This window comes from Hyphomicrobium sp. CS1BSMeth3 (genome assembly GCF_900117415.1).
Classification (GTDB): Bacteria; Pseudomonadota; Alphaproteobacteria; order Rhizobiales; family Hyphomicrobiaceae.
Window position 1 is genome coordinate 398777 of sequence record NZ_FPEI01000006.1, and the last position, 56002, is coordinate 454778.

At 64.6% G+C, this 56002-nt stretch carries 50 protein-coding genes and 1 pseudogene (2 of these 51 cut by a window edge); 33 read left to right on the forward strand and 18 right to left on the reverse strand.

What is annotated here, in order from left to right:
• The 9 genes from glmL to CS1BSM3_RS16980 form a co-directional block, all read left to right on the forward strand.
• A protein-coding gene (gene glmL / locus CS1BSM3_RS16940; protein ID WP_072388864.1) for a methylaspartate mutase accessory protein GlmL crosses the window boundary here: on the forward strand, nt 1–578 show its 3' portion. Its footprint begins 847 nt before the window's first position; 578 of the gene's 1425 nt are visible here — the last part of the coding sequence; the start codon falls outside the window, past its left edge; its stop codon occupies nt 576–578.
• Nucleotides 553–2034, forward strand: coding sequence for a methylaspartate mutase subunit E (locus tag CS1BSM3_RS16945; RefSeq protein ID WP_072388866.1), 1482 nt, complete (start codon nt 553–555; stop codon nt 2032–2034). The genes glmL and CS1BSM3_RS16945 overlap by 26 nt, the downstream gene beginning before the upstream one ends.
• A gap of 296 nt (nt 2035–2330) precedes the next feature.
• On the forward strand, nt 2331–3545 hold the full coding sequence (locus tag CS1BSM3_RS16950) for an ABC transporter ATP-binding protein (RefSeq protein WP_072388868.1): 1215 nt from the start codon (nt 2331–2333) through the stop codon (nt 3543–3545).
• Nucleotides 3538–4464 (forward strand): carbohydrate ABC transporter permease, encoded by a 927-nt coding sequence (locus tag CS1BSM3_RS16955; RefSeq protein ID WP_083528667.1) that lies wholly within the window; start codon nt 3538–3540, stop codon nt 4462–4464. The genes CS1BSM3_RS16950 and CS1BSM3_RS16955 overlap by 8 nt, the downstream gene beginning before the upstream one ends.
• A complete protein-coding gene (locus CS1BSM3_RS16960) occupies nt 4461–5300 on the forward strand; it encodes a carbohydrate ABC transporter permease (RefSeq protein WP_072388872.1) in 840 nt (279 codons plus the stop codon). The genes CS1BSM3_RS16955 and CS1BSM3_RS16960 overlap by 4 nt, the downstream gene beginning before the upstream one ends.
• A gap of 35 nt (nt 5301–5335) precedes the next feature.
• Nucleotides 5336–6601 (forward strand): ABC transporter substrate-binding protein, encoded by a 1266-nt coding sequence (locus CS1BSM3_RS16965; protein ID WP_072388874.1) that lies wholly within the window; start codon nt 5336–5338, stop codon nt 6599–6601.
• A 71-nt stretch (nt 6602–6672) separates the two neighbouring features.
• Entirely contained in the window at nt 6673–7455 is a 783-nt protein-coding gene (locus CS1BSM3_RS16970) for a phosphodiesterase (RefSeq protein WP_072388876.1), read from the forward strand.
• 166 nt (nt 7456–7621) lie between these two features.
• Nucleotides 7622–8230, forward strand: coding sequence for a glutathione S-transferase family protein (locus tag CS1BSM3_RS16975; RefSeq protein ID WP_072388878.1), 609 nt, complete (start codon nt 7622–7624; stop codon nt 8228–8230).
• A 14-nt stretch (nt 8231–8244) separates the two neighbouring features.
• Entirely contained in the window at nt 8245–9426 is a 1182-nt protein-coding gene (locus tag CS1BSM3_RS16980) for an aminotransferase class V-fold PLP-dependent enzyme (protein WP_072388880.1), read from the forward strand.
• Between the two features lie 9 nt (nt 9427–9435).
• Here the strand turns inward: CS1BSM3_RS16980 and CS1BSM3_RS16985 are convergent, their stop codons facing one another.
• The gene (locus tag CS1BSM3_RS16985) at nt 9436–10395 is read right to left on the reverse strand and encodes a helix-turn-helix domain-containing protein (RefSeq protein ID WP_083528670.1); all 960 of its coding nucleotides are present in this window, start codon (nt 10393–10395) and stop codon (nt 9436–9438) included.
• A 195-nt stretch (nt 10396–10590) separates the two neighbouring features.
• On the opposite strand from CS1BSM3_RS16985, the gene CS1BSM3_RS16990 reads away from it, so the two are divergent.
• From CS1BSM3_RS16990 to CS1BSM3_RS17015, 7 genes and pseudogenes are all read left to right on the forward strand, one after another.
• Nucleotides 10591–11799: an amino acid ABC transporter substrate-binding protein gene (locus CS1BSM3_RS16990; RefSeq protein WP_072388884.1), complete on the forward strand. Its 1209-nt coding sequence runs from the start codon at nt 10591–10593 to the stop codon at nt 11797–11799.
• Nucleotides 11800–11879: 80 nt separating this feature from the next.
• Complete coding sequence (locus CS1BSM3_RS16995) at nt 11880–12755, forward strand: branched-chain amino acid ABC transporter permease (RefSeq protein WP_072388886.1); 876 nt, start codon at nt 11880–11882, stop codon at nt 12753–12755.
• Entirely contained in the window at nt 12752–14431 is a 1680-nt protein-coding gene (locus CS1BSM3_RS17000; protein ID WP_072388889.1) for a branched-chain amino acid ABC transporter ATP-binding protein/permease, read from the forward strand. The genes CS1BSM3_RS16995 and CS1BSM3_RS17000 overlap by 4 nt, the downstream gene beginning before the upstream one ends.
• Nucleotides 14424–14900 (forward strand): annotated as a pseudogene (locus tag CS1BSM3_RS28640) (ATP-binding cassette domain-containing protein); the annotation flags it as partial. The gene CS1BSM3_RS17000 and the pseudogene CS1BSM3_RS28640, both read left to right, overlap by 8 nt.
• Nucleotides 14901–15281: 381 nt before the next feature.
• Nucleotides 15282–16733 carry an aldehyde dehydrogenase gene (locus CS1BSM3_RS28645; protein WP_244540631.1) on the forward strand — a complete coding sequence of 484 codons (1452 nt, stop codon included), beginning with the start codon at nt 15282–15284 and terminating at the stop codon, nt 16731–16733.
• 103 nt (nt 16734–16836) lie between these two features.
• Nucleotides 16837–17328 (forward strand): hypothetical protein, encoded by a 492-nt coding sequence (locus tag CS1BSM3_RS17010; protein WP_072388892.1) that lies wholly within the window; start codon nt 16837–16839, stop codon nt 17326–17328.
• On the forward strand, nt 17315–17701 hold the full coding sequence (locus CS1BSM3_RS17015) for a hypothetical protein (protein ID WP_072388894.1): 387 nt from the start codon (nt 17315–17317) through the stop codon (nt 17699–17701). The genes CS1BSM3_RS17010 and CS1BSM3_RS17015 overlap by 14 nt, the downstream gene beginning before the upstream one ends.
• A gap of 14 nt (nt 17702–17715) precedes the next feature.
• On the opposite strand, the gene CS1BSM3_RS17020 is transcribed toward CS1BSM3_RS17015, so the two are convergent.
• Both CS1BSM3_RS17020 and CS1BSM3_RS28815 read right to left on the reverse strand, forming a co-directional pair.
• A complete protein-coding gene (locus CS1BSM3_RS17020; RefSeq protein ID WP_072388896.1) occupies nt 17716–18258 on the reverse strand; it encodes a hypothetical protein in 543 nt (180 codons plus the stop codon).
• Between the two features lie 187 nt (nt 18259–18445).
• Nucleotides 18446–19135: a helix-turn-helix transcriptional regulator gene (locus tag CS1BSM3_RS28815; RefSeq protein ID WP_072388898.1), complete on the reverse strand. Its 690-nt coding sequence runs from the start codon at nt 19133–19135 to the stop codon at nt 18446–18448.
• A gap of 358 nt (nt 19136–19493) precedes the next feature.
• Here CS1BSM3_RS28815 and CS1BSM3_RS17030 point away from each other — a divergent pair, with 358 nt between their 5' ends.
• From CS1BSM3_RS17030 to CS1BSM3_RS17085, 13 genes are all read left to right on the forward strand, one after another.
• Entirely contained in the window at nt 19494–20228 is a 735-nt protein-coding gene (locus tag CS1BSM3_RS17030; protein ID WP_072388900.1) for an outer membrane protein, read from the forward strand.
• Nucleotides 20229–20477: 249 nt separating this feature from the next.
• Complete coding sequence (locus tag CS1BSM3_RS17035) at nt 20478–21620, forward strand: hypothetical protein (protein WP_143149252.1); 1143 nt, start codon at nt 20478–20480, stop codon at nt 21618–21620.
• A gap of 126 nt (nt 21621–21746) precedes the next feature.
• On the forward strand, nt 21747–23105 hold the full coding sequence (locus CS1BSM3_RS17040) for a hypothetical protein (RefSeq protein WP_072388904.1): 1359 nt from the start codon (nt 21747–21749) through the stop codon (nt 23103–23105).
• A 14-nt stretch (nt 23106–23119) separates the two neighbouring features.
• A complete protein-coding gene (locus tag CS1BSM3_RS17045) occupies nt 23120–24982 on the forward strand; it encodes a type I secretion system permease/ATPase (RefSeq protein ID WP_083528673.1) in 1863 nt (620 codons plus the stop codon).
• Between the two features lie 19 nt (nt 24983–25001).
• A complete protein-coding gene (locus tag CS1BSM3_RS17050; RefSeq protein ID WP_072388906.1) occupies nt 25002–26351 on the forward strand; it encodes an HlyD family type I secretion periplasmic adaptor subunit in 1350 nt (449 codons plus the stop codon).
• Between the two features lie 94 nt (nt 26352–26445).
• Entirely contained in the window at nt 26446–27366 is a 921-nt protein-coding gene (gene gcvA, locus CS1BSM3_RS17055) for a transcriptional regulator GcvA (protein ID WP_174263712.1), read from the forward strand.
• A gap of 115 nt (nt 27367–27481) precedes the next feature.
• Nucleotides 27482–28702 carry a CaiB/BaiF CoA transferase family protein gene (locus CS1BSM3_RS17060; protein WP_072388910.1) on the forward strand — a complete coding sequence of 407 codons (1221 nt, stop codon included), beginning with the start codon at nt 27482–27484 and terminating at the stop codon, nt 28700–28702.
• A 32-nt stretch (nt 28703–28734) separates the two neighbouring features.
• Nucleotides 28735–29901: a CaiB/BaiF CoA transferase family protein gene (locus CS1BSM3_RS17065; protein ID WP_072388912.1), complete on the forward strand. Its 1167-nt coding sequence runs from the start codon at nt 28735–28737 to the stop codon at nt 29899–29901.
• A gap of 382 nt (nt 29902–30283) precedes the next feature.
• Nucleotides 30284–30523, forward strand: a complete 240-nt coding sequence (locus tag CS1BSM3_RS28310) for a hypothetical protein (RefSeq protein WP_174263713.1) — start codon at nt 30284–30286, stop codon at nt 30521–30523.
• Nucleotides 30524–30554: 31 nt separating this feature from the next.
• A complete protein-coding gene (locus tag CS1BSM3_RS17070; protein ID WP_072388914.1) occupies nt 30555–30848 on the forward strand; it encodes a YjiS-like domain-containing protein in 294 nt (97 codons plus the stop codon).
• A gap of 110 nt (nt 30849–30958) precedes the next feature.
• Complete coding sequence (locus CS1BSM3_RS17075; RefSeq protein WP_072388916.1) at nt 30959–31204, forward strand: hypothetical protein; 246 nt, start codon at nt 30959–30961, stop codon at nt 31202–31204.
• Nucleotides 31205–31833: 629 nt separating this feature from the next.
• Nucleotides 31834–33510: a winged helix-turn-helix domain-containing tetratricopeptide repeat protein gene (locus tag CS1BSM3_RS17080; protein WP_072388918.1), complete on the forward strand. Its 1677-nt coding sequence runs from the start codon at nt 31834–31836 to the stop codon at nt 33508–33510.
• A 111-nt stretch (nt 33511–33621) separates the two neighbouring features.
• Complete coding sequence (locus CS1BSM3_RS17085) at nt 33622–33975, forward strand: hypothetical protein (RefSeq protein WP_072388920.1); 354 nt, start codon at nt 33622–33624, stop codon at nt 33973–33975.
• 106 nt (nt 33976–34081) lie between these two features.
• On the opposite strand, the gene CS1BSM3_RS17090 is transcribed toward CS1BSM3_RS17085, so the two are convergent.
• From CS1BSM3_RS17090 to CS1BSM3_RS28655, 4 genes are all read right to left on the reverse strand, one after another.
• Nucleotides 34082–35824 carry a sulfatase-like hydrolase/transferase gene (locus CS1BSM3_RS17090; protein ID WP_072388922.1) on the reverse strand — a complete coding sequence of 581 codons (1743 nt, stop codon included), beginning with the start codon at nt 35822–35824 and terminating at the stop codon, nt 34082–34084.
• A 305-nt stretch (nt 35825–36129) separates the two neighbouring features.
• Nucleotides 36130–36675 carry an HdeD family acid-resistance protein gene (locus CS1BSM3_RS17095; RefSeq protein WP_072388924.1) on the reverse strand — a complete coding sequence of 182 codons (546 nt, stop codon included), beginning with the start codon at nt 36673–36675 and terminating at the stop codon, nt 36130–36132.
• 309 nt (nt 36676–36984) lie between these two features.
• On the reverse strand, nt 36985–39615 hold the full coding sequence (locus CS1BSM3_RS17100; protein WP_072388926.1) for a glycosyltransferase: 2631 nt from the start codon (nt 39613–39615) through the stop codon (nt 36985–36987).
• A gap of 93 nt (nt 39616–39708) precedes the next feature.
• Nucleotides 39709–40179: a hypothetical protein gene (locus tag CS1BSM3_RS28655; RefSeq protein ID WP_072388928.1), complete on the reverse strand. Its 471-nt coding sequence runs from the start codon at nt 40177–40179 to the stop codon at nt 39709–39711.
• Nucleotides 40180–40383: 204 nt separating this feature from the next.
• Between CS1BSM3_RS28655 and CS1BSM3_RS17110 the strand changes: the two genes are divergently transcribed.
• Entirely contained in the window at nt 40384–42003 is a 1620-nt protein-coding gene (locus CS1BSM3_RS17110; RefSeq protein ID WP_072388930.1) for a glycoside hydrolase family 17 protein, read from the forward strand.
• Here the strand turns inward: CS1BSM3_RS17110 and CS1BSM3_RS17115 are convergent.
• The 11 genes from CS1BSM3_RS17115 to CS1BSM3_RS17165 form a co-directional block, all read right to left on the reverse strand.
• Nucleotides 41969–42349, reverse strand: a complete 381-nt coding sequence (locus CS1BSM3_RS17115) for a hypothetical protein (RefSeq protein ID WP_072393902.1) — start codon at nt 42347–42349, stop codon at nt 41969–41971. The two genes, CS1BSM3_RS17110 and CS1BSM3_RS17115, sit on opposite strands and share 35 nt — an antisense overlap.
• A 341-nt stretch (nt 42350–42690) precedes the next feature.
• Nucleotides 42691–43686 (reverse strand): oligopeptide/dipeptide ABC transporter ATP-binding protein, encoded by a 996-nt coding sequence (locus CS1BSM3_RS17120; RefSeq protein WP_072388932.1) that lies wholly within the window; start codon nt 43684–43686, stop codon nt 42691–42693.
• Complete coding sequence (locus CS1BSM3_RS17125) at nt 43683–44714, reverse strand: ABC transporter ATP-binding protein (RefSeq protein ID WP_244540549.1); 1032 nt, start codon at nt 44712–44714, stop codon at nt 43683–43685. Before CS1BSM3_RS17125 ends, CS1BSM3_RS17120 begins: the two co-directional genes overlap by 4 nt.
• Nucleotides 44711–45598, reverse strand: a complete 888-nt coding sequence (locus CS1BSM3_RS17130) for an ABC transporter permease (RefSeq protein ID WP_083528677.1) — start codon at nt 45596–45598, stop codon at nt 44711–44713. Before CS1BSM3_RS17130 ends, CS1BSM3_RS17125 begins: the two co-directional genes overlap by 4 nt.
• Nucleotides 45598–46545 (reverse strand): ABC transporter permease, encoded by a 948-nt coding sequence (locus tag CS1BSM3_RS17135; protein ID WP_072388934.1) that lies wholly within the window; start codon nt 46543–46545, stop codon nt 45598–45600. Before CS1BSM3_RS17135 ends, CS1BSM3_RS17130 begins: the two co-directional genes overlap by 1 nt.
• Nucleotides 46545–48143: an ABC transporter substrate-binding protein gene (locus CS1BSM3_RS17140; protein ID WP_072388936.1), complete on the reverse strand. Its 1599-nt coding sequence runs from the start codon at nt 48141–48143 to the stop codon at nt 46545–46547. Before CS1BSM3_RS17140 ends, CS1BSM3_RS17135 begins: the two co-directional genes overlap by 1 nt.
• 379 nt (nt 48144–48522) lie before the next feature.
• Complete coding sequence (locus tag CS1BSM3_RS17145; RefSeq protein WP_072388938.1) at nt 48523–48753, reverse strand: DUF2171 domain-containing protein; 231 nt, start codon at nt 48751–48753, stop codon at nt 48523–48525.
• A gap of 162 nt (nt 48754–48915) precedes the next feature.
• Nucleotides 48916–50028, reverse strand: coding sequence for a cell envelope integrity protein TolA (tolA, locus tag CS1BSM3_RS17150; RefSeq protein WP_072388940.1), 1113 nt, complete (start codon nt 50026–50028; stop codon nt 48916–48918).
• Nucleotides 50029–50035: 7 nt separating this feature from the next.
• Nucleotides 50036–50563, reverse strand: a complete 528-nt coding sequence (gene hutX, locus CS1BSM3_RS17155; RefSeq protein WP_072388942.1) for a heme utilization cystosolic carrier protein HutX — start codon at nt 50561–50563, stop codon at nt 50036–50038.
• Between the two features lie 35 nt (nt 50564–50598).
• Nucleotides 50599–50949, reverse strand: a complete 351-nt coding sequence (locus tag CS1BSM3_RS17160; RefSeq protein ID WP_072388944.1) for an antibiotic biosynthesis monooxygenase family protein — start codon at nt 50947–50949, stop codon at nt 50599–50601.
• Between the two features lie 122 nt (nt 50950–51071).
• Nucleotides 51072–53096 (reverse strand): TonB-dependent hemoglobin/transferrin/lactoferrin family receptor, encoded by a 2025-nt coding sequence (locus tag CS1BSM3_RS17165; protein ID WP_072388946.1) that lies wholly within the window; start codon nt 53094–53096, stop codon nt 51072–51074.
• A 279-nt stretch (nt 53097–53375) separates the two neighbouring features.
• On the opposite strand from CS1BSM3_RS17165, the gene CS1BSM3_RS17170 reads away from it, so the two are divergent.
• The 3 genes in view from CS1BSM3_RS17170 to CS1BSM3_RS17180 are tightly spaced (each overlapping or abutting the next) and all read left to right on the forward strand, a layout consistent with a single transcriptional unit that may run on beyond the window.
• The gene (locus CS1BSM3_RS17170; RefSeq protein WP_174263714.1) at nt 53376–54380 is read left to right on the forward strand and encodes a heme/hemin ABC transporter substrate-binding protein; all 1005 of its coding nucleotides are present in this window, start codon (nt 53376–53378) and stop codon (nt 54378–54380) included.
• Nucleotides 54377–55483 (forward strand): FecCD family ABC transporter permease, encoded by a 1107-nt coding sequence (locus CS1BSM3_RS17175; RefSeq protein ID WP_072388948.1) that lies wholly within the window; start codon nt 54377–54379, stop codon nt 55481–55483. Before CS1BSM3_RS17170 ends, CS1BSM3_RS17175 begins: the two co-directional genes overlap by 4 nt.
• On the forward strand, nt 55483–56002 hold the 5' portion of the coding sequence (locus CS1BSM3_RS17180; protein ID WP_072388950.1) for a heme ABC transporter ATP-binding protein. It continues 323 nt past the right edge of the window; only the first 520 of its 843 coding nucleotides appear in the window; its start codon is at nt 55483–55485; its stop codon lies beyond the right edge, outside the window. The genes CS1BSM3_RS17175 and CS1BSM3_RS17180 overlap by 1 nt, the downstream gene beginning before the upstream one ends.

Here is a 56002-nt window from a genome sequence, read left to right on the forward strand (position 1 = left end):
CCGAGCCATTCGTGAAGCGGACCGTCGAGGGCGATCTCGGCATGCGCCACAATGCGCGCGCCATTGTCGAAGCCGCCGGCCCTTCGGTGTTCGCCACGCGCGCGGGCCTTACGGAAACCGAGCTGAACGCGATGCTCGACGCCATCGAGGCCGATGTCGAGCGCCTGCCGTCGACACAGGCCGAGATTGCACTCGACGAAGCGCTCGCATGGACGGCGGTGCGCATTGCCGTCGGTCGCCACGCCGGCACGTCCGAAATCGTCCAGACCGTGCAGGGACCAGTCACCATGCAGCGTGGCAAGGATCTCTCGGGCGTGACGACCGTCATTGGTACGGGCGGTCCGCTCGCACATGGTGCCACGCCGTCGTCCGTGCTCAAGGCCGCGCTCGCCGATCCCGCAGATCCATACTCGCTGCGGCCGCTGCGTCCGACGCTCTGCATTGACGCCGACTACCTGCTCTATGCGGGCGGTCTGCTCGCCGCAATCGATCCCGATGCTGCCTTCGAGATCGCGCGCACGTCGCTCCGCCCATTGGAAGAAAGGGAAGCGCATGAACCTCGCAGTCAGATCGCGTGACACGCGCGCGCCGTTCTCGCAGCGCGAGATTCCGGCGGACGACTTCGCCGTCATGCGCAGAGAGAACCTCGCGCGCTGGCCGACCGGTGCGCTCGTCGATGTCGATGCCGCGGTGGCGCGCCACAAGGCACTTCCGAAGCACAAGCAGCTCGCGCATGTGTTTCGCGAGGCAGAGGCCAGCGGCCGCTGTCTGACGCAGCCGCGCGGCGGCTTCGGCACGCTGGAGCTGCAGATCGAGCTGATGACCGAGCTCGACAAGGTCGGCCTCGCCGACATCGTGCCGACGACGACGGACAGCTACACGCGCAACGAGCAGTGGGACAAGGCGCAGTTGGGTGTCGAGGAGAGCCGCAAGGCGGGCCGCTCCATGCTCAACGGCTTTCCGATGGTGAACTATGGCCCCATCGAGACGGCCAAGCTCATCGATGCCATCGACAAGCCGGGTATTGTCCTCTCGGGCACATCCTTTCCGCGACTGACGGCGGAAGTGGGCTATGCCTCCGGCTTCACGGGCTATCTCGGCTCCGGCCTCGCCTACACGGTCTCCTACACGAAAGAGACGTCGCTCGAGGAAGGCATCCGCAACTACCAGTACCTCGATCGTCTCGCGGCGCTCTACATGACGCACGGCGTCGAGCTTCATCGCCGCCAGCCGGGCTTTCTCACCGGTACTAACATCCCGCCGTCGATCGCGATCATCACCTGCATCGTCGACGCTCTGCTGGCGGCGCATCAGGGTGTCAGGCACTACGGCCTCGAGCTCGGACAGACATTGCATCTCGTGCAGGATGCGGCCGCCATTCGCATGTGCCGCGTGCTCGTGCAGGAATATCTCCAGCGCTTTGGCTTCCACGACGTCTATACGCCCGTCACCTCGCTCCACTGGATGGGGGCATGGCCGCATGACGAGGCGCAGGCTGCCGCACTCATCGTCTATGGCGGCACGTTGGCAGCCGTCGGCGGTGCCAACTCGATCACGACCAAGTCGACGCACGAGCCGTTCGGGATTCCGACACCCAAGGCCAATGCCGAGGGGCTGCGCATGACGCGCATGGCCATCTATCTGGCGCGCAATCAGAAGCTCGACGCCATGCCCGAGTTCCAGACCGAGTGCGATCTTATTCGCCGCGAGGTCGTGTCGGTCATGGACAAGATCCTGGAGATGGGTGACGGCGATGTCGCCCTCGCGACGATCCGCAGTGCCGAGGCGGGCGTGCTCGACATTCCGTGGTCGCCGAACAGGCACGTGAAGAGCCGCATCATGCCGGCACGCGATGCCGACGGCTATCTGCGCATCGTCGATCCGGGCGAGATGCCCTTTGCGCGCGATGCCATGGAGATTCACGAGGCGGGCCTGCGCCGGCGCGCGGAACGCGAAGGTGTGCCGTTCGGACATGAACTCGCGGTCTCGAGCGTCTACGAGATCAGCGAGATGCTCGAGAAGCTCATGCCCTGACCTGATCGCGCGACATGCGAGTGCGCTGTTCGCTCGATGTCGAATGTGCCGATGATGGTGCGCATACCGCGCGCTTGTAGCAATACTGTCGCGAGCTTCGAATACACCGACGGCCGCAATGCAGCATGAGCCAATCCTCCGTCGGCGTATCGCGAATTGTGCATCGCAAAGGCAGGGCGCGCGCCACAGAAGGCTTGCCGAGCTTTCTTGGTTCAGCCTAGATTTTGCGCTGCGCGGGCCCGCGCGACCGGATCGATAAGCATTCGGCACTAAGAATAAAGAGGGAGCACCGAGGCATGAGCGGAGCCGCGACAGGCCCTCTCACCGGAAGTGGTGCGCGGCTCCGCAGGGGGGCCGTCTCGCTGCAAAGCATCTCCAAAAGCTTCGGCGCGCAGAACGTTCTCAAACAGATCTCGCTCGACATCGCTTCTGGTGAGTTCCTGACTATTCTCGGTCCATCGGGGTGCGGGAAGTCCACGCTCCTGCGCATCATCGCAGGCCTCGAGACACAGGATTGGGGCACGGTTTCCATCGATGGGCAGGTCGTCGATCATCTGCGGCCTGCAGCGCGCATCATCGCGATGGTCTTCCAGTCCTACGCGCTCTATCCGCACTTGTCGGTGCTGGATAACATTTCCATGCCTCTGCGTTTGAGCCGGCTCAATATGCTCCAGCGCTTGCCCGGCGCGCGCTACCTGCACCCCGGCACGCGTCGTGCCGAAGGCGAGATCAAGGAGGCAGCGCGCGCTGTCGCCGGCATTCTGCGCATCGAGGAGCTGCTGGCGCGGAAGCCTCGGCAGCTCTCGGGCGGCCAGAAGCAGCGCGTTGCTCTTGGCCGCGCCATGGTGCGCGAGCCGCGCGTGTTCTTGATGGACGAGCCTCTGTCCAATCTCGATGCCGAGCTTCGCGTGCACATGCGCGCCGAAATCGCTCAGCTTCACCGCCGGCTCGCCACCACATTCATCTACGTCACGCACGACCAGGCCGAAGCCATGACGATGTCCGACCGCATCGTCGTCATGATGGAGGGCACGGCGCTACAGGTTGCCCCGCCCAAGGAGATCTACGAGAATCCCAATGACCTGAGCGTCGCCCGCTTCGTAGGAAGTCCGGCCATCAACGTGCTGCCCGGCACGATCGAGAGCGATGGCAGCATCGATGTTCTGGGCGCTCGCTTGCGGTTGCGCACCACGCTCCCGGCCGGCGCGCGCGTCGATATCGCAGCGCGACCACACGTACTTTCGGCGACAGCGCATACGGACGCTCCGACGGTCACCGGCCGTGTGGTGCACGTGGAGAATCTCGGGGCGGACATCTTTGTCCACGTCGGCGTCGAAGGCGCGCCGGCGCCCGTGGTCATGAGGCACGACCCGGCTCTTGCCCTCACGCCAAGCCTGGGTGACCAGCTCACCATGGTCCTGCCGCCCGCGCGCGTGCTCGTGTTCGACGATCGTGGCCGGCGTGTTTCTGCGTCATCCGATGCGAGTGTGGAGCAGCACGCCCATGTCTAGAGACGCCAGCCAGCCTGTCACGGGCGTCGCGGGCGTGCCATCCCGCCGCCATGGGCATCGAGCAGTTGCGGCCGTTCTGGCCGGACCGGCGCTTGTCCTGATCGTGCTGTTCCTGATCGGACCGCTGGCGTGCGTCGCCCTGCTCTCGCTCACCGACTATCAGCTCGGCGCCGCGACGCTGAACTACGTCGGCGGCAAGAACTATGCGGAGATGTTTTCGGACCGCGTATTCCAGAAATCGCTGACGAACACGCTGCTCTATGTCGCGATCACGGTGCCGGGCTCGGTGCTGCTCGGTCTCGGCGCGGCACTGTTGATCGAGGCCGATCGGGGCCTCAGGACCTTCTACCGCGCCATCTACTTCCTGCCCGTGATGGCGACGCTGATCGCCATGTCGATCGTGTGGGAGTTCATGCTCCATCCCCAGTTCGGCATCGTCAATCAGCTCGTGAAGGCTCTCGGCCTCAGTCGCATCGACTGGCTGCAGAACCAGTCGGTCGTGCTGTTCACGCTGTGCGGGATCGGCATCTGGCAAAGCCTCGGCTTCAACATGGTGCTCTTCATGGCGGGCCTCACCTCGATTCCCAAGGATCTCTATGAGGCTGCCGCCGTGGACGGCGCCAATTCCGCCATCGACCGCTTCCGGCTCGTCACATGGCCGATGCTGGGGCCAGTGACGTTGTTCGTCGTCGTCATCACGGCGATCCGCTCATTCCAGGTTTTCGATACCGTACAGGTGCTCACGAAGGGCGGCCCTAACAAAGCTTCCGAGGTCCTGCTCTACACAATGTACTCGGAAGGCTTCGAGTTCTTCCGCAGTGGATATGCCTCCGCCGTCACCGTCGTCTTTCTGGTGTTCGTGCTGGCCCTGTCGGCCCTCAAAGTCTTCGTCCTCGACAAGCGGGTGCACTACGCATGACCGGAAACCGCCTCGGGCCTTTCGCGCGCATCCTGCGTCACGTCGTGCTGATGACGCTGGCAGTGGTGATCGTCGCGCCGTTCGTGTGGATGGTGCTCTGCTCGTTCAAGACGCAGAGTGAAATCCTGTCGGCGGAGATCAGGATCATTCCGCACACGTGGGCCGCCGTCGAGAACTACACGGCGGCGCTGACGCGCGTGCCCATGCTGCGCTTCCTGCTCAATGGCGTGATCGTCACGCTTGTCATCTTCCTGTTGCAGGTGCTGGTCAATTTGCCGGCGGCCTATGCACTGGCGAAGCTGCGATTTCGCGGGCGCTCGGCCTTCCTCGGCCTTGTACTTCTCTGCTTGCTGATCCCTGTGCACGCGACAGCCATTCCTACCTACATCATGTTCTACAAGGCCGGACTGCTCAACACGTACGCCTCGCTCATTCTGCCTTTCACGATCTCCGTGTTCGGCATCTTCCTCATGCGCCAGTTCTTCATGACGGTGCCGGACGACCTGATCGACGCCGCGCGCGTCGACGGAATGAGCGAGATCGGCATCGTGTGGCGCGTGATGCTTCCGACGGCGGTGCCGGCCCTCGTGGCCTTCGGCATCTTCTCCGTCGTGGCGCATTGGAACGACTATTTCTGGCCTCTCATCGTTGTCGCAGACCAGGCGCTCTACACGCCGCCGCTTGGTGTCGCGTTCTTCAGACTCAACGATCAGGGCACCAGCTACGGACCGCTCATGGCGGCGGCAACGATCTCGATCGCGCCGCTCGTCATCGCGTTCCTGCTGGCGCAGCGCCGGTTCATCGAAGGCATTACCCTCACCGGAATGAAGGCGTGAGACTCACAGGCACGTGGAACGTTCAGGAGAAGACCATGTCCAGGTTTCTGCGATTCGTCCTTTCAGCGACGCTGATCTTGCTGCCGAGCCTCGCGCTCGCGCAAACCAAGATCAATCTCGAGGTGCAGTATCCGCTCGGCTTCATCTTCGACAAGGTCTTTGCCGAGCTGAAGACCGAGTTCGAGAAGGCCAATCCCGACATCACTGTCACCTATCGTCCCGCCTACAAGGAGTATGAGGACGCGGCGCAGACCGCACTCCGTCAGGCGATCACCAAGCAGCTTCCCGATGTGGCGCTGCAGGCCATCAACATGCAGCGGCTCTTCGTCGACCGCGGCATCGCCGTGGACATCAGCCCCTTCATCGCCAAGGAGAAGGATTGGAAGGGCGACGGCTTCTCTGACTCCATGATGGCGCTCGGCACCTTCAACGGTAAGCCGTACGGCCTCGCCTTCGCAGTCTCCACGCCGATCATCTACTTCAACGAGGATCTGGTGGTGAAGGCGGGTGGCAACCCCAACAACTTCCCCAAGACCTGGGACGGTATCATCGAGCTCGCCAACAAGATCAAGGCGCTCGGCAACGACACCGTCGGTCTGTACCACTCCTGGCAGATCACCGGTAACTGGCTGTGGCAGGCGCTCGTCTTCTCCCACGGCGGCGCGATGATGAGTGCGGACGAGAAGGCGGTCGCCTTCAATGGCGATGCCGGTCAGCGCTCCATCGAGCTGCTTGGCCGTCTCGTGCGCGAAGGCAACATGCCCGATCTCGCGCACGAAGCTGCGCGCTCGACGTTCTTCGCCGGCAAGATGGGCATCTGGACCGAGTCGACGTCGCTGCTGCGCGTCGCTGACGACAGCGTCGGCGGCCGCTTCAAGTGGCGGACGGCGACCTTCCCGGTGCCGGGCCCCAATGCCAAGCTGCCGACGGGTGGTGCCGCTGCGCTGATGTTCGCCTCGACGCCGGAGAAGCAGGCCGCGGCGTGGCGCTTCATGAAGTTCATTACCGGGGCCGAAGGCGCCACGATGATGGTGAAGGGCACGGGCTACATGCCGCCGAACTCGGTGCCCGCCAACGATCCCAAGATGCTCAAGTCGTTCTATGAGACGCGGCCCAATCATTTGACTTCTCTGGCGCAGCAGCCCTTCATGACGGCTTGGTACGCTTTCCCTGGCGAGAACAACCTGAAGATCATCTCGACGATCAAGGATCGCCTGCAGACCGTCGTCGACAAGTCGGCGGAGCCGAAAGCAGCGCTCTCCGCCATGAGCGACGATGTCGGCAAGCTGCTTCCGAAGTGATGTTTCGATTGCCAGGCTGGCTTCCGTGCCAGCCTGGCGACTTTCACCGGTAGCCGTAAGCGACATCGATCATGAAGTTCCTGCAGATCTCCGATGTGCACCTTGTTCCCGACGGTGGTGACCTCTACGGGCTCAATCCCTACGAGCGGCTGACTGCGTGCATTGCCGACGTCAACGCGCATCACGCGGATGCGGACTTCGTCGTCTTCACGGGCGATCTCGCACACACCGGTCATCCCGGAGCGTACGAGCGCCTGATCGCACTGCTCGACACTCTGCAGCTTCCCTATCATCTGATGATCGGGAACCACGACAATCGCGAGAACTTCAAGGCCGCATTTCCCTCCCGGCCGCAGGACCCGAACGGCTTCATCCAGTTCGGCTTCGACACACCCGCCGGGCGCTTCATCTGCCTCGACAGCAACGAGCCGGGTGTGCCCTATGGCTCATTCTGCGAGAAGCGCGCGGCGTGGCTCTCGCAAGATCTCGATCGCGCCGGGAGCAGCCCGGTCTATCTTTTCGTCCACCACCATCCATTCCCGGTGGGCCTCAAGCGCATGGACGTGAACCGGCTCCGCGACGGAGAGCGGCTCGGCGACGTCCTCAAAGGCCGGACCAACATCAGGCACCTGTTCATGGGGCACCTGCACCGTCCGATCAGCGGCACGTGGATGGGTATTCCCTATTCCGTTCTGCCGGCGACGAACCATCAGGTTGCTCTCGACTTCGTCATCGAAGGCGTCGTGCCGGGCAGTCACGAGCCGCCGGCCTATGCCGTGATCTTCCTCGAGGCGGACCGCTCGGTCGTCCATCTGCACAACTTCCTCGATCGGACGAACACCTTCCGGCTTTAGCGTCGGTGCTCGGCTGGTGCATGGAATGCTTCACGAGCCTGCGCGAAGCTGACGCGCGGATTTAAGTATTGTCGCGCCCCATCTCGGGTCAGTAAGATCCCCCTGCTTCTTCCTGACAATGTCTGAATGCCAGTAGGGACGGATGCCTCCGCCAGTGGGGAAAGCCATGAGGCTCTACGTCACCAATACGTCTCCATTCGCGCGGGTCGTGCGGATCGTCGTGCTCGAGAAAGGCCTCTCGTCGCGCATCGAGCTCGTTACGGCGCGCACGCGCGAAGAGAACAGCCCGTACTACGCGATCAATCCGTCCGGGCGCGTGCCATACCTTGTCCTCGCCGATGGTACGGGCATGGAGGACAGCGGCCTGATCGCGACCTATCTCGACGCGCTCGACGGGGCGCCGCGCCTTAGCGCACCACAATCGGCTGATCCCTGGGCTTATGGCCGCCTCGAGGCACGAGCGAGGAGCTTCACGGACGGCGTCTCGGTGTGGGTGCGCGAAATGCGGCGGCCACAGGACGAGCGCTCGCCGACCATCCTCAAGCATGAGGTGGCGCGTGCCGAGCGCCTCGGTGCTAGCTGGAACGAGGACGTCGCGCACCCCATCATGCAGGGGCCGCTGACCATGGCGCACTTGCTGCTCTTCGTCGGTCTCGACTTTGCCAGGGACAGCAAAATGGCTGACCTCGAAGCGAGCAATCCGCACCTGAGGCAATTCGCGGAGCGTCTGCGGGCGATGCCATCGATTGCCGCAACGCACCCCGCCTCAACATAGAAATCGAATCCGGCATGAGCATTGATCTTCAACGTGTGCGCGCCGAAACGATCGGCGTGAACCATTGCGTCCATCTGAACAACGCCGGCGCCGCGCTCATGCCGACGCCAGTGCTCGATGCCATGACCGGCTATCTCCGCCGCGAGGCCGAGATCGGCGGATACGAGGCCGCCGACGAGCAGGCCGAGTGCCTCCAGGGCGTGTACGGGAGTGTCGCGCGCCTTCTGAATGCCGCGCCCGATGAGATCGCGCTCATGGAGAATGCCACGGTCGCGTGGCAGATGGCCTTCTATGCCCTGCAATTCCAGCCGGGTGACCGCATCCTGACAGCCCAGGCGGAGTATGCGGCGAACTACGTCGCGTTCCTTCAGGTCGCCAAGCGCACGGGCGCGGTCGTTGAAGTCATCCCGAACGATGCGACCGGCGCCCTCAGCGTCGAGGCGCTCGAGCGCATGATCGACGATCGTGTTCGCCTCATTGCCATCACCTGGGTGCCGACCAACGGCGGGCTCGTGAACCCGGCTGCTGCCGTCGGCAAGATCGCGCGCAAGCACGGCGTTCCTTATCTGCTCGATGCCTGCCAAGCCGTCGGGCAGATGCCGGTCGACGCGGCCGAGCTCAACTGCGACATGCTCTCGGCAACGGGCCGCAAGTTCCTAAGAGGTCCGCGCGGCACGGGCTTTCTCTATGTGCGCCGCGAGCTCATGCTGCGTCTCGAACCGCCGATCATCGACCACTTCGCCGCGCCGTGGGTTGCCACAGACCGCTATGAGCTGCGCCCCGATGCGCGACGCTTCGAGAACTGGGAGAACAACTACGCGGCGCGCCTCGGGCTCGGCGTCGCGATCGAGTATGCGTTGTCGATCGGTATGGATCCGATCATGGCGCGCTGCAGGATGCTCGCGGACCTCATGCGCGACGAGCTGGCACGCATCCCCGGTGTCACCATCCACGATATCGGGGCCGAGCGTGCCGCCATCGTGACATTCACTGTGGCCGGCTTTGATGCTTCGGAAGTGCACGCGCGCATGAAAACGCAAGGTATCAACGTCACGACGTCGCAGCCGTCGAGCACGCTTCTCGATGCAACCGCGCGATCCCTGCCCCTGATCGTGCGCGCCTCGCCGCACTACTACAACAGCGAGGACGAGGTGTTACGCCTCGCGCGTGCCGTCGCGGCGCTCGGTGCGCGATAGCGCGGGCGCCTAAGGCCAATCGTAGAACGTGAAGGGAATGGGCGGCGCGTGTCCCGCGACATTGCGGTGGACGATCGCGCGGCGATAGCGAGCGGGCGGAATGCCCACCTGCTTGGCGAAAAAGCGGTTGAAGTAGGCCGCATCCCTGAAGCCGAGCAAGTAGCTGAGCTGCTTGATCGTGATCGCTGAGCGCTCCAGCCGCACGGCCGCCTCGTAGATGAGCCGCTGCTGGATGAGCGCGCGCGGCGTGCGGCCGAGCGTGCGCGTGGCGATCGCATGAAGCCGGCCCGGCGTGACGCCGAGCGCTTCGGCATAGCGCGCGACGGCCCACTGCTCGCGAAAGCGCTCCTCGACGAGCTGGCGGAAACGCATGAGCAGCGCCGCAGCCCCGACGGTCTCGCCGAGTGCGAGCGCGCGGGCGCCGACGTGGCGCCAGAGCTGCACGAACGAGATGAGGAGCGCCGAGGAGATCACCGTCTCCGATCCCGGGCGCGGCTCCTGCAGCTCGTTTGAGATGAGCGCGAGGAGACGCGTCAGGCGGACGGCGCTCTCGGCCTCGATGGCGAGCGCCAGAGGCTGCTCCGCGCCGAGCAGATTGATGAGCTCGCCGGCCTCGGGGATCTGGCGGAAGGTCTGCTCGATGAGATCGCGGCGGATGTGAATGATGTGACCGCTGCCGCCCGCCTCGATGACGAGCCGCTCGGCCGAATGGGCGGGGCTCCAGACGAAGGCCGGGCCGAGCACGTGCAGGTGCTCGCCTTCGAGGTGCAGCCAGGCCTCGCCGGTCTGCAGGATAAGGCAGTGGTCGAACCCGCTCGAGGTGCCGGCATCAAGCCGCCACTCCCGCGCGGCGAAGTGGCTTTCAACGACGACCGAGCGAAGGCGCGCCGCGATGATCTCCGCGGGGCGCTCGGCCTGCGCGGATGGGTCGGACGCACCATTGCCGCGAAGCGCCGACCGTTGCCGCATCGGAGGGCCTACAGACAATGTTTTGTGCATCTTTTTGGTAGTTTTGTCCATTTTCGTAGGCCACCACATGATGTTCACTCAGTCAAGCACGGGCCCGACAGATCGCTAGAAGAGCCCGGCTCCAAAGAGAGGAAGCGCGTCCCGCCTTGCCGACCCCAAGGTCCGGCCGGCCGACGCTTGAGGAGGATCTTCGGTATGCTGCGCAAGTCACTCAGCCGCCTGGCACTGGCTGCAGCCGTGTCGGCGCTCGCGGGCCACGCCGGTCTCGCGCACGCACAGGACAAGATCAGGATCGGCTACGCGATCTCGAAGACCGGCCCCTTTGCCGGCGGCGCCGGTGTGACGACCCTGCCGAACTACCAGCTCTGGGTGAAGGACGTGAACGCGGCGGGCGGCATTACGGTCGGCGGCAAGAAGCTGCAGATCGAGGTCGTCGAGTACGATGACCGCTCCAATTCCGAGGAGGCCGTGAAGGCCATCGAGCGCCTCGGCACGCAGGACAAGGTCGATATCATCCTGCCGCCCTGGGGCACGGGTCTGAACCTCGCCGTCGGCCCGACCTTCAACCGCCTCGGTTATCCGCATCTCGCCGTGACCGCAGCAACCGACCGCGCGCCCGAGATGGCCAAGCGCTGGCCGAACAGCTTCTGGTTCCTCGGGCCGTCGAAAGCAGGCGCAGTTGCGCTCTCCGAAGTCCTCGGCAAGCTCAAGGCCGAGAACAAGATCGGCGCCAAGGTTGCGATGATCTCCGTAGCTGACGCCTTCGGCATCGAGCTCGCGACGGCCGCCCGCGCCGCCTTCAAGTCAGCAGGTCTCGAGATCGCGCTCGATAAGACCTATCCAATCGGCACGCAAGATATGCAGGCGCTCCTGAAGGATGCCATGGCGTCCGGTGCCGATACGTTCGTCGCTTTCAGCTATCCGCCGGATACGATCGCGATCACCGACGCGGCGCGCGTGCTCAGCTACAACCCGAAGGTCTACTACACGGCCGTCGGTACGGCCTTCCCAGTCTTCAAGGGCAAGTTCGGCGCGGCCGCCGAGGGCGTGATGGGCGTCGGCGGCTGGAATGTCGACAGCCCTGCGCTCCAGGCCTACTTCAAGCGCCACACCGAAGTGATCGGCCGCGAGCCCGACCGCTGGGCGAGCCCCGTCACGTACGTCAGCCTCCAGATGTTGCAGCAGGCCATCGAGCGCGTCGGCAAGATCGACAATGCCGCCATCATCAAAGAGCTGCAGACGGGCACGTTCGACACGATCATGGGCAAGATCAAGCTTGCCGACAACATCATGCCGATCGTGTGGTGGGTCGGGCAGTGGCAGAACGGCGAGTTCGTCGGCCTCGCACCGACGAGCTATGAGGGCGCCAAGGCGCCGCTGTTCCCGAAGCCGGCCTGGAAGTAGTAACGGGATAGAGGGAGCTGGAGCCCTGACCGCTTTCGGGGGAGAGTGGTCGGGGCTCCAGCAATCAGACGGCCCAAATCATGCTGCTGCTCGACATCCTCATCTCGGGCCTCGTGCTCGGAGGCATGTACGCGCTCATCTCCATGGGGTTGACGCTGCAGTATGGCGTCGCGCGCATCATGAACCTCGCCTATGGCGAGTTCCTCGTGGGCGCAGCCTTCCTCGCTTTCTGGCTCTATAGCTCCATCGGCATCAGCCCGCTCGCCGGGCTCATCCTCGCGGTGCCGCTCGCCTTCCTCGCGAACTGGGCCATCTATCGCTGGCTGCTGACGCCGCTCGTCCGGCGCGCGAAGAGCCGCGGTCAGCTCGAAGTGGATAGTATCCTCGCCACGTTCGGTCTTCTGTTCATCGTGCAGGGCATCGCGCTCGTCCTGTTCGGCGGCCAGTACTACAGCTATGGCTATCTCTCCGTGCCGGTCTCCATTCTGGGCACGACGCTCGCCCTCAATCGCGTCATAGCGTTCATCTTTGCCGGGCTGATCGGCGTCGGTCTCTATCTGGCTTTGACGCGCACCCGCACAGGCACGGCAATCCGCGCCATCGCCGTCAATCCCACCGCTGCCAGCCTCGTCGCGATCGATGTGCGCACGGCATCGGCCTTTGCCTTTGCGCTGGGCGGCGCAATGGTCGCCGCCGGCGGCGTGCTCGTCAGCATGTTCCTGACCTTCAATGCGTCCATGGGCGTCGTCTTCACCATGAAGGCGCTGATCGTGGTCATCGTCGGCGGCGTCGGCAATGTCTTGGGCGCGCTCGTCGTGGGCCTCGCGCTCGGCGTGATCGAGACGGGCGTGACGCGCCTCGTTGATCCCGGCCTCACGCTCGCCGTCACATACGCGCTCTTCATGATCGTGCTGCTCGTGCGGCCGCAGGGTCTGTTCGGGAGTGCCGTGCGATGAGCCTCGCGCGGGCCCCGCTCATTGCGCTGGCGGTTCTGGCGGCTCTCCTGCTCGCCGGTTTGCCGCTCGTCGCGAGCGGCTATGTTCTGGCGCTCGCGATCGGCATGCTCAATTTCACGATCCTGGCCACGGCCTGGGCGCTGTTCTCGGGCCCGACGCACTACATTTCGCTCGCGAGCGCGGCCTTCTTCGGCATTGGTGCCTACACGGCGGCCATGATGGCCGAGAGCGTGCCCTGGCCGCTCGTGCTCGTCGCCGCGACGCTGGCAGGCTTCGCCGTCGCCCTCGTCGTCGGGCTCTCGACGCTGCGGCTCTCTGGTGTTTATTTCGTCATCTTCACCTTCGGCCTCACCGAGCTCATCCGCCAGCTCGTCACGTGGTACGAGGTGAATGTCGCCGGCACTGTCGGGCGCTATCTGTTTCTGGGCATGCCGCAGTCGACCATCTACTGGCAGCTCCTGGCGCTCGCCGTGGCCGTGCTTGTCATCGGATGGCTGATCGGACGCTCGCGCCTTGGCTTGGCCGCGCGCGTCATCGGTGCGGACGAGGTGGTCGCGCGCCACAGCGGCATCGACACGACGCGCACGAAGATCGTGCTGTTCGCCATCAGCTCGGCGATCATGGCCCTTGCGGGCGCGATCATGGCTCCGCGCTGGACGTACATCGATCCGGCCATCGCCTTCAATTCCATGATCTCCTTCCAGGTGGTGATCATGGCGCTGCTCGGCGGCGCGGGCGCGCTCTTCGGCCCACTGCTCGGTGCGGTGCCGCTCGTGCTGCTGTTCGAGGTCCTGCAGGCGAATTTCCCGAATGCCTATTCCATCCTGCTCGGCGCGGTCTTCATCCTGATCGTCTATGGCCTTCCGCGCGGCGTGATCGGCCTCATCGAGGATTGGCGGCCTGCGGCGAGCCGATCGGTTGCGATGTTGCCGTCTCGCGCGCCTCGCGATCCGAATGTGCTGACGATCTCCGATCTGAAGAAGTCGTTTGGCGGCCTGAGCGCCGTCGATAGCGTCAGCTTCGATGTGCGGCCCGGCGAGATCATCGGTCTTGTTGGACCCAACGGCTCGGGCAAGACGAGCGTTCTGAACCTGATCTCGGGCGCACTGAAGCCCGATGCCGGTCAGATCTTTTATCTGGGCCGTCCGATCAACGGTGCCAATCCCGAGACCATCGCGCGGCTCGGCGTGGCGCGCACGTTCCAGCTCGTGCGCGTGTTGCCCTCCATGAGCGTGGTCGAGAACGTCATCCCAGGCTTTGCCTTCCGCGCGCGTCACGTCACGGGTGCCGCCGCGCACGAGGAAGCCCTCGCGCTCCTCGCCCGCGTGGGTCTCGAGCATCGTGCCGCGGTGCCCGCATCCGAACTCACGTACATCGACCAGAAGCGCCTGGAGCTTGCACGCGCACTCGCTCTGGAGCCGAAGCTGTTGCTGCTCGACGAGTGGCTTGCCGGCCTCAATCCGACCGAGCTCGAGGAGGGCATTGCCCTCATCCAGTCGCTCCGCTTCGACGGCCTCAGTATCATCATGGTCGAGCACGTCATGGACGCGATCCATGCGCTTTGCGATCGCTGTGTCGTCATGAATGCCGGCCGCGTGATCGCGCACGGCACGCCACGCCTCGCGCTCGCCGAGCCGGAGGTCGTGCGCGCCTATCTGGGAGAGGACGATGCTTGAGATCGTCGATCTCTCTTTTTCCTATGGCAAGCACCTCGCCTTGTCCGAGGTCGCTCTGCGTCTCGACAAGGGCGAGGTCGCTGTCGTCCTCGGCGCCAACGGCGCCGGCAAGACGACGCTGCTCAAGGCTATTGCCGGTCTCGTCGCGCCGGCGAAGGGCTCGAAGCTCACGCTCGCCGGTCAGGATCTGACGAAGCTTCAGCCGCACGAGATCGTCGAAGCCGGCATTGCACTCGTCCCAGAGGGGCGCGGCATCTTTGCCGAGCTGACCGTGCGCGAGAACCTCCTGCTCGGCGCTTACGCGGCGCGCGCGCGGGCCGGCGAGCAGAAGATGCTCTCCGACGTGCTCGCCGTATTTCCGCGCCTCGCAGAGCGTCTCGGTCAGGCTGTCGGCACTATGTCGGGCGGCGAGCAGCAGATGGTGGCGATCGGTCGCGCGCTCATGTCGGCGCCGGAGCTGCTGCTGCTCGATGAGCCTTCGCTTGGCCTGTCGCCGCTGCTCACAAAGGAGCTTTTCCAGGCACTGCGCCGCGTGCGCGCGAGCGGTCTCGGCATCCTCCTCGTCGAGCAGAACGTGCGCGCGAGCCTCGCCATCGCCGATCGCGGCTACATCATCGAGAATGGCCGCATCGCGGGCGAGGGGCGCGCCGCCGCGCTTGCCGATGATGCCGCCGTGCAGCACGCGTTTCTCGGTGGCGCCGGTACTCATCGCACCCCGCCGCGGGCACTCAAGGCTGAGAGCCTCGCTTTACCCGGGCAGCAGCGCATCGCGCGCGCGTCCGCGACGCCGCTTGTTCCTATCGATGACCAATCTCAGTCACAGTCCACTGAGCAAGGGAAGGCAGCTCCCATGAACGCGATCAACCTTCTCATCGGCGGCAAGGACCGCCCGGCAGCGCAGAATGCCGTCTACCAGCGCAGCAATCCCATCTCCGGCGAGGTGGCGAGCACCGTCGCTGCTGCAAGCGTGGAGGATGCGCTTGCCGCCGCAGATGCTGCCGCAGCGGCTTTCCCCGCCTGGTCTGCGCTCGGACCCAGCGAGCGGCGCGCGCGCCTCAACAAGGCGGCCGACATCCTCGCCTCGAAGGCGCAGGAGTTCACCAAGCTCATGATGGCCGAGGTCGGCGCTACCGCGGGCTGGGCCGGCTTCAACGCGATGCTGGCAGCGGGCATGCTCCGCGAGGCCGCGGCCATGACGACGCAGATTGCCGGCGAAGTCATCCCAACGGACAAGCCGAACAACCTCGCCATGGCCTTGCGCGAACCTGTTGGCGTCGTGCTCGGCATCGCGCCGTGGAATGCGCCCGTGATCCTCGGCGTGCGTGCAGTCGCCATGCCGCTCGCGTGCGGCAATACGGTCGTGCTGAAGGCCTCCGAGGTGAGCCCCGGCGTTCACCGCCTGATTGGCCAGTGCCTCGCCGAGGCCGGCCTCGGTGACGGTGTCGTCAATGTCGTCACCAACGCGCCGGAAGATGCGCAATCGATTGTCGAAGCGCTCATCGGCCACACGGCAATCCGGCGCGTGAACTTCACCGGATCGACGCGCGTCGGCCGCGTGATCGCACAGATCGCTGCGAAGCACCTGAAGCGCGTTCTGCTTGAGCTTGGCGGCAAGGCGCCGCTCATCATCCTCGATGATGCGGATCTCGACGAGGCCGTGAAAGCAGCCGCCTTCGGCGCTTACATGAACCAGGGCCAGATCTGCATGTCGACGGAGCGCATTGTCGTCGACGAGAAAGTGGCCGACGCCTTCGTCGAAAAGTTCGCCGCCAAGGCCAGGACGCTCCCCTCGGGCGATCCGCGCAAGGGCGAAGTCGTGCTCGGCTCGCTTGTCGCCTCGCAGGCTGCCGACCGCGTGAACGCGCTCATCGCCGACGGGATCGCCAAGGGCGCAAAGCTCGTGTGTGGCGGCGTCATGCCCGGCACGATCCTGCCCGCCACCATCGTCGATCATGTCACGCCGAACATGCGCATCTATGGCGAGGAGAGCTTCGGCCCGGTCGTCACGGTCGTCCGCGTCGGCAGTACGGAGGAGGCCATCCGCGTCGCCAATGATACGGAATATGGTCTCGCCGCCGCGGTTTTCGGCAGAGACATCGCGCGGGCACTCGCCGTCGCGCGCCGTATCGAGAGCGGCATCTGCCACATCAATGCGCCGACCGTACACGATGAGCCGCAAATGCCGTTCGGCGGCATGAAGGCCTCGGGCTATGGGCGCTTTGGCGGCAAGGCGGCCATCGACGAGTTCACGGAGCTGCGCTGGATCACCATCCAGACCGGGCCGCGGCCCTATCCGTTCTGACGATCCCTCTTGATCATTCGCGAGCCAGTGTCTACGCCAGTACGTGGCACGGGGCCTGATATCTCACGCCCGGTTCCACGTTGGTGGAGAGGCTGAATTCTCGATGGATCAAGGACGCGTTCGCGACGATCAATTCCTGGCTGCGCTTGCCGAGTCGGCCGCCGCAGCACAGCGCGAGGAGTACATCTTCCGCGATAATATCGGCCGTGAGATCGAGAAGCGCGAACGCGCGCGCCAGTATGCCTACCGTCGCCTTTCGCTTGCCGAGCTGATGCTGAAAGCGGCGCGCAGCACCGGAGACGAAGAAAAGGCCGTCGCGGCGCAGACGACTGTGCTGCGGTCCGAATTCGGCTGGCATGGTGAGAGCGAGCAGACAAAGCGCATTGTCGCCGCGTGGCGGCCGGTTGCGCTCACCATCTGGGCTGCCGTAAAGCCGCCGCCCGCCGAAGCGGAAGCTGCTGTCGTTGCCGCGCCATCACCCGATATTGCTGCGGCACTTGCCGAGTTCGAGCGCTGGTACGAGGCGGAATTCGGCTCGAACTACCTCGCCATTCTCGACCAGGAAAAGCAGGAGTTTCCCGTTGTCGAATTCTAAGGGCGCGGAGTTCGAGCGCTGGATCGTCGAGCAGTACGCGGCGACGAACGGCTTCACCGCGCTCATTCTGCTGATCAACCTCGGCAGCGACAAGGTCGACCTGATCTCCTGCTCGTACGTCCATGTCATCGGCGACGAGGTGCGCTGGAAGGACATGAAGACCATGCTCGACGCCTCCCGGCGCAAATGGGATGCGTTCGCCGTCTTCCCGGAGTCGCCGCCCGGTGGCGGCCCACTGATCGATCTCGTTGCCAAAGCGCGCTTGCAGGAGCGCATTGACGAGGTGACGGTCAACCGCATGGTCCTCAATGATGCCGGCTTCTTCGACACGCACGGCCGGCACATACGGATTGATCCCGTCGAGCTGCACTAATTGGCGGGGCAAGCTCAGAGCAGCGGGCCATTGCGCAGATAAAGCGTGCGGACCGCACCGACCATCGCCGGCTTTTTGGCCGTGTCCTCGAAAAACGGCAGGCTGATCCATTCGCCGTTCGGGATCTTCCGTTCAGCGGTGCAATATTGGCCGCGCGCATCGAGGTCGATGCGCAGGCGGATCTCCCCACGCAACGCGGACTCGATCAGCTCCACGGCTTCGGCCGCAAGCACATGCTCGTCACGCCATTCGCCGAGGCGCACAACGTAACGCCCGCGCTCTGTTTGAATGGACATCGCGAAACCGTCGGGCACGGTGCACGGAATGGTGATCTTGTTCTCCGTCAGGATGAGCGGGAGCGTCGGGTAGTTCTGCGAGAGATGGGCAATCTCCTTCAGCACGCGCATGTGGAATGCCCGCCCGATCGTGGCTTCGAGCGCGCTTCGCGAGGCGCAGCCGGAGGCCTGTGCACCTCCGTCTCCGTCGGATGCGCCGGCGCGATCGCCGAGCCACTCTGCGTCGCCTCTGTGCTCATAGTCGCGGGAATGGTCGCACATGGTTGCCTCCGATCCGCAAAGTTTGATCGAGGTGGAGTTTAGGCGAATTGGAGGGACCGAATAACTGTCGCTCCTGCCAGCTGTCGCATTCGACAGGTGACGCGCCAGATGTGCTGATCGAGGAATGCGGCCTATCCCGTGGCCAGGCGCCGCGCGTCCTGGTCGAGCCCGATGCTCGCTCGGGACACTAGGGCACGAAGAGCTGCTGAGAAACGGCCTTGGCGACGGCCTGGGTCGTGGTCGTGCATTCGAGCTTCTCGCGTGCGGCATTGAGATGGAAGCGCACGGTTCTCTCGCTGATGCCGAGGATCGCGCTGACCTCCCACGCCGTCTTCCCGGCCGCCATCCATTTGAGGCAGTCGATCTCGCGCGCGGAGACGATGATGGCCTTTTCGTTTCCGCACCCGAAAATGCGGAGCATGTGCTGGTGGAAATATTGGCCAAGCGCACGGAACTCGCGTGCGATCGTCTTGCGCCGGGCCTGCCAGTCTTCCGCGCCTTCGTCTGCCTTGATGACCAGGGCGGCTGCCTCGCCGTGATAGGCCGTCAGGGTGATCCTCAACTCGTGCTCGTCCGTTCCAGCGCTATCGAGGGTGGCGGCACAACTCTCATCGGAAGGCGCGAAGAGGGTGCCGAGCTCCAGCCGCTCGACGTTCGTGCGATCGCGGCTCGTCGCGTGCCTGGCCCAAGCATCGGCGTAGGTGCAATGGACAAAGCGCGCGGCTGTGCCGCTCGATATGGGAATATTGAGCGCGACATAAACGACGGACGAGAGTGGGTAAGCTTCGCGCGCAACGCGAAGAAATGCGGCCCCGCGGGCGCGCTCCTGGGCGTCCGTGAGGGCGACGCCTAAATTCTGCAAGAGAGTTTCGAACATTACGGATCTACTCCCGGCATTGCTCTTTTTAAGCCGGGTGTGCCTACGGCTGGTAAAAAGGCCCGATAAAATGCGAGGCAATTTTCGAGCGCTCATTCGCAAGGATTGCCTTTGGCCGGGTTTGAGAAAATGCCTGATGCTCTCTCTTAAATGGCCGGCATAAATCCATATGGAGAAGCGATATTTACCCGATCCAGGGGCAGGAAATGCTGTGCTCCTCGTGTTCTATTATCACGCGGCGTTGCGCATTTATCACAGATGCGTGTGCGGAATGATCGCGAATCGCGGTAAATTACTCCTCATGCGGATGCTCGTTCGCCCGGGTGGGGAGTCCGACAACAGAGCTTCGGGGGAGAAAATGCGGCCATTCCTTCTCAAATGCGCTGGCCTTTTGGCCGGTCTGACCATTTTCGGAGCCGCGCCGGCGGCCGCCGATGGCCCTTATCGCTCCTATACGGGCGGCCCCTACATGCACGAGGGCATAGCCAACTGGAGCGGTATCTACGTCGGCGGCGCAATCGGGTACAGCTTCAGTTCCTCGAATTTGTCGCATGACTACAGCGGCGGCATTACAGGAAGTGACCGCTTCAACATAGATCAGGACGGAGCAAACGCGACCCTTACGGTCGGTTTCGACTTGCAGACTGCTGGGCCGTTTGTGTGGGGTTTCTTCGGGGACTACACGTTCGGCGCGATCCGAGAGTCCGTTGTTCTCGCGACTGCACCTACTGAGACCTTAAGATTCAGACTTCAGGATAGCTGGGCCGCCGGTGGCCGCTTCGGGCTCGTCCATAATGGCGCGCTCTGGTACATGACGGCAGGCTATACCGGTATCGACGTGTCGTTTGCCGATCTCGGCAAGACGCTGCATGGCTACTTTCTCGGTGCGGGTCTCGAGAAGGACATCGGCAAAAACTTCCGCCTGAAGGTGGAATATCGCTTTGCGGACTACGGCAAAGAGACCTTGTTCGATGGGTCGGATGGGTGCTGCGATGCGCGCCTCAGGGTCGACAGCAGCGTTCATTCGGTGCGGCTCGGCATGTCCTACGTATTCGGTCAGCGCGAGACCTACTACCATGAACCGCTGAAATAGCTCGGGAAATTCCGTACCTTTTCGAAGCCGTGGCATTTGCCACGGCTTTTTTTATTGCTTTGCGCGATCCGAAAGTCGCTCGCCCTGTCCTATTCGACAGTATCGGCGGCGGCCATTTCCGAAAACAATTCATCCCAGGCAGACCATGACTGCGCTGCCATGTCTCCCGGCGAAGCGAGCAATTGTTCGCTTTGTGGAAACAAAATCGAAATTCTTGCGCAGTAAGCTGACGATCAGAGGAGTTCCGCAATGGCCAGCAAGCCGTACTGTCCCCCTCCCGTAGCACCGCCACCCCCACCGCAGACCGATTGCGGCTGCGAACCGGAGCCGCCGCCCCCGCCGGTTGCGTGCGAGCCGTGCACGCCTTCCGAACCTCCCCCGCCGCCGGCCGGCCCGCCTGGTCTCGACCTCACCGGCCTGCTCGGCTTGCTGCCCAACATCAGCATCACGGGTGACGCAGGCCTGCTGGCGCCGCAAACGGGCCTCAGCGCGATCCTCCCCTTGGACATTTCGCTCATCAATAACGAGTCCTCCTCGGGGGGCCTCAATATCGATCTCTCCCCCGTGAATGCCGACACGCCGGATCTCGGAATTGGTGGCGAAGGCCCGCTCAACGTCGGTAATGTACTTGGTGGCGTGATCAGCGGCGGTGACGGTGGTCTTCCGCTGGTGAGCCTCGACAGCGGGACAGATGCCGTCATCAGCGTGCCGGTCTTCGGTGAGGACGGCGTGCTCAGTGGCAGCACGGATCTCGGTGGCGTCATCGGCGGTGGTGACGGTGGCCTCCCGCTGGTGAGCCTCGATAGCGGGACAGATGCTGTCATCAGCGTCCCGGTCTTCGGTGAGGACGGTGTGCTCAGCGGCAGCACGGATCTCGGTGGCGTCATCGGCGGCGGTGACGGTGGCCTTCCGCTGGTGAGCCTCGACAGCGGCACTGATGCTGTCCTCAATGTGCCGGTCTTCGGTGAGGACGGTGTGCTCAGCGGCAGCACGGATCTCGGTGGCGTCATCGGTGGCGGTGACGGTGGCCTGCCGCTGGTGAGCCTCGATAGCGGGGCGGATGCCGTGATCAACGTGCCCTTGCTCGGCGAGGATGGTGCCCTCAGCGGCAACGTCGGGACCGGTGGCCTTCTCAATATCGGCGGTCTTCTGGGTGGTGGCGGCAGCGGCGCAGCCGATGTCGGCAGCCTGCTCAATGCCGCCATGCTCGGCGTCGGCGGCAGCGGCTCTCTGGGTGCCATCGTGGGCGGTGACGTCTACGACGGCAACGTGCCGCTCGTCGGCGGGCTGTCCTCGGCACTCGGCTCGACGCTCGACCTGCTGACCACGACACCATCGCTGTTCGATGTCCCCGCGTTGGACATTATCGGCGGTGACGGCCTGGACGGCTGAAAGCAAGAAACTGAGTTCGCCGCGCGGTGGGGCAGCGCCGCGCGGCAAAATTGAGAAAGGGGGGATAGCGCGCATGGAGGCGACGCGGCTGCCCTGTCGTCCTCTTGAGAATGTGGAGGAGGACCAATGCTGAATGAGGATCGCGTTCGCCAGCTCTCCGCCGATACTGTTCCCGGAAAGAGCGGCATGACCATGCAGGCGCCACAGCGCGAGCGAGGCCTGTGGAGCTTCCTGACCTGGTCGTTCTTTCTCTCCCAACTTGCGATCGGCAACGCATTTGCCTCTGGTGCCGCGCAAGCGGGTGGCGGCGTCGACTTGAATGCGCCCGAGGGAACGAGCAATCCGGCGAACACCGCGAACGCCCTCACCACGCCGGATTTCCGCGCGGTCAGCATGTCCGAGCCCCAGTCCGCCGGACCGCCCACCGGCACTGCCCAGGAGATGGCCAGCGCGGTCAATGCAGGGCCCAAGGCTGGCGGCACCGAGCAGCACGATGCGGCGAGTGAAGCCGGCACTGCCGTTCACGCGGCGATCGCGCAGGGCGCGAGCGGATCCGAAAGCACGCAGGCCGTCGTCGAAGAGGCCTCCAGTGATGGTCTTCCACCCACTGACGCGCCTGGCGTGATGCCAGGGAGCGAGCTTCCGCCAGCGGGAGAGCTTCCCCCCGTTCTTGGTGGTGTCCTGCCTCCAGTCCTCGAAACGGTTAACGATCTTATCGGTGGTCTCGGCCCGACACTCGATGGCCTCGTCGTTCCCGTCGTCGAGACCATCGACGATCTCGCGAGTGTTCTCGGGCCGACGCTCGATCATGTGCTCGCGCCCGTCGAGTCCCTTGTCGACGGCGTGCTCGGCGGACTGCAGCCGACACTGGATCCGCTGGTTGCGCCGGTTGCGACACTCGCGGAAGGTCTCGGCGAGCTCGTCGAACCGATCGGCAGTGTCGCTGGTGAGATCATGACTCTGGCAGACCCCATCCTCGACGCCGTCGAGCCGGTTCTGTCACCGGTCATGAATGCCGTCGATGCTGCTGCGCCCATTCTCGATCCAGTCGTTGATCTGGCGGCACCCGTCGTCAATGTCATCGAGCCTGTTACCGCGCCCTTGCTGCAATCTTTCGCGTCAGCTGTGGAGCCTGTTCTCGAGATTCTGCCGCCCAACATCGGCAATGCCGGCCTTCTGAGCGGTCTTTTCGGCAGCAGCGGATCAGACTCTGTCGCCTCCTCGGGCTCGATCGAGTTCTCGGCTACCGCCGAAGCCGCTGGGCATGACCTGTTCCAGGCAGGGACCTACACGGAGTTCGGCATCGCGCTGCAGGAGACGCCGTCGGGCGATGATGCAGGTGCAGGCGATCTGCTCGGCAACGTCGCCGATACCGTTGGCGCGCTGACTAGTGACGCCGATGACAGTGGACAGGGGTTGCCGTCGCTGATCGGCAACCTGCATCACGAGATCGGCCTGCGCGGTTTGGGTGAAGGACTGATCTGATGATGGATGGGGGGATGCATCGAGCTGATGTGGCGCCGGCCTCCCAGAGTCCTGGGTGGCCGGCCACGTTCGCGCGCGCGATCGCGGGAGTGCGCAAGATCATTGCCCGCGCCGCTCGCGCTGCAAAGCCGGGTGCGTCGGCCGACAAACCGGATCGGAGCAGCGATCCGCTGACGCATTGGCGCGAGATCGCGCGCGCCAATCTCATTGCCGTCGGCATCTTCTCGGTATTCGTCAATCTGCTGATGCTGACGATGCCGATCTACCTCTTCCAGATCTCCGATCGCGTGTTGACAAGCCACAGCTTCGACACGCTGCTCATGCTCTCCCTCGTCGTGCTGGGCCTGATTGCCGTGCTTGCCGTGCTCGACACGCTGCGTCGGCAAGTGCTGAGCCGGCTCGCGACCAGGATGGAGACGATCCTCGGCGGCCCGATCATCGCCAGCATCATCACACAGGCGCCCGCATCCGATGGCGGCAACGTCCAGCCGTTGCGCAATCTGCATCAGGTCCGCAGCTTCCTCTCCGGGCCGATCATGCTGGTGCTGTTCGATGCGCCGATGGCGCCGCTCTACTTCGCCGCGATTTTCCTGATCCATCCCCAGCTCGGCTATCTCGTGCTGATCGCCGGCCTGCTGCTCATCGGCATTGCGCTCCTCAATCAGCGCGCGACGTCCATGCCGCTCGGCCAGGCCGGGGTCTACGGCGCCAAGGCGGATGCACAGGCCGAGTCCCTCGCGCGCAATGCCCAGGTCGTGAATGCCATGGGCATGCTGAACGAGAGCGTCGCGCAGTGGGGGCGCGAGCAGGCCGTCGCCCTGACGACGCAGTCGGACGCGCAGGACCGCAGCGTGTGGATCAGTGGGCTGTCGCGCTTCGTGCGGCTGATAACACAGATTGCCATTCTCGGTTGGGGTGCCTACCTCGCGCTCAATGGCCAGCTCACGGGCGGCATGATGATCGCAGCGTCGATCATTGCCGGGCGCGCGCTGCAGCCGCTCGAAGGCATGATCGAGGGGTGGCGCAGCGTGTTGCAGGCCTGGACTGCGTATGGCCGCATGTGCGCGGCCGTACAGGCTCTGCGCAGCGAGCCGCCGCGCTTGAAGCTGCCGAAGCCCAAGGGCCATCTCGTCGCGGACAAGCTGCTGTATCTGCCGGCAGGCACCAAGGAACCCGTGCTCAACGGTGTGAGCTTCGAGCTGCTGCCAGGCGAGTCGCTTGCGATCGTGGGGCCGTCCGGCTCAGGCAAGTCGACGCTCGCACGTATGCTCGTCGGCTGCCTCCATCCGACGGCTGGCAAGATCCGCCTCGATGCGACGGAGCTGCGCAACTGGGACCGCCGCCAGTTCGGCGAGTTCACCGGCTACCTGCCGCAGGAAGTGGAGCTCTTTCCCGGCACCATTCGCGAGAACGTGTGCCGTATGCGCGGCGATCTGCCCGACGAGACGGTCTATCGCGCAGCGCAGCTCACGAGCGTTCACGAGATGATCTGCCATTTGCCGAGCGGCTACGAGACCGTTCTCGAGCGCAGTGGCGCGCCGCTCTCGGGCGGCCAGAAGCAGCGCATTGCGCTGGCCCGCGCGTTCTTCGGCGATCCGGCGCTCGTCGTGCTCGACGAGCCGAACTCCAACCTCGATGCGATCGGCGAGCAGGCGCTCACCGAGGCCATGCAGCGCGCCAAGAAGTGCGGCATTACCGTCGTCGTGGTGACGCAGCGCCCGGCGCTCCTCAACATCGTCGACAAGGTTCTGATCCTGCGCGCCGGCCGCGCCGATGCCTTCGGCACACCGCAGGAAGTCCTGCGCCGCCTCTATGCAGCCAAAGGCACAGCCGCGCCGGTTGCGGCCGCGTCAATGCCGGTCGAAGCAGCAGAGTAGCGACGGGGGACGCCGAGCGATGAGCAACTGCCCGAGCATTGATCAATGGCACAAGGGTGTGCCGACCGACAGCCGCGGACCGATCCGCATTGGCGCTGCGATCCTCCTGCTCTGCCTCGGCGGCTTTAGCGTTTGGGCCGCCGTCGCGCCGCTCGAGGGCGCGGTCGTCGTCTCCGGCTCGTTCATGGCCACGGGCCAGAACAAGCAGGTGCAGCATCTCGAAGGCGGCATTGTCCGCGATGTTCTGGTGCGCGAGGGCCAGCTCGTGGAAGCCGGCCAGCCGCTGCTCAGGCTCGATCCGACCGCCGCCGAAGCGCGCCTGCGCCGGCTCGTGCTTCGCCAGCACCGTCTCGTCATTCTGAAGGCGCGCCTCGAAGCCGAAGCCAAAGGCGCGGCACACTTCGCGCTGCCGACGAACGGGGACTTCGTCGACGAAGCCGGCGAGGTGGCCACGATCTATGCGCGTCAGCTCATCGAGCTCAAGGCGCGGCGCACGAAGATCACCGATGAGGAAGCTGTCCTGAGGCGCGAGATCGCGGGCCTGCACGAGAGCATCTCCGGCTATCAGGCACAGGCAGCGGCCACAGAGGAGCGCATCGCGCTCTTTGCCCAGGAGCTCAAGGATAAATCCACGCTGCTCGAACGCGAGCTCGTTCGGCGGACGGAAATCCTCGCACTCCGTCGCGCGGAAGCCGGTCTCTCGGGCGAGCTGGCGAGCCTGCAAGCCCGCGCCGCGGATGCGCGCGAGCGTGTGTCGCGCGCCGAGCAGCAGATCGCGCATCTCCGCTCGGCGGCCCTGCAGAAGTCCTTGGAGGATCTGCGCGCGACCGAGACCGAGCTTGACGACGTCAATGAGCAGCTTCGCGCGGCGCGGGATGTCATGGACCGCATCGAAATTCGCGCACCGGTCGCCGGCATCGTCGTGCGGCTCATGCACAACACGAAGGGCGGAGTCGTCGCGGCCGGCGCCGTCGTTCTGGAGCTGTTGCCGGTCGACGACGAGCTGATCATCGAGGCCCGCCTGAACCCGAACGAGGTGGTGCACGTCAAGGAAGGCCTCGGCGCCATGGTGCGGCTGAGTGCGCTCAACCAGCGGCTCACGCCCATGATCGAGGGCAAGGTCGTGTACCTTTCGGCCGATACGGTCTCCCAACGCGAGCCGTTCGGGGCGAAGGAAGCGGCCCGTCGCGATACCTTCGTCGTGCGCGTCCAGCTCGATGAGGCGAGTGCCCGCAGCAAGATCGAGAGCTTCCGCCCGACCCCCGGAATGCCGGCCGACGTCTTCATCAAGACGGACGAGCGCACGTTCCTGGAGTACATCTTGAAGCCGCTCAGCGACACCTTCGTTCGCGCATTCCGCGAGCAGTAGGCTGTCGGCGCTGGTCGCGGCCGCCCGGGACTTATCGGCCTTTTGTGCGGTCACACCTTGCCATATGCTCCGGGCCGATCCCGGAGGACCCGGCTTGCCGCCCAATCGACGACTGCCCGCTCTTGGCGCCCTGCGCGCCTTCGAAGTGCTCGCGCGCTGCGGCACGCTTGCCAAAGCCGCGGACGAGCTCTGCGTGACGCCTTCGGCCGTCGGCCATCAGGTGCGTGCGCTCGAAGCCTGGCTCGGCACGCCATTGTTCGTCGCACACGGCCGGCAGCGCCTGCTGACGCCGGATGGCGTGCGTCTCGCGAGCGACATCGGCAAGTCGTTCGATCAGATCGAGCAGGCGTGCCGCGCCGTGGCTCAGCACGAGGGGCACGAGCTCTATGTGAACGTCACACCGACGTTCGCCATCCGCTGGCTCGTTCCGCGGCTCGGCCGATTTCATGCCCGTCACCCCGACGTCGCCGTCCATATCGAGACGAGCGCCAAACCGATCGACATGACACGCGAGAATTTGCACGCAGCTTTGCGGTTCGGCAGGCCACCCTGGCACGGCCTCACCGCCGAGCTGATCTTCCTCGAGGACATCTTTCCGGTCTGCCATCCGAAGCTGCTGAGCGGACGCAAGCGGCTCGCCAAGCCGGAGGACCTGCGCCACCACACGCTGCTGCACACGCTCTATCGGCGTGATGACTGGGCGCGCTGGCTGAGTGCTGCCGGTGTTGCGCCGTCGGTCGTGGATCCTACGCAGGGTCTCACCTTCGATCTGACGACCATGGCCATCGATGCCGCCGAGAACGGCCTCGGCGTTGCCATTTCGCGCGAGGCGCAGGTGGCAGGCGTCATCGAAAGCGGGCGCCTCGCCGCGCCATTCCGCCGTGATCTGCTGCGGGGTGAAGGCTGCTACTTCCTGACCAAGCCCGCCGATTGGAATACACAGCACGTGGCAGCGTTCCGACATTGGCTTCTGGAGGAAGCGCGCCGCGCCTTTCCGGCGACGGCCGAGGTGTAGGGTGCGGCGGCGCAGGCTGTAGTTTTTCTCCACTAATCCTGGAGAAATCCGTTCTTGCCCACGATAATGGGCGGTCTAGATTTCCTCGCCGACGCGCGCCCAAGGTGAGGAACTCATGCTCGATTCTGCTGCAACGTCTGGGCCTCAGAGAGCGGCACTCGCGGGTATTCGCGTCATCGAGCTCGCAAATTTCGTTTCAGGTCCGTTCATCGGCATGCAGCTCGCCGACTATGGCGCGGACGTCATCAAGATCGAGCATCCGACCCGCGGCGATGGCATCCGCACTTGGGGCAACCGCAAGAACGGTATCGGGCTCTATCACAAGGTCCTCAACCGCAACAAAAAGAGCGTGTCGGCCGACCTCGGCACGCCGCTCGGCGTGGAGATCGTGCGCCGCCTCGTGGCGCGCGCCGACGTCGTCATCGAGAACTTCAGGCCGGGCACGCTGGAGGAATGGGGGCTCGGCTATGACGTGCTGTCGGCCGTCAATCCGGGGCTCGTGCTCGTGCGGGTTTCCGGATTCGGCCAGACAGGTCCTTATCGCGAGCGTTCCGGCTTCGGCTCTTTGGCCGAGGCCATGACGGGCTTTGCCTACACGAACGGTTTTGCCGATCGCCCGCCGCTGCTGCCGAGCTTTGCCATGGCGGACTCGACGACGGGGCTCGCCGGTGCCTTTCTGACGCTCGCGGCTCTCGAAGCGCGTCGCAACAATGGCGGCAAGGGCCAGATCATCGACTTGCCGATCTACGAGCCGATGCTGTCGCTCATGGGGGCGCAGGTCGTGGACTACGATCAGCTCGGCATCGTCCAGCAGCGTCAAGGCAGTCGGTTGCCGCTCGTTTCACCGCGCAATACATTTCGGACGCGTGACGGTGGCTGGATTGCGCTCTCAGGCGGCGCACATGCGGTCTTCCAGAGATTGTGCACGGCGCTGAATGTTCCGGAGCTCGCCGACGATCCGCGCTTCAGCGACAATCAGAAGCGGCTCGAGAATGCCGATGCCATCGAGCAGGCGCTGCAGGATGCCATCGGTAAATTCACGCTGAAGGAAGTCGCGGCGCGACTGCGCGAGCATGATGCCCCTGGCGCCCCCGTCTACAGCGTCGCCGACATGTTCGAGGACCCGCACCTTCTGGCGCGTGAGAACATCACCACCGTCGCCGACGACGAGCTTCAGGACGGCATTCAGATGCCGAATGTCATCGGTAAATTCTCGGAGACACCGGGCATGGTGCGGCACGCCGCGCAGCGGCTCGGCGCGAGCAATCTGGAAGTGCTCGTCAAAGAGCTTGGCTTCGATGCGGACGAGCTGACGGCGGCCGGCATCAAACTTTGATCGTCGGCTGCGGACAAGTCTGGAGGTAAATGATGGCGGACAAGAAGGGCGGACCGCTCGCAGGTATCAAGATCATCGAGATCGCGGGCATCGGCCCTGCGCCTCTCTGCTCGTCGCTGCTCGCCGACATGGGCGCCGACATCGTGCGCATCGATCGGCCACAGCCGACGGGCTTGGGCTTCGAGTTCGCGGGGCCGGAGGCGGATGTGCGTCGACGCGGCCGCCCTTCGGTGGCGATCGACCTCAAGCACGCGAAGGGCGTCGAGACGCTCCTGCGCATGATCGAGCAGGCCGATGCCCTGATCGATCCCATGCGCCCCGGCGTCATGGAGCGGCTTGGGCTCGGCCCGGAAGTCTGTCACGCGCGCAATCCGCGCCTCGTCTATGGCCGCATGACGGGCTGGGGTCAGCACGGTCCGCTCGCCTCGGCGGCGGGACATGACATCAACTACATCTCGCTTTCGGGTGTCCTGCACGCCATCGGCACGCGCGAGCAGCCCGTGCCGCCGCTCAATGTCGTCGGCGACATGGGCGGCGGTGCGATGTTCCTGCTGACAGGTCTTCTCGCGGGTATTCTCGAAGCAAAGAACTCCGGGCGTGGTCAGGTGGTCGATGTCGCCATGACCGAAGGCTCCGCGTACCTTGCGCTCGCCTGCTTTGGATTGGCGGCGGTTGGCGAATGGTCCGAGCAGCGCGAGGACAATTTCATCGACGGCGGCGCGCCCTTCTGGCGCTGCTACAAGACAAAGGACGGCAAGTTCATCTCCGTCGGCGCCGTCGAGGCGAAGTTCTACGACATCCTGCTGCGCACGCTCGGCCTCGATCCCTCAACGTGCCCGGAGCAGTTCGATCGCGCGAGCTGGCCGATGATGCGCGAGCGCTTTGCGGCGCTCTTCGAGGAGAAGACGCGTGACGAATGGTGCGCACTCATGGAAGGCACGGACATCTGCTTCGCGCCCGTGCTGAGCTTCTCGGAGGCCGCCGAACATCCACACAACAAGGCGCGAGGCAGCTTCGTGACGGTCGACGGCATTGTCCAACCAGGGCCGGCGCCGCGCTTCAGCCGCACGCCGTCGAGCGTCAAAGGCGGGCCGCCGCCTTTCGGCGCACATACGGAGGCAACGCTCCAGGCCTGGGGTTTCTCGGGCGCGGAAATAGCGGCACTCAAATCCGAGAAGGCCATCGGCCGCCAAGTTTGAAGCTCTGCGCGTCTCCCTCGCAATCCTAGGGACCGAATTTGCCCGCTCGATCGAGTTGAGCCGAGGTCCGCCGCTTCGTTTCCGCAGGCGGCCGCCCGGACGATATATTCATGAATGGGCCCTGAGCCGACGGTGAACGCGGTGCGCAGGGCCACCGCGCTGTCTGGGGTCGATATTTTTGCCAGCCAACGCGCCTGCTGCCTTCCTCGCAGCCCCGTGATCGGCCGCCCCCTCCCGACCGACGAATCCAGAAAATCTCCACAAATCCTCCAGCACGCCTTCAAGCCGGAGGTGGCGGTGTCTCCTATGTAACCGCTGCCGCCGATCAGCTCGCGTATAGCCCCGGCCGTCGACCCAACGACAAAGAAACAGAGAGATGATCATGAGCACACAATGGCACGTGGTGGGGGCGCGCGGCTCCGATTTTGACGCGGTCCGGAGCTTCCACGCCTTCTTTTCAAGCTTAGTGGAAGCAATCGCCGCGCGAAGGATGGCGCGCGCCGAGCGCGATGTCGGCGAGATCCTCGCCGCGTACAGCGCAGAGCAGCTCGCAGCGTACGGCTGGAGTGCCGAGGATATCCGGCGCCTCAAGCCTGGCGGACGGCGTGAGCCGAGAATTTGAAATCCAAAACCTAGAACGAAAGAAAACGATCATGAGCACCCAGAGAATCGATGTGGGCGGTTTCGTCTACGATCCAAGCACCGGCAATACATCCAGATCCACGCCGTCGTCAGTCCTTGCAGCCATCGGCGCCCGCGCGCGGCTGTGGATTGCGGAATACATCCGCCGGCGCGCCTTCAGGCGTGCGGAGCGCGAGCTCTACATGCTCGACGACCGCATGCTGCAGGACATCGGGCTCTGCCGCAGCGAGATCACCTCGGCGGTCCGCAATCCGGTGCAGGAGCGCATCAACGGCGCGCAGCCACCGGTCGCGGCCTCGTTCTGAGCCAAACAGCATTCGGCCCTCCGCCGAAACCGGCTCGCAGGGATGTCAAACCGCGGTCCCTCGAGCCGCCTCTGAGAATGAGCACGCGGTCCTAGAAACGGAGAACTGAAATGAAGACGATCCTGAGCACCCTCGTGGCCACTGGCCTCCTCGCAAGCGCAGCCCACGCTGAATTCGATCCCTTCAATGATGCCCGCCAGGCGCTGCCGCGCTCGTCGGGCTACGAGCAGGCGCTGCCGTATACCAGCGATGACGGCTATCGCCAGGCACTGCCGCGCTCGAGCAACGACGAGTTCCGCGGTGCGCTTCCTCTGACCGATGAGACATTCCCGGACATCGTGATTGCGACGCCCTGAGCACACGGGCGGCGCAACTAAAGCCTGAGTCAGTAGGGCGGTCCGGAGCACTCCGGGCCGCCACTTCCCGTTGTCCGAGGCGTGCAGCCGCGGCCAATTTGCCCGTCCAGCGCAGCAGCGGGCCGAGATCGAGAGGGCTGGACAGGGAATAGTGATCGACAGTGATTATCTATATTTTGCTACGATCTTGTCGTTGTTCGTTCGGCTGGATACCCTGGCTTGCCGTTAGCGGAGCGACCGGCGGCATCTTTTAGCTTTTGAATGTGTCGTGCTCCGAAAGTGGAGATCGCACCTCCGCGTGTTCGCAAGCCATATTGCGTGCGCGTGCGGGGGCGCGCCAAAAGGCGGCCAGTCTATTTCCCCGGGGTGAGCACTCGGCCCCGAAAGGGCTCATTCGATATGCAATTCGGAATGCTCCATGGGCGCCGGACGCCATCGCTGCCGCCACGGCCGGGCTATCGGCGCGGCAGTCGCTCATCTGTGTTTGCGAAGTGCAGCTTAAGCGCGAGAGGCGCCGGACGCTTGACGGCTTCGTGGAGAATTCCTGGAGAAGTGCCCATTGGCCGGCGACGCTCGTGCGGGGACCGCCATGATCCGCGCGGCGTCGAGCAATCAATCGGAGACGCTCGATGATCTACGTGATCGGGCCAGTTTCCATCGATACGCAGGCTTACGAAGTGCGCCGGGATGGTGCGCCCGTAGGTGTCGAACCGCAGGTGTTCGACCTTCTGGTCCTGCTCATCGAGAACCGAGACCGCATTGTCACGCGCGACGAGATCATCGAGCGTGTCTGGAAGGGGCGCATCGTTTCGGAAGCGGCCATCTCCAGCCGCATCAAGGTGGCGCGCCGCGTGATCGGCGACGACGGCACGGCCCAGGGTCTCATCAAGACGATCCATCGCCGTGGATTGCGCTTCGTCGGCGAGGTTCTGATCGGTGTGGAAAGCCGGAGTGCCGCTGCGGGCGCCGAGACCGTGCCGGCCCCGGCCATCGGGCACAGGTTGCTGCTCGGGAGCGACGGGGCATCTCCGTCGGGCCTCACTCTGACGACGCCCTCGATGGAGACGCAGCTCGTCAATTCCGACACGGCCAGCGGGCTCGATCTCAGCTTGCCCAACCGGCCCTCGCTCGTCGTGCTTCCTTTTGCCGTGCTCGGCGGCGACGAGCACGGCCGTGTCATCGCCGATGGCCTGACGCTCGACATCATGACGCGGTTGGCGCGCACGCGCTGGCTGTTCGTCATTTCGCGCGGCACGGCCTTCATGTTCCGCGGCACCTTGCAGGATACTCGGAGCATTTCGCAGAAGCTCGGCGTTCGCTATGTCGTGCAGGGCAACGTCCAGTTCCTCGGTCAGAGGGTTCGCGTCAATGCCGCCCTGACGGACGCCATTTCGGAGCGCGAGGTTTGGGCGGATCATTTCGACCGAGGCATCGACGACATCTTCGCCATACAGGACGATATTGCGAACATCATCGTCGGCTCGGTCGAGAGCGAGATCGAACAGTCCGAACGCCAGCGGGCACTGCTCAAGCATCCGGCCACGCTCGACGCATGGAGCGCCTACCATCGCGCGACATGGCTCATGTACCAGTTCACGCCTGGAGCTTACGAAGAGGCGGAGCGGCTCTTCAAGCTGTCCGCCAAGCTGGACCCTCATGCAGCCCGCGTCTATGCGGGCCTGTCGTTCGTCCATTGGCAGCGCGCATTTCTCGAGATCAGCAAGGATCGCGAGAGCGAGGTCCAGCGGGCGTTGGAATACGCGCAGCAGGCATTGAGCATCGATCCGCGCGAGCCGCAGGCACACTGGGCGCTCGGCCGCGCATACCTGCTGCAAAGGGACTTCGATCTTGCTCTCGAGGAGATCGGCCTGTCGATCGAGCTCAGCCCGAGCTTTGCGCTCGGCCACTATTCTTCCGCGTTCGCGAAGCTCCTGAGTGGAGACTACGCCGGCAGCGTCGGCTCCGTGCGTACGGCGCGTCGTCTCAGTCCTTACGACATCATGAGCTTCGCGATGATTGCGCTGGAGGCTTTCGACGCGGCAGTAGCGGGCAACAACGAGCTGGCCGCGACGCTTGCGGACCGCGCGGCGCGTCAGCCGAATGCGCACTATCACATCCTGGCCATTGCCGCGTTCTGCAACTCACTCGCGGGGCGCGATGCGGCCGCACGCCAGTACATCGATCGCCTGGGCAAGGTGCATCCGGGCTACCGCATCAGCGACTATTTCCAGGCATTCCCGTATCGCGAGGATACGTTGAAAGGCCGGATGCGGAACGAGCTCCGCAGGCTCGGCCTCCCCGAGTAGTGCACGTCGCGCTGATCCTCGTCATCTTCGCTGCCAGAACGACGTGCGGGGGAACCTTGGTGCGCGGTCGCTGGTTACCCGATACGGCAATGTAACAAGTGAGGTGACGCAATGAACCGCGTACTCCCCGCAACGGCTATCGTCGCGGCTGCCATGTTCAGTGGCGCCTCGGGCGCGTCCGCAGCGCCTCCAGCTCCTCTTGCCTCGAGCGCGGCCAAGGACTTCAGCCAGATCGAGAAGGTTTATGATCGGGGCACCTACAGGGTGCGCAGATACTATCGCTACGGGTACGACGGTCCCGTCTACTACCGTCGCCCCGCGTATCGCTACTACTACGGCGAGCCGTACTACTACGGTCCGCCGTACGTGTCCGTCGGCGTTCCGTTTTTCAGTCTGAGTATCGGCCCCGACCGCCGCTACTACCACCGCCGCTACGATGGCCGACACTTCTACGCCGACTGGTGATGTGCAGTTGTGATGCGCAATCGGCGAAGGACAAGGGAGCGGTGCAGCGCCGCTCCCTTTGCTTTTAGTGCTGCGCTGAGATGCGGCTGCGGCAGTGAGGGAGCCTCTATCGCGCGCTCACAATGCCGTCGTCGAGAAGCTGGCGATGGAAGCTCAGAATGTGCTCGCGCTTCGGGCAGTCGAACCACAGCCCATCGCAGAGAATCTTGAGCCGCTTCCGGCCCGCGTGAGCATCCGACAAAGGAAGACCCGCGGCCTCCAGCAGCACCGTGCCGAGGTAGGGCACGTCGAGGATGTCCGGGCTCGAGAATTGGGGCTCGAAGCGCACGCCATTGATCACGAAGAACGTCTGGTAGCCGACCGAGCTGCGGCCAACGAGAACGTCCTCTGCCTCCGTGCCCTCGTTGTAGCCGAGCAGCATGCGTGTCGCCATGGGATGATGATCGCCATAGCGCACGATCAGGAAGCGCTCCCCGGGAAAGCGGCGCTCGAGTTCGCCGACGAGGTGCTGGTAGTCGAGACGGGAGAGCCACAGGCGGCGCAGCACCTCGTGCATTTCGGGATGCGTGCCGGCCCCGCCGCCCGGCACTGCCATGTGCGGCTCGTAGGGAAGATCATAGGGCCAGTGGCCGGCCATGGTCTCGATGAACGTGAAGAGCGGTGCGCGCGATGTCGCAAAGTGGCGCGCCATCTCGTCGAGCGCGTTGTCATAGTAGAAGCGATCGCGTTCGTCCGCCCGCTTGGCGCCCTGGTCCCTGGCATCGCGCAGATCGCTGAGACCGACGCTCCTGAAGAAGCGTTCGGCACCCGTGAACGAGCGCAGCATGGGATAGAACATGACGTTCCGGTAGCCGCACTTCTTCAGGATGTTCGGCAGCGTCTCCGTGATCTTGCCGGTCATGAGGCGCTGAACGAAGAGCCGCATGCCGCCGAACGAGTAGCTGGAGAGCCCCGTCATGACCGAGAACTCGGTGAGCACGGAGGCGCCGCCGTAGGTCTCGACCCGCAGGCGATAGGTGTGGCCGTCGTCGGAGCGGAAGAAGTCGTCGAGCTGGCGATCGTACTGGAGCGTGGGGAAGAGCGAGGGCTGAACCGCGGATTCGTGGTGGATGAGGATGATGTGAGGCGGGGCGCTTTGGGGCGCGCAGTTCTCTTTGGGCTGGAGGCGCGGCAACTCGAGAGCCGCGGATGCGGCTGCAGCCTCCATGAGCTGGCCGCGCATCAGCGTCTCGAATGTCTCGGCCCACGAGCGGTAGAAGGACGAGACGTACATGCCTTTGTAGCCGAACAGCGAATGGCGCCGCTCGGCAAGCGAGAGACCGGCCATGGTCGCGCCCGTGGCGAACACCAGCAGCAAGATGGCAGCGACGGATCGCGGAATGCGGATCGGGTCCACACGCCACGCGAGAACAGCAATGAGCGTGGCCAGCATGACCACGAGAGCCGCGGCCAGCACAGGACGGCCGTAGTTGGCGACGAGAAAGTTCAGGTTGGTGCTCGACATCAGGTAGTAGGCGATGTCGTAGGCGTGCAGCACCATATTCATGTACTTGAGCTTGAGCGCCGAGATGGTGGTGACGAGCACGACCTGCGCCACCGTGAGCACGGCGGCGAGCAGCAGTCGGCGCGTCAGGAGGACGATCAGTGTCCCCGTCGTGGCGCAAACAAGGATGGCCAGCAGCACCGTCGTCGGCGGCCCCTCGGTCCATGCGAGCCACGAGGTTAGTGCCAGCGCCAATAGCGCGCTGAGGGCGTAGCTGGAAGCGGGGCTGAGCGTGCGGACGGCGAATGGCCAGCGGCGATGGATGCCTTCGCGAGTGCTGGAGCTGGCGCTGGGGGAATCGGTCATCGGGCGCTGGGGTCCGGGTCCTGTCAGCTTACGCGGTGCATCCAGGAGGGCCCGGGAGACCTGTCATAAAAGTATCATAAAACTTAACGCAGTACACGTCATTCGCGGGCATCGAACATCATTACCGCCCGGAGCGGACCAGGCGGGGCTGCACGGCGGTTGTTGCGTCTGCGAAAGGGAATGCGGGGTCGCGGTATCCCGCCGACGCGTGTGCGGGCGCGGCGTGCTGCCTGCGCCGCGCACGCAGATAACGTGCCGTCAGGTCAAATCGCCAGACGGCTCTCGCGTCGATCGTCCTGCTTGCTTCAGTGCGGACCTTCCTCACCGGTTTGATGCACGAAGCCGAGCATCATCACGCCCTCCGCGATGAGATTGGCGCCGACGAGCACGCCGAACGCCCAGGCCGCCGTGAACGGGAAATTGTAGAAGAGCATCCCGGCGATGATGATCGACAGCAGGCCGCTCAGCGCCAGCAACCAATTTCCCGAGGGCACTTTGAAGCTCCAGAAGAGCTTGGTGATCCCTGAGATGAAGATTGCGGCGATGCACACCAGTGTAATGGTCACCAGCCCCGCCAGCGGATGAACGAGAATGAAGATGCCGGCGACGAAGCTGATGATCGCGAGCGCGATAAGTCCGATCGTGCCCATCCAGCTCGGCGCGCGGAAGGCGACAATGCCCTCGAGGACACCGCTGACCAGGAAGTAGCAGCCGAGAAGCAGCGTAGCCGCGATGCCGGCGTAGAAGGGCGACAGAATGGCGAGAACGCCGAGAACGATCGCAAGCCATGCGGAGATACGGAGCATGTGCCTGTTCTCGGACGTGAGGGGTGGGCGAATGGCAATGGTCATGGCCTGGACTCCTCTGTGCTTGACAGCCCGCATCGCGCGTCCGCCACGCGACGGAGCGAGGATGATGCTCGATTCAGCATCGCTGATCGGCCAAGAGGGATCAGGCGAAATACCGATGATTGGGAGGGACTTACGCCGTAACTCGGCCGTCAAGGCCGCTGGCGCACGAAATTAACCGGTCAAATTGGCTGGTCAAACTCGCGAACCGGCCGCTGCGGTTCGGTTCCCGCAGACGGCTTTGTCGGTCGATCTCAATGCCCGCGGGCGCGGCGTCTGGCGCCGCGCCGGGAGCTTGAGAGCCATAAGGGCTCACATCGGCTGCGGGCCCTGAGGTGCGAGCGGCTTCGCGCCGCGCCCCGGGATCAGGCCGGCCAGGCGATTGCGCAGCCCGAACCAGAAGGCGAACTCGTTGAGGCGCGAGCCCTCCAGAGCGGCGAGACCTGCGGCGGCAATGAACGGCAGGGACTGCACGAACAGCACCGCGGCAAAGAGATAGATCTCCTGTACGCGCTCCCAGTTCGTCCAGTAGAGCAGGATCGAGCTGCCGAACAGCAGGCTGCCGATCACCGCCTCCCAGAAGGCCGGGAAGTCGTTGGCCCGCCGTGCGGCGCCGCCCTTGGCGGTGACGATGAAGGGGAGAGAGTCCTTCAGAAAGCCCGAGCCGACGGCGCGGGCGATCGTCCATTGCACGGACATCGCCGCAAAGAGTGCGCCGAACATGGCGCCGAGAGCCGAGCGCACGCGCAGCCTGTAGAGCGCGATGAAGTGCGCGAGCGTGACGACGAACGCGCCGAGGATCGGCACGGTGAGCACCTTGTCGGGCACGATGTTGCCGACGAAGACGACGAACGGGACCATCAGAAGGTTCAGGATGGCAACGCCGACACCGACGGTCTCGGCGCCCATCCATGTGAGCCAGCCGAGCGCAAAGGCGCGCTTCTGCTCGGGCCGGAGCGCTCGCGCACCGGGCTTGAACTGCTCCCAATGCTTCTTGGCGATCTGCACGCCACCCGACGCCCAGCGATTGCGCTGGCGCTTGAAGAAGGTGAACGTGTCGGGCAGCAGGCCATGGCCGTAGCGGCGGTTCGTGTAGTGCGTGACCCAACCGCGCTCGAGCATGGACAAGCCGAGATCGGTATCCTCGCAGATGGTGTCGCTCGACCAGCCGCCGGCATCGGCCATCGCCGAGCGGCGCATGAGGCACATCGTGCCGTGCGTGACGATGGCATTGATCTCGTTGCGCTGGACCATGCCGATATCGAAGAAGCCCGCGTACTCCTCGTTCATGACGTGGTGCATGACGCTGCGGCTGCCATCGCGGTGATCCTGCGGTGCCTGCACGAGACCGACCTTGGGATCGGCAAATGCAGGGACGAGATCCTTCAGCCAATCCGGCTTCACGACATAGTCGGCGTCGAGAATGCCGATGATCTCGGCGTCGGGGGCAGTGTGCTCGAGCGCCAGGCGCAGCGCACCTGCCTTGAAGCCGACGAGCTGGTCTTCGCGCACGAACTTGAAGCGGTCGCCAAGCGCGCGGCAGTGGGCCTCGACGGGCTGCCAGAACGCCGGGTCGGGCGTGTTGTTGATGACCAGCACGCACTCCAAGTTCGGATAGTCGAGCGCCGCTACGGAATCGAGCGTCGCATTCAGCATTTCCGGCGGCTCGCGGTACGCCGGAATGTGGATCGAGACCTTGGGCGCATAACCCGCGGCCAGGGCTCCATCGGGGAGACCCAGCAGTCGCTGCGGCTTGCGGCCGAAGGCGATGGCCGCGATTTCGTCGATGCGCGCGAGTGCGATGATCACGAGCGGGATGAGCAACAGCGTGCCAATGCCGAAAGCCAGGGCCGCGCCCGGGACGAAGTAGTGGCCGCTCCAGAAGCCGAAGACATAGGCCGTCCAGGCGCCGACAATATGGGCTGCCGATGCGAGCACAGTTGCTTGCGTCGCGGTGGCCCCGGTGATGTTCAGGATCGGTACCGAGAACACGATGCCGACCAGCACGGCGAGAATGCCGAGCTTCCAGTGCGCGGGATCGGAGATCGGTCCGCTCCAGGCGAACTTGGCGTGCCGCGAGGTGTCGTACATGCCCCAGTAGGGACCGACGCCACCCTCGAAGGTCTTCCACGGCTGATCGTAGGCCTCGATGATGTTGTACTCGATGCCCATCGCCTCGGCGGTGTGCAGGAACTCGCGCAGCACCTGGGCCTGGACCAGAGGGCCGGGGTTCGCGGCGCGCCGGTTGTGGCCGGCGCTCGGCCAGCCGAACTCGGCGATCACGATCCGCTTGCCGGGATAGGCCTCGCGGAGCTGGTTATAGATGCGCAGCGTCTGGGCCAGAGCCTCCTTCTCGGAGATGCCTTCCCAGTAGGGCAGGACGTGCGCGGCGATGAAGTCGACGGCCGAGACGAGCTCCGGGTGCTCGAGCCACACATTCCAGATCTCGCCCGTGCTCACGGGAACCGAGACCGAGCGCTTCACGCGCTGGATCTTCTTGATGAGGTCGTCGACGGTCTGATCGGCACGATAGATCGTCTCGTTGCCGACGATGACGCTGTTGACGTTGCGGTAGGTGCGCGAGAGATCGACGACCGCGCGCAGCTCGCGCTCGTTGCGATCCTCGAACTTGTCGATCCAGGCGCCGACCGCGACCTTGAGGCCGAACTCCCGGGCAACCTCGGGGATGAGCTCGGAGCCGCCGGTCGATGAATAGGTGCGGACAGCGCGCGTCACCGGCGCAATCGCCGCGAGGTCGGCCGTCACCTGCTCGACGGTCGTCTGCGTCCCGCTGTCGGGATGCGCGGACCCGTCGAACGGCGTGTAGGACACGCTCGCCAACTGACCGCTGAACTCGGGAGCCGACAGCTCACTCTTCGTGAGATGCCATATCCCGATGTGAGCACATGCAACGAGCGCGCAGACCGAAGCAATAGTGCGCATGGATTGTTCTTCCCAGGGGTGACGGCGAATTCACACAGGCATACGTTTCCCGTCCAGCAGACGGGCTGCACCACATAGACAACGCGCTTCCGACTATTTGGTCGCTTCGCCCCCAGGCGAATTTATCGCGGTTGGTTCCGGCGACAGTTTGGGGTCAATCCAGCACGCGTGCGCGCGTGCGGCTAGGCTCTCCGGCGCTTTGGCATCGATGGTACCTTGTCGAACAACGCACCTGAATGCCGACTGAATGTGTCCCGCTGGACATCCGAAACGGTCATAGACACCCATATGCCGCATCGCCGTATCGATGTCATCGCGCCACAACAGCCCGACGATGCGCCGACCGAGCCAGACGCATTCGGCTTGGCCGCCAGGGCCGGGAATTGCCTTGGCCGCTTCGACGAACTCATCACGGCTCCGCTGCGCGTCCTTCGTGCGATCCTGGGGCTGCTCGGACTTATCCTTCGCCTCCCCGGATTGCGCCATGGCCGCATGTAAACTCGGAGCCGACACGAGCACGAACAGAGCAAGTGTCGACAGTAGGAATCGAAGATAGGACGGCATGGCACCTAGTAGATTGCATCGGTCGCCTCGTAGGTCACGCATGCGTGAGGCGCGAATAGGTCAGTTTTGCGGCGTGCATATGGTTCTGTCTACGGGGGCTTCAAGTCGTGTCAGAATTGCACCAATCGCAGATTGACTTCACTGAAATGCGCATCGCTTCGGTGTAAAGGCGAGCCTTCGGGCCAACGGGGGTATGGTTAAAGGATGCGCAGAGCTGTCGGACTATTCGTCGCCGTCGCGGCCTTGGTCGTTGCGTCGTGGTGGTGGCGCGGGGCGGACGTTACCATGCCGCCGTCGCCGCTCGCACAAGGTGAGCGGCTTCAGTGCGTGTCCTACGCGCCCTTCCGCGACCGACAGACGCCGCTCGACTTCACCACTTATATCCCCGCCGCCCAGATCGAGGATGATCTCAAGCGCCTCGCCGCTCTGACCGACTGCATCCGCATCTACTCGGTTGATGTCGGCCTGGATCAGGTCCCCGAGATCGCCGAACGGCACGGCCTCAAAGTCCTGCTCGGGATCTGGGTGTCGAACCGGCGCGACCGCACGCAGTGGCAGATCAAGACGGGGGTCGCGCTCGCCAAGCGCTTCCCCAATACCGTCCAAGCCGTGATCGTCGGCAATGAAGTTCTCCTGCGGGGGGAAATAACCGCCGATACGCTCACCGAATACCTTCGTGAGGTGAAGGCGCAGGTCTCCCAGCCGGTTACCTATGCCGATGTCTGGGAGTTCTGGATGCGCAACGCGCCATTGGCGCAAGGTGTTGATTTTATTACCATTCACATTCTTCCCTACTGGGAGGATCATCCCATCCCCGCGAAGAATGCCGCCGACCACATCCTCTCGATCCATGGCCAGGTGGCGGCAGCGTTTCCCGGCCGGGAGATCCTGATCGGCGAAGTCGGTTGGCCGAGCGCGGGCCGGATGCGTGAGGGCGCGCTTCCCTCGCCGGCCAGCCAGGCGCTCGTCATGCACGACCTTCTCGCGCGCACCAAGGCCGCTCATATCCGCATGAATGTCATCGAGGCCTTCGATCAGCCCTGGAAGCGTCAGCTCGAAGGCACCGTCGGCGGTCATTGGGGCCTCATCACGGACCCGCCGCGTCGCGTCAAGTTCGCCTGGGGGCAGCCCGTCTCGAACCATCCCCATTGGCCATGGCAGGCGCTCGGCGGTGTGCTCTTCGCCGCCCTGGTTTTTGCTGCAGCCGGTGTCGCCGCGCGCCGAGGCGGGGCAACAGAGCCAAGCCCGCGAGCTTGGCAGACCGTGGCGATCATTGCCGCGGTTGCGGGTGCCACTCTCGGTTGGACCATCGAGGCAGCGTTTCTGGAAAGCCTCGGATGGGGCGGCCTGCTGCGTTCGCTCGCCCTCATCCTCATTGCCGTCGGCGTCCCGCTGGCCTGTGCTGCGGCAATTGGCGCCAGGGTCGGAACCCCGACATTCGCCAACCTTCTCGGCGGCGTCGGCCATGTGCGGGAGTTCCGGCGTCGCAAGCCGCTTGCTTTGACGCTCGTCGCCCTGCTCGCCGCGACGACCGTCGTTGCCATCCAGGCAGCGCTGGGGTTCGCCTTCAACCCGCGCTATCTCGATTTCCCATTCGCGCCGCTGACCGCAGCGGTGGTTCCCTACCTGCTTTTGCAGCAGCACCTGCCGGCCGCAGCGCCGACGCGCGCGATGGCCGAGACGGCCGCCGCCGCTGTTCTGGTCCCGTGCGCAGCTTTCACCACCTGGCAGGAGGGCGCCGAGAACTGGCAGGCTTTGTGGTTCTGCGCGACCCTCGCCGGGCTGGCGATCACTCTGGCTCGGGCGCCGGGCGGGCGAGGCTGAGCACCAGCAGCGCGACGGCCAGTGCCGACAGTGTCGTATTGTAAATGACGAGGCCGTGGCCTGCTGCCACAAGGGCCACGGCGCAAAGCACCACTGACGGCCGGATCAGGTTGAGCAGCGCCGCGACGAGCGCTGTGATGCCGAGCCAGGGCGGGATGTGGAGTGCCAGCAGAAGTCGCATGCTCGCGCAGATCCACGTGTCGGCGCCGGCCTGGCAGGCGAGCGCCACGGATGTCTGCTCGATGGCGAAGTAGCGCACGACCAATGCGTGACCGACCGATGCGATTGCCAGGACAGCCAAGACAAGGCTTTGGCGGGCGGTCGGGCGAAAAAGGGGACGGCTCATCAACAGTGCATCCGGATTTGAGCCAAGTGTGTTTTGGCCGCTTCGCGCACCTTGCCATGCACTGTGGCTGTCGGCGTGAGCGGGCTCGACCTTCTTCCATAGGAAGGCATGGATGCGCAAGAGCGCGGCGCGGCCGTCAGCGACGTTCAATCGTCGCCCGCGACTTCGGCACACGATGCCGGAAATATCCGCAGTAGCGCGCTTGCCGAGTTTGGGCCCTCGAACTACTTCAAGCAAAGGCGGTCCTCCAGCCGCCTCAGTGATGGACATGCGTGCCTTCCTGCAAAGGCCCGCATGCCCATCTGCCTGCGTCCTGCAAGAAGCCGGAGAAGAAAGAGCGGTCAATGCGCGGACGGCTCGGAGAAGGGCAGGGGATGGAGGCAGGCAAAGGCGCGCGTCGGACTTGCCGGCGTAAGGGCCGGCTCACGCGTGTGACAGTCTGATTGCGCGCGCACGCAGCGGCCGGCGAAGCGGCAGCCTGGAGGAAGATCGATCGGGCTCGGCACCTCGCCGGGCAACGGATCGGAGATCGGGGCGAAGAAGCGCGGCGACGCATTGAGGAGTGCGCGCGTGTAGGGGTGAGCGGGCGCCTTCAGCACCTCGCGCGTCGCACCCGCCTCGACGACGCGCCCGAGGTACATGACGGCGATCCGATCGCACAGGTAGGCGGCCACGCCGAGGTCGTGCGTGATGAAGAGAAGGCTCAAGCCCATCTCGCGCTGCAGGTCGCGCAGCAATTGAAGGATTTGCGCCTGTGTCGAGACATCGAGACCCGACACGGCCTCGTCGGCGACGAGCACGGATGGCTCCGATGCGAGCGCACGCGCAATGGCGACGCGACGGAGCTGCCCCCCGGAAAGTGCGCTGACGTAGCGGGACATCATCTCAGGCGCGAGGCCCACGCGCGTGAGGAGGGCGGTGACCCGATCACGCCGCTCGGCCTTGGCACACAGCTTGTGATGATCGAGCGGCTCGGCCACGAGATCGAGCACCGACATGCGCGGATTGAGCGAGCCGCGCGCATCCTGGTAGATCATCGCGACTTCGCGACAGAACCGATCGCGGTCCGTGCCGGCGAGGTCGCCGATGTCCTTCTCGCGAAAAAGCGCTCGGCCGTCGGTCGGCTGTGTGAGGCCGAGCAGCACGCGAAGGAGCGTGGTTTTCCCGGAGCCGCTCTCGCCGACAATGGCCAGGCTCTCTCCTGGCCCGAGGGACAGGCGTACGCCGTCGAGCGCGCGCAGGCGCCGCTTGGCACGCGTGAAGAGCGAACCGCCCTTCGCCCGAACCTCATAAGCCTTCTGGACATCCAACAGTCGGAAGATCGGCGCGGTGGTCATGTCAGAGGATTCCAGCAGGCGAGCTTGCGACCATGTACATCCGCAAGCGGCGGCTTGTTGGCCGCGCATTTCTCGAGCGCGCGCGGGCAGCGCGGCGCAAAGCGACACCCGGGCGTCTTCGATGCGAACGATGGGGCGCCGCTCGGCAGCGGCCTCAGCTCTTCGGTGTCGAACTCCAGAACGCATCCCTTGAGTGCGGCCGTATAGGGATGCATGGGAGCTTCGAGAACAATGCGGCTCGGGCCAGTCTCCATGACCTGTCCGCCGTAGAGCACGACGATGTCGTCGCAGCATTGGCTCGCCAGCGCGAGGTCATGAAGCACGAATATGCAACTCGCGCTGCGGCGCCGGGTCTCCTCGAGGATGAGCCGGATGATCTGGGCCTGGATGGTGACGTCGAGCGCACTCGTCGGCTCGTCGGCGAGCAGCAAGTCCGGGTTGGAGGAGAGTGCGATGGCGATCATCACGCGCTGCTGCATGCCGCCCGACAATTGGTGCGGATAGGCGCTGAGGCGCGATGGCGTATCATTGAGGCCGACGCTCTCGAGAAGCTCGATGGCGCGGGCGCGCGCAGCCGATCGGCTGAGGCCCATCACGCGCCGCAAGGGCGTCATGAGCTGGCGACCGATCGTGAAGCAGGGATTGAGCGCGGCGGACGCGTCCTGGAAAATCATGGCCACGCGCCGCCCGCGCAGCTTGAGCCAGGCGTCCTCGCCCGCTTCCGTGACATTGCCTGCGCCGTCGAGCTCGATGGTGCCGCTGAGGCCCACCTCGGGTGTGCGCAGGAGGCCGATCAGCGTGAGCGCGATGGTCGACTTGCCGGCGCCCGACTCGCCGAGGAGCCCGAGCGTGCCACCGCGCCGGAGCGAGAAGGTCACGTTATCGAGGATCAGGCTCTCGCCACGGCTGAGCGAAAGCTCCTCAATCTTCAGCAGCGGCTTTGATTCAGGTGTCGGCTCGATGCGCTGCCCGAGCGCAGCCGGGAGCGATGTAGAAGCGCGCGCCGCGCCGAGATCCATGGGCTTCATCCCTGCTTCCTCAGCTTGGGATCGAAATGCTCGCGCACGCCGTCACCGACAATGCTGAGCGCGATGAGCAGGATGGCGAGCGCCGTGCCGGGAACGCCCGCGATCCACGGCGCGAAGCTCACGAAGCTGCGGCCCTCCGCGATCATAAGGCCCCAGTCCGGCGTCGGTGGCGCCACACCGATTCCGAGAAACGACAGGCCTGAAGACACGAGCACCGCATAGCTGACGCGGATCGTCGCCTGCACGGCGAGCGGAAAGATCACGTTCGGCAGGATGTGCCGCCAGATGATGGCCAAGCGCTTCACGCCCATGAGCCCGGCGGCTTCTACGAAGGCTTGCGCCTTGATCTGCAGCACGTCGGCGCGAACCGTGCGCGAGAACGGCCCGATCAGGGCGACGCCGACCGCGAGGATCACCTTGTCGACGCCCTGCCCAAGGATCGAGATGAAGGCGATCGCCATGATGAGCGAGGGAAGCGCGAGCAATGCATCGATGAAACGCATCAGCGCCCATTCAGTTACGCCGCCCGATAGCCCTGCGGCCATGCCGACGATGAGGCCGCCCATGGCGCCGATCAACACCGCGCCGAAGCCGATCGCGAGGGCGTAGCGCGCGCCGTAGATGGTTCGTGAGAGCAGATCGCGACCGAAACTGTCCGTGCCGAGCAGGTGGTTCTCGGTTAGCGGCGGCGACATGAAGGCGGCCATGTCCTGGTCGAGCGGAGGATGTGGCGCGACCAGTGGCGCAAATACTGCCGAAAGGACGAAGATCGCGACCACGGTGGCGGCAATCACGAAGAAGATGTTCGAGCGCGCAAAGGCAAGAATGGCACTTACGCGCGCCGGCTGCTTGGAGAGTTCTATGTCGGCTGAGAGATCGACCATCAGCGAGGCCTTAGGCGCGGATCGAGATAGGGATAGGCGAGGTCGACGAGCAGGTTCGTCGTGATGAACAGGCACGCGGTGATCATCACGCCGGCCTGCACGATGCCGTATTCGCGATTGAGCACGGCATTGGTGATCATCTGGCCGATGCCGGGCAGCGAGAACACGGTCTCCGTCAGAACGGCCCCCTGGAGCAGCGCGCCGAGCTGAAGGCCGAGGATGGTGACGAGCGGCATGAGGATATTGCGCAGGCCGTGCACCCAGACCACGCGCCAGTTTGGCTCGCCGCGTGCCCGCGCAGCGGCGATATAGGGCTGCTCCAGCACCTCGATGAGATTGGCGCGCGTCATGCGCACGATCATGGCGAGGAAGTAGATCGAGAGCGTGATCGCCGGCAGCGTCATGTGCGTGATGCCGCCCCAGAAGTCGTTCCACGGCGCCACGAAGCCCATGGTCGGAAAGAGGCCGAGCTTCACCCCGAACAGCCAGATGAGGAGAATGCCGAGATAGAAGCTCGGAAAAGACGTGCCGGTCAGCGTGAAGACGGACGTGATGGCATCCCAGCCGCTACCGCGCCGCGTTGCCGACAGCACGCCGAGCGGCACGCCAATGAGTATCGACAGCGCGAGCGCCGACACGGCAAGCGTCAGCGTCACCGGCAGTGCCTCAATGAAGGCGTATTGAAAGATCGGGGCCTTGCCCACATAGGACACACCCCAATCGCCCGTGACGAAGTTTTTGAGCCAATGAAAGTACTGCTCGACCATCGGACGGTCGAGGCCGAGCTGCTTCATGAGCGATGCGTACGCCTCCGGCGAGTTCTCCGTCCCCAGCATGATCTGGATGGGATCGCCCGGCGCCAGCTTCAACAGCGTGAAGCTGACGACCGAGACGATCAGCAGGACCATCAAGGTCTGGAGAACCTTGCCGGCGGCGAACAGCAGCATCAGCCGAGGCTCACCGTATGCAGGTTGAGACTGTCCACGGGGATGTACTTGAAGTCCTTCACCTTCTGCGAGAAGGCCTTGAACACCGGCATGTGTGAGACGATTGCGATCGGCGCCTCGTTCATGAGGATATCGCAGGCCTCGGTGTAGTACTCCTTGCGCTTGGCCACATCGAGCGTGTCCTGCGCGGCGTTGACGAGCTCGTCGAAGCGCTTGTTGGACCAGCCTGGATAGTTCCAGGCTTCGCCCGTGCGGAACTCCGGCGTGATCGTCTCGTCGGGATCGAGATCGGCCCACCAGTTGAAGTCGAAGAGATCCCACTCGCCGGAATTGCGGCGCTGGATCCATGCCGCGCGCTCGACCACCTCGATCTTCGGTTTGATGTCGATCGCTGCCAGCATCGGCAGCACGCTCTGCACCAGACGTGTGCCGAAGAGGCCGGATTCAGAGGCGAGGAACAGCGGCTCGATCGCTCCTTTGACCTTGGACTTCGCGCGGAACTCCTTTGCCTTGGCCAGATCGAAGAACTGCCCGCGGCCGGACTTCGCGACATCCGGATCATAGAAGTCGGTCATCGGCGGCGAGATCGGCGTGTACGCCGGAATGGCGTGGCCGAAGAAGGCCTGCTTGATGGCAACCTCGCGATTGAGCGCGAAGGCAACGGCGCGCCTGAGGTCCATGTCGTCGAACGGCGCGCGCTTGCAGTTCATGCCGACGTAGACGTAGTTGCCCTCGATCTCGCCATAGACCTGCAGGTTCTTCTGCGCCTTGAGCTGGCTGACGAACTGCACCGGCACATCGCCGAGACCGTCGATCTGGCCGGAAAGCATCGCGGCGATCGCAGCAGAGGGTTCCTTCATGAGGAGGAAGGTCGCGCGATCGAGCTTGGGCAGGCCCTTCTCGAAGTAGTCGGGGTTCTTCTCGATGACGATCGCATCGTTCTCGCGCCAGCTCACGAACTTGAAGGGCCCGGTGCCGACGGGATTGCGGCCGAACTTGTCGCCGTACTTCTCGACGGCGGCCTTCGAGACGATCGTGCCCGCGCGGCCGGTGCTGCCCGTAAGGGCGACAGGAAGGAAGGCATAGGGCTTGTTGAAGGTCAGCCGCACGGTCAGCGGATCGAGGACCTCGACGCTCGCGAGCTCCTTGTACTTCCACGCGTGCGTCGAGCGCGGCGTGCCCTTCCACACGCGCTCGACGCTCCATTTGACGGCTTCGGCATCGCAGGGTGTGCCGTCGTGGAACTTGACGCCCGGGCGCAATTTGAATGTGTGAACTTTGTCGTCCTGGATTTCCCAGGTCTGCGCGAGATCGGGGACGAAGGAAACGCGCTTGCCGTCGTACTCGACCTTGAGCAGGCCGTTGTAGATGTTGTTGTGGATCTTCACGGCGCCGAGAAAGCCGGTGAAATGCGGGTCGAGCGTATCGACGTGATCGATCCATCCGAGACGAATGTGGCCGCCGCCATTGGCGTGCGCGGATCGCGATCCAAGTCCGGTTGCCAGGACCGCCGTGCCGGCACCGAGCCCGCGCATCAGGTCGCGTCGGTTGATACTGCCAAGAACTCTCTCCTCGAGAATGCTCTTATGATCGACCATCTTGTCGCTTTTCTCCGTTTGACGCGCGTGCAGACCGGACGCATTCGGATTTCGGTGCGCGCAATATCCCCGCGCGCGCCCGAGCGCTGTCGCTGAGGCGTGTGAAGCTCGACCCGAAATCGAACAAGGATCTGCAAGCTGTGTGCCAAAGCGGAAACGAGCGTTTCCTGCTGATACGGCGCGCGTATCGCCATCATCATTCGCCGCGCGCGCGATGAAATCGAGCAATCTGCCAGGAATGCTTGCTGATATATGTGCCGCACACCGCGTGGCGACGCTCGATCATCGAGCCGTCGGCTCTCCGCGAGCGACGTGCGCGTCAATGGACGCTGCGCCGGGACGGCGCAGCGTCTCGCAGGGAATTCGACTTACGAATGTCTCAGTGGAAGCGGCTCTTCGCTTCCTCGGCCTTCTGCGATAGGCAGACCTCACCGTTCTTTATCGTGTGGATCGCCGACTTTTCGATGTACTGGTGCTTGCCGTGGGCTGCCGGATCGCTCTTGGAGAGTTTGATCCGATCGCCTTCGACGTGATCGACGGTGCCGACGTGTTTGCCGTCGGAGCCGACGACTTTCATGTGCTCGTGAATATCGGACATATTGACCGCCATCTCTGACCTCCTTCGGTTGGTCTTCTTCCATCTTGCGAACTGGCGGACCAAGAAGTTCGTTCCCGCCGTCGTCGGACGTTCCCGATGACGTGCGCGTGAGCGCGCAAATTTCACCGTCCAGATTTCCGCTGAACGGCGATCGCACAGGGCGCGAGCTGGGCGTCAGTTGAAATGGAAGGGGACGCTGAAGGCGTGTGATTGACCGTCCGGCGGTGCCGGGAAGGGACCGGAACGGCGGACAGCTCCGAGTGCCACCTGATCGAGGCCGGAATTGCCCGACGAGCGGCTGATGCGGGCGTAGGTGAGACCGCCGCTGCCGGACACGCCAAACGAGACGATGACCGTCCCGCCGTTTCCTGATCCGCCGGGCTTGTTGGATGCGACGCGAGCACGCACCAGCGCGGCATAGCTCAATATGTCGCCGCGGCTGGCCGTCGTGCGCGCTGCGCCGCGCGTGTCCTGCTTCTGACCGCGCGAGGCGACTGATGCCCGCTGGTCGCGCTCGGCGCCTTTTGCCTTCTTGGCTTCGCGTGCTTGCTGGGCTGCCTTGCGCTTGCGATCTTTCTCTTCGGCTTCGCGCTTCTCGGCGGCTTCGGCCTCAGCGATCTTGCGTTTGCGCTCGACTTCCTCGGCCTCGCGCTTGCGGGCCGCCTCGCTTTCGGCTTTCAGGCGCTCCTGCTCGCGCTGCCGCCGCTCTCTCTCGGCCTGCTGCCGCGCTTCCTCTTCCATCTGCTTGCGCAACGCAGCTTGCTGCCGTTGCTCCTCGATGACCGCCTCGGGATCGGGCTTTGCTACTGGAAGCTCGGTGGCCTCGGGATGATCGAGCGTCGGCAGTGGCGGCGTGGCCACGGGCGGTTCCGGTGTTGCCTCCGCAGGTGCCGCGTGGGCTGGCGGCTCCGGCGCCGGCGTAGGTGACGGCTGATGCGCTGCGAGCTGCGTCGGTTCAGCGGCAGACGGCGGCTCAGGCTTCTCGATCTGGGTTTCGGGAACGTGCTTGTCCGGGCTCGGCGTTTCTGCTGCCACGGACGCTTGCACGGCGGCGCTTTCGGCCGGCGGCTCGGCCTTGTCGGTCGGCGTGACCTCTTCGAGGACGATGGTCTGCACGGCCTCGACGCTGAGGCTCGGCACCGGCACGTTGGCACGGCCGTAGACGCTCGCCGCGTCCATCATCGCATAGGCAATGCCGCAGTGAAGCGCGAGCGACACTGCGAGCGCGACCACCGCCCGGGTCCGGCGCGCAATCGTGTCGCTCTCGATGCCAGGACGCGTCTGCATGGCCTCATCACATGGCGTATCGCGCGCGCAATGCCTCGAACTTGGCGACCTGATCGGCCTTGAGCTCGCGCTTCTCGTCGCGTCGCACGAAGACCTTGAACATCGCTTCGCCATCGCCATTGAAGAACTGGATCGAGCATGACGGCCGGCCCATGAAGGGGCGCGACAGGAATGCGATGCGCGAGCATGCCTCGGCACGGATGTGGCCGCCGATCGGGCTGTCGCCATGGATATTGTAGTAGCCGCGACCGAATGTGCCGGGCGGAATCGAGCCGGCGCACTCGAGCACGATATCGGGCGTGTGCACGATGAAGAGGATCTCGCCCCAGCTTTCGAGCTCCTTCATCACATCGGCGAAATGCTCGCCACCGACGAGTGTGCGATGCGTCGGTGCCAGCGCCTCGACGACGGACAGCGTGCTCACGCCATACTCGCGAGCGATCCGCTCGACGATGCCGTCGGGGTTCTTGGCGAGCCGCTCGTGCAGCGTCTCGCGTGGAGCTTCGGCGGCGGTCTGGTGGATCGTCTCGCTCATGGTCGTTTCTTCCGTCTTGTAAGTGTGATCGCTTACTACTCGGCTGCGTGCATGATCTTGCTGCCGTCGGCCTTCACTTCCTGGATCACATGAAAGCCCTCGAACTCGGGATGCCCGACGGTGAGCGGCTGCGTGCGCTCGTTGCCGGCGCGGGCGTGCGCTTTGCGGAAGTTCTCGGACTTCGTCCAGGCGAGGAAGTCCTCGTACGTCTCCCAGAGGGTGTGCGACGAATAGAGGTGATAGTCCTCCTTCTCGGGGCCCTTCAGAAGGTGGAACTCGACGAAGCCCTTCATCTCGTGAAGGTAGCTTTCGCGGTTGGCCCAAAGCTGCTCGAACGCCTTCGCCTGATCCTTGACGACGCGGAAGCGGTTCATCGCGATATACATGGTCTCTCCTTGCCTCTTTCGTGCTGAACTCCGAGAAACGAGACGATGGGCGGTAGCACAACCGCCCATCGCCAGTTCGATTTGCAGCGCTGCGCAGGAGCGTACGCTGCCGCATCATTCCACTAGTTGGCGCCGAGCCTGATCGTGACGCCGAGCCGCGCATTGAACCCTGGATCGTTGAGCTGGGTCAGGAAGGGGCGATAGGCGACGTCGAACAGATTGTTGATGTTGAGGTTCAAGGTCGTGCTGTCGCTGACGATGTACTGCCCGAACAGATCGACGATGTTGTAGGCGTCGGACGCGAGTGCTGCGTCTGCCACCCGATGCTGCGAAGCCACGAAACGCACGCGCCCGCCGGCCACCAACTTGTTGTCGAACATGCGGACACCACCCGTGACCACGATCTGGTCGGCAGGAACGGACGAGAGGCCGAGGCCCGTGTCGTCGTCGGTGCCGCGGATGTGGCTGGCGGCGAGACCGATGAACCACGTGCGTGCGTCGTAGGTGGCCTCGAGCTCGACGCCATCGAGCGTCACGGATGTGAAGTTCTGGTACTGGTATGTGCCGAATGGGACCGGATCCGGACTGACGACCCTGAAGCCGATGTAGTCCTGCACCTCGTTGTGGAAGGCGACGAACTTGGCGCGGAAGGCATCGCCCTGGCGGAAGAGGTTGTCGTACTTGAGGTTGACGCCGGCCTCGAGCGTCTGGGCCGTCTCGGGCTTCAGGTTGGGATTCGGCAGCAGCGGGAACGGCGCCGGCAATGGATGGAGGCCATTGATCAACGTCTCAGTGACCGCCGGGGCGCGATAGCCTTCAGCATAAGTGCCGAAGATCTGGAAGCCTTTGACCGGCGTTACGCCGACAGTGATCTTCGGTGACACGCGATCGCCGCTGAGCTTCGTGCCGCCGCCCTCGAGCTCGTAGCTGTCGTAGCGAAGCGCGGAGATGACATCCACCATGCCGAGCTTCAGGTGCCCCTGAACGAACGCGCCCACAACCGAGCGCCGGCCGCTCGGCGTCAGCTCGTCGCCGCCGCCGTTCGGGTCGCTCGTGACGACCTTGTCCTCGAAGCCGTCGACGCCGTACGTGAGGGCGAACGTAGTCCCGCCGCCAAAGTTGAAGCGCGACGTATTGAAGACGTCGAAGCCGGTTGTCACGACATCGAAGCTGCGGCGCGAGCCGATCGGCTCGAAGACCGTGCCTGTGCCGATGCGCGTCTGGGTGAGCAGCGTCGAGTTACGATAGGCCTTTGCGCTGAAGTCGAGCATCGGCGTGTCGTCACGCTTGAACGTGTAGCCCAAGGTGAACTGCAGATTCTCGAGCTCGGACGTGCGCCGCGTGCCGCTGGTGGCGGCCGCCCAGTCCATGAAGTCGGCGTTATAGTTGACGACGGTACCGGTGATCTGATGGCCGATGGCCGGGCGCCAGCGCGCCTTCACCATCCCGGACGTCACATCTTTCTCAGTATCCCGCACCGTGGTCCCGTTGCCGTCCTTGTAGTTGCCGTCCCAGCGGCCGTTGAGCTGACCGACGACATCGAAGGTGGCGGAGCGGGCGGCGCCCGTCACGCTCTCGAGCCAGCCATTGCCGTTGGTCGAGTAGGTGGTGCGGTTGCGGATCGCGGCATACTCGCCGGCGCGCAGGATCGCGTCGGCATCAAGCAGCTCGAAAGCCGCGACGCCGCCGATCGCGCCGGAGCCGTAGATGGTCGCAGTCGGGCCGCGCGTGATGTCGACGCGCTGCAGCATCTCCGGCTCGACGTACATGACGCCGTTCGGCCCATGGCTGCTGCGCTGGAAGTTCTGCCGCGCACCTTCGATCAGCATGTTCACGCGGCCGAAGTCCTGCAGGCCGCGAATGTTGACCGCCACGCCGGGATCGCGAGTCGTGCCATCCGTGCTCACGCCAGGTATTGTCGAGAGCACTTCGGTGATCGAGCTCGGCTGGAACTGCTCGTCCATCTGCTCGCGGCCGATGGTGCTCGATCCCGCCATCGCGTCGATCGCCGACTGCATCGTGCGCGAGAAGGTCACGATGATGCCGTCGAGTTGGATCTCCTGCGCCGACGCCGGTCCGACCGTCGTCGTCGATAGTGCCAAAGTTGATGCCGTTGCGAGCAGCGCCCGCCTCCATAGCGTCGTCATTGCCAACCCCCAATGAACCCCCTGGCCGGAACGAGTCGCGGCCATCTCTTCAAAAGTGCGTGCTTGGTCTGGCTGGCTGACGAGGCTTCGAGAGCTGTCGCGGGCGGGCTCGATGCCGAAAGCGTGCCCGCTGCTTTTCGCGGCGGTTGCCAACGGCCCAAGCAATCTATTTTTCTTGACTGATACAGTCAAGTATAAGATGGCATGAGCAGTGGCGGGATGGAGATGGAAAGTGGCCTCAAAGGCACTAGCAATGGATCGTACAATCAAGCGAGCCAAATGCAAAGCCGCTCGGCCGAACCCGTCATCGCCCACAGCGGCGAGGCCCATCGCCTGAAGGCCGCGGCGAACAGCACGCTCACTTTCAAGAACTGGCAGAAGGCGCGCGCGATGATGCTTTACCGATGCAAGCGATTTTTGCTGGCTGCTGCGGCCGCAATTGCACTCGCTGGCGGACCGACGGCCCAGGCGAAGGAGCCGTCACGCATCCTTTCGATCGGCGGCGCTGTCACTGAGATCCTCTACGAGCTCGGTGCCGGCGATCGGCTCATCGCTGTCGATTCGACCAGTCAGTTCCCGCCCGAAGCACTCAAGACGCACAAGAATGTCGGCTATTTTCGCGCCCTGTCGACCGAAGGCGTACTTTCGGTCGCGCCGGATGCGATCATCGCGAGCGACAAGGCCGGCCCGCCGGAGGTCGTGCGCGCGCTCAAGGCCAGCGGGATCGACTATTTCGAGGTCAACGACGATCCCAATGTCGAGGCACTGACGAAGCGCGTCCGTGCAATCGCTGGCAAGCTCGGACAAGCCGCTGCCGGTGACGCGCTTACTGCCCGCATCGAGAAGGGCTTTGCAGACCTCGCGGAGGCGCGGGGCCGCCTGCCGCGCAACCCGGCCGTCCTGTTCGTGCTCAGTGTGCAGGGTGGGCGTGCCATCGTCGGAGGTGCCGAGACGAGCGCGGACGTCATGCTGCGTCTTGCCGGCGCACGCAACGTGGCGATGAGCCTCAAGGGCTTCAAGCCCGTCTCCGAGGAGGCGATTATCGCCATGGACCCCGAGATCATCGTCGTGATGAGCCGGTCGTCCGGGCCGAGCCTCGCGCAGGAGATACTGTCGGTGCCCGGCATTTCGGCGACGCGCGCCGGCCGCGATCGGCACATGATCGAGATGGACGGTCTTTATATTCTCGGCTTCGGCCCACGCGCGCCGGCGGCAGCGAGCGACCTCATGAGGCAGCTCCAGGCGCCCGCGCAGAGCGCCAGAGCCCGAGGATCGAAGGGATGAACCGCGTCGAGACGCGCATCGATCCGATGGTGCTGGGCGCACCGGTCGCTTCGCTGCCGAAGCCACGCGGTCGGTGGGTTCTGCCGGTTGCAGGCGTCGCGCTCGTCATCGTGGCAATTACCTCGCTTGCCGTCGGCCCGACGGGCATAACGCTCGGTTCGCTGCCGCGTGCGCTGATGGCCGGTATCGGCGGCGATATCACCGATCCGCTGCTGCGCCGCGAGCATCTGGTGCTGTTCGGCATCCGGCTGCCACGGATGCTGCTCGGCGCCTTCGTCGGCAGCGCGCTGGCTGTTGCGGGCGCGATGATGCAAGGCCTTTTTCGCAACCCTCTGGCCGACCCGGGTTTGATCGGCGTTTCCTCGGGGGCGGCGCTTGCCGCGGTCGCGATCATCGCGCTCGGCGCGACGCCGGCACTTGCATGGATGCGCGTGTTTGGCTTCTACGCGCTGCCGGTGGCGGCGTTCGTTGGCGGCCTCGTGACCTCGCTGGTGCTGGTTTGGATCGCCAATCGCGGAGGCGCGCTGTCGGTTGCGACGCTGCTGCTGTCGGGCGTCGCGATTGCGGCCATTGCCGGGGCGCTGACCGGCCTCATGGCTTATGTCAGTGACGATCGCGAGCTGCGCGACCTGACGCTGTGGTCGATGGGCAGCCTCGCCGGCTCGAGCTGGACCAAAGTGACGGCTATTCTGCCGTTCGTCGCGGCTCTGGCGATCGTCACGCCATCGCTCGCGCGCGCGCTCAATGGATTCCTGCTCGGCGAGGCGGAGGCCTACCACCTCGGCATTGCGGTCGAGCGGGTCAAGCTCGTGATCGTAGTGACGACGGCAGCAGCCGTGGGAGCGGCGGTGGCCGTGGCCGGGATCGTCGGCTTCGTGGGACTGGTCGTGCCGCACTTCGTGCGCCTGCTCACGGGGCCCGACCATCGCATGGTGCTGCCCGTCAGCGCAGTGCTCGGCGCGGCACTGGTGGTGGGCGCCGACGTCGTGGCGCGGATCATCGTTGCGCCGGCGGAGCTGCCACTCGGCATCGTGATGGCCGTGATCGGCGGTCCGGTGTTCCTGCATCTTGTCCTGTCGCGCGGCGTCGCGGGGGCAGACTGATGGGCCGGATCGAGCTCAGCGGCGTGACGGTGATGCGCGGTGGACGCACGCTCATTGCGGACGTCGACATGGCGCTCGAGCCGGGCCGCGTGACCGTGCTGATCGGGCCTAACGGTGCCGGCAAATCAACTGCGCTCAAGGTTGCCTCGGGCGTGTGGCGCGCATCCAAGGGAACGGCAGCCCTGGATGGGCGCAACATCGCCGACTTCAGGCCGCGGGAGCTTGCCGAGCGCCGCGCGCTCGTCGCGCAGGGAGCGAGCCTCGGATTTCCTTTCACGGTCGGCGAGGTCGTCATGCTGGGGGCGAGCGTGCCCGGCTTCGGCCTCGATGCGAGCCCTGAGATCGCCGTTGGAGCTCTCGCGACCGTCGGGCTCGCGGGGTTCGAGGCGCGCAATTATCTCGAGCTGTCGGGTGGCGAGCGGCAGCGCGTGCACATTGCTCGCGCGTTGTGTCAATTGCGTGCTGCCCGCCGGCACGGCGCCGAGGGGCAGATCATTTTGCTCGACGAGCCAACCGCGA

What these genes read in the sequence shown, in the direction of transcription:
- CS1BSM3_RS17170 (WP_174263714.1), top strand. Translation starts at nt 53,376, where the DNA reads ATGCAAAGCCGCTCGGCCGAACCCGTCATCGCCCACAGCGGCGAGGCC.
- CS1BSM3_RS17140 (WP_072388936.1), bottom strand. Translation starts at nt 48,143, where the DNA reads ATGGTCGATCATAAGAGCATTCTCGAGGAGAGAGTTCTTGGCAGTATC.
- tolA (WP_072388940.1), bottom strand. Translation starts at nt 50,028, where the DNA reads ATGCAGACGCGTCCTGGCATCGAGAGCGACACGATTGCGCGCCGGACC.
- CS1BSM3_RS16965 (WP_072388874.1), top strand. Translation starts at nt 5,336, where the DNA reads ATGTCCAGGTTTCTGCGATTCGTCCTTTCAGCGACGCTGATCTTGCTG.
- CS1BSM3_RS17080 (WP_072388918.1), top strand. Translation starts at nt 31,834, where the DNA reads ATGATCTACGTGATCGGGCCAGTTTCCATCGATACGCAGGCTTACGAA.
- CS1BSM3_RS17085 (WP_072388920.1), top strand. Translation starts at nt 33,622, where the DNA reads ATGAACCGCGTACTCCCCGCAACGGCTATCGTCGCGGCTGCCATGTTC.
- CS1BSM3_RS17125 (WP_244540549.1), bottom strand. Translation starts at nt 44,714, where the DNA reads ATGAAGCCCATGGATCTCGGCGCGGCGCGCGCTTCTACATCGCTCCCG.
- hutX (WP_072388942.1), bottom strand. Translation starts at nt 50,563, where the DNA reads ATGAGCGAGACGATCCACCAGACCGCCGCCGAAGCTCCACGCGAGACG.
- CS1BSM3_RS16985 (WP_083528670.1), bottom strand. Translation starts at nt 10,395, where the DNA reads ATGCGGCAACGGTCGGCGCTTCGCGGCAATGGTGCGTCCGACCCATCC.
- CS1BSM3_RS17020 (WP_072388896.1), bottom strand. Translation starts at nt 18,258, where the DNA reads ATGTGCGACCATTCCCGCGACTATGAGCACAGAGGCGACGCAGAGTGG.
- CS1BSM3_RS17100 (WP_072388926.1), bottom strand. Translation starts at nt 39,615, where the DNA reads ATGCGCACTATTGCTTCGGTCTGCGCGCTCGTTGCATGTGCTCACATC.
- CS1BSM3_RS17000 (WP_072388889.1), top strand. Translation starts at nt 12,752, where the DNA reads ATGAGCCTCGCGCGGGCCCCGCTCATTGCGCTGGCGGTTCTGGCGGCT.
- CS1BSM3_RS28310 (WP_174263713.1), top strand. Translation starts at nt 30,284, where the DNA reads ATGAGCACACAATGGCACGTGGTGGGGGCGCGCGGCTCCGATTTTGAC.
- CS1BSM3_RS16960 (WP_072388872.1), top strand. Translation starts at nt 4,461, where the DNA reads ATGACCGGAAACCGCCTCGGGCCTTTCGCGCGCATCCTGCGTCACGTC.
- CS1BSM3_RS16995 (WP_072388886.1), top strand. Translation starts at nt 11,880, where the DNA reads ATGCTGCTGCTCGACATCCTCATCTCGGGCCTCGTGCTCGGAGGCATG.
- CS1BSM3_RS17165 (WP_072388946.1), bottom strand. Translation starts at nt 53,096, where the DNA reads ATGACGACGCTATGGAGGCGGGCGCTGCTCGCAACGGCATCAACTTTG.
- CS1BSM3_RS16945 (WP_072388866.1), top strand. Translation starts at nt 553, where the DNA reads ATGAACCTCGCAGTCAGATCGCGTGACACGCGCGCGCCGTTCTCGCAG.
- CS1BSM3_RS17110 (WP_072388930.1), top strand. Translation starts at nt 40,384, where the DNA reads ATGCGCAGAGCTGTCGGACTATTCGTCGCCGTCGCGGCCTTGGTCGTT.
- CS1BSM3_RS17065 (WP_072388912.1), top strand. Translation starts at nt 28,735, where the DNA reads ATGGCGGACAAGAAGGGCGGACCGCTCGCAGGTATCAAGATCATCGAG.
- CS1BSM3_RS17120 (WP_072388932.1), bottom strand. Translation starts at nt 43,686, where the DNA reads ATGACCACCGCGCCGATCTTCCGACTGTTGGATGTCCAGAAGGCTTAT.
- CS1BSM3_RS17145 (WP_072388938.1), bottom strand. Translation starts at nt 48,753, where the DNA reads ATGGCGGTCAATATGTCCGATATTCACGAGCACATGAAAGTCGTCGGC.
- CS1BSM3_RS28815 (WP_072388898.1), bottom strand. Translation starts at nt 19,135, where the DNA reads ATGTTCGAAACTCTCTTGCAGAATTTAGGCGTCGCCCTCACGGACGCC.
- CS1BSM3_RS16950 (WP_072388868.1), top strand. Translation starts at nt 2,331, where the DNA reads ATGAGCGGAGCCGCGACAGGCCCTCTCACCGGAAGTGGTGCGCGGCTC.
- CS1BSM3_RS17035 (WP_143149252.1), top strand. Translation starts at nt 20,478, where the DNA reads ATGGCCAGCAAGCCGTACTGTCCCCCTCCCGTAGCACCGCCACCCCCA.
- CS1BSM3_RS17160 (WP_072388944.1), bottom strand. Translation starts at nt 50,949, where the DNA reads ATGTATATCGCGATGAACCGCTTCCGCGTCGTCAAGGATCAGGCGAAG.
- CS1BSM3_RS17130 (WP_083528677.1), bottom strand. Translation starts at nt 45,598, where the DNA reads ATGGTCGATCTCTCAGCCGACATAGAACTCTCCAAGCAGCCGGCGCGC.
- CS1BSM3_RS16990 (WP_072388884.1), top strand. Translation starts at nt 10,591, where the DNA reads ATGCTGCGCAAGTCACTCAGCCGCCTGGCACTGGCTGCAGCCGTGTCG.
- CS1BSM3_RS17045 (WP_083528673.1), top strand. Translation starts at nt 23,120, where the DNA reads ATGCATCGAGCTGATGTGGCGCCGGCCTCCCAGAGTCCTGGGTGGCCG.
- CS1BSM3_RS28645 (WP_244540631.1), top strand. Translation starts at nt 15,282, where the DNA reads ATGAACGCGATCAACCTTCTCATCGGCGGCAAGGACCGCCCGGCAGCG.
- CS1BSM3_RS17030 (WP_072388900.1), top strand. Translation starts at nt 19,494, where the DNA reads ATGCGGCCATTCCTTCTCAAATGCGCTGGCCTTTTGGCCGGTCTGACC.
- CS1BSM3_RS16955 (WP_083528667.1), top strand. Translation starts at nt 3,538, where the DNA reads ATGTCTAGAGACGCCAGCCAGCCTGTCACGGGCGTCGCGGGCGTGCCA.
- CS1BSM3_RS17050 (WP_072388906.1), top strand. Translation starts at nt 25,002, where the DNA reads ATGAGCAACTGCCCGAGCATTGATCAATGGCACAAGGGTGTGCCGACC.
- CS1BSM3_RS17070 (WP_072388914.1), top strand. Translation starts at nt 30,555, where the DNA reads ATGAGCACCCAGAGAATCGATGTGGGCGGTTTCGTCTACGATCCAAGC.
- CS1BSM3_RS16970 (WP_072388876.1), top strand. Translation starts at nt 6,673, where the DNA reads ATGAAGTTCCTGCAGATCTCCGATGTGCACCTTGTTCCCGACGGTGGT.
- CS1BSM3_RS16980 (WP_072388880.1), top strand. Translation starts at nt 8,245, where the DNA reads ATGAGCATTGATCTTCAACGTGTGCGCGCCGAAACGATCGGCGTGAAC.
- CS1BSM3_RS16975 (WP_072388878.1), top strand. Translation starts at nt 7,622, where the DNA reads ATGAGGCTCTACGTCACCAATACGTCTCCATTCGCGCGGGTCGTGCGG.
- CS1BSM3_RS17010 (WP_072388892.1), top strand. Translation starts at nt 16,837, where the DNA reads ATGGATCAAGGACGCGTTCGCGACGATCAATTCCTGGCTGCGCTTGCC.
- CS1BSM3_RS17095 (WP_072388924.1), bottom strand. Translation starts at nt 36,675, where the DNA reads ATGACCATTGCCATTCGCCCACCCCTCACGTCCGAGAACAGGCACATG.
- CS1BSM3_RS17060 (WP_072388910.1), top strand. Translation starts at nt 27,482, where the DNA reads ATGCTCGATTCTGCTGCAACGTCTGGGCCTCAGAGAGCGGCACTCGCG.
- CS1BSM3_RS17040 (WP_072388904.1), top strand. Translation starts at nt 21,747, where the DNA reads ATGCTGAATGAGGATCGCGTTCGCCAGCTCTCCGCCGATACTGTTCCC.
- CS1BSM3_RS17075 (WP_072388916.1), top strand. Translation starts at nt 30,959, where the DNA reads ATGAAGACGATCCTGAGCACCCTCGTGGCCACTGGCCTCCTCGCAAGC.
- CS1BSM3_RS17090 (WP_072388922.1), bottom strand. Translation starts at nt 35,824, where the DNA reads ATGACCGATTCCCCCAGCGCCAGCTCCAGCACTCGCGAAGGCATCCAT.
- CS1BSM3_RS17115 (WP_072393902.1), bottom strand. Translation starts at nt 42,349, where the DNA reads ATGAGCCGTCCCCTTTTTCGCCCGACCGCCCGCCAAAGCCTTGTCTTG.
- CS1BSM3_RS17175 (WP_072388948.1), top strand. Translation starts at nt 54,377, where the DNA reads ATGAACCGCGTCGAGACGCGCATCGATCCGATGGTGCTGGGCGCACCG.
- CS1BSM3_RS28655 (WP_072388928.1), bottom strand. Translation starts at nt 40,179, where the DNA reads ATGCCGTCCTATCTTCGATTCCTACTGTCGACACTTGCTCTGTTCGTG.
- CS1BSM3_RS17135 (WP_072388934.1), bottom strand. Translation starts at nt 46,545, where the DNA reads ATGCTGCTGTTCGCCGCCGGCAAGGTTCTCCAGACCTTGATGGTCCTG.